The sequence below is a fragment of the Lichenifustis flavocetrariae genome, from assembly GCF_026130545.1.
GTDB lineage: Bacteria > Pseudomonadota > Alphaproteobacteria > Rhizobiales > Beijerinckiaceae > Lichenihabitans > Lichenihabitans flavocetrariae.
Window position 1 is genome coordinate 1 of sequence record NZ_JAMOIM010000024.1, and the last position, 57,105, is coordinate 57,105.

Consider the following 57,105-nt stretch of genomic DNA (forward strand, 5'->3'; position numbering starts at 1 on the left):
CCCGGCACCAACGCCTTTCAGGTCATTCTCCAGACCGTCAGCGCCTGACCAGCCTCCAAATGGCCTGGGTAATTACATTATAGTGATTGCGACCTTTGGCGTTCTGGGGTTCCTAAATGGTGCCAAAAGGAAAGATGTAAGATTGAACAACATTTCCAACCAGCCTTATAGCTTACAGAGCAAACCGGCCACTGCGGCACTCTTCGACAAAACGCTCGCCTAGAGACTTTGTCATCCGCAATCTTTGGCCGCTCACGCGATTCCAGAAATCACGCGGGAGCCTTTAAGTGCCACGCTCACTCGCCTGCACCAAGGCCCGGTCAACCCAGCTGAGGAGTTCCCTTTGAGTATACCTTCTTGAACTAGGGTGAATGTAGCGGCGCAAATGAAAACGCCCGCAGCTTACACCACGGGCGCGCTTTTCGACCTTGTCGGAAGGCTCAAACAGAAAGTGTGGATTTTCGCTTTAAACGATAGCCAACAGCGCCAAGACCAAGAAGGGCCGCTCCGAACATCGGCAACGCCGGAGGCAGCGGAACAGTGCTCGGGATCACGACCGAGTAGTTGACTGAAAGATCTTCGCCAGCGTAGTAATTCTGCCCCGAAAAATTAAGTGTCTTTATAAAATTACCGGCAGAGTCATACTCGTTAACCGACCCTGGAGTAAATACATTGTCGGTGTAGTAGTTTGTCCCGTCGAAAGCAATACCAGTAGAGCCACCAGGAGTTCCTGTAATAAAATCTTGCTTTACAATATTTCCACTAAGGTCATATTTGTCATAAATATTGTCAGCATCACCTTCATTCTCAATCAGATAGCCGTTTGCATACTCAAGACCATCGCAATAACCTGTGCAGTTTGCGAGATGAAGTGTTTGTTGAAGGGTTCCGCCAAGTGAATACTTATAGACGGCATTTGTACCTGAGTAATCGCCAACATATAGACTGTGACCGTCATACGCTATTGTTGATAGCCCCGACGCTCCAGGAATTGTAAAAACCGTTCCTAGATCTGTATTGGTAACGTAATTATATTCAAAAACGCTACCTGTGGTGGCGCTTGTATAGTACAAATCGTTGCCGATCTGAACGATACCGCGACCGTTACTTCCGTTGGGTGCGTTTATCTGATCTAATAGAGCGCCAGTTGTTAGATCATACTCTTGAATGATAGGCGGCCCATTCGTAGCGTTATCGACCCAAATTGTATTGACGCTGGCTGCTTGAGAAATCGTGGATCCGCATATGATGGAAAAGGCTGAGGCGGTGAACAGGTGAAGAAGTGACTTCATGGATAATCCTCCAGGCACACGAAAGAACCGACTTCAAAGACGGAAGCGGGGAAAAAAAGTTTGATGCACAAATAATTTTGGCCGGGTCTCGGCTAATACACTCCCCGCTAGTTAGGCGGCGCATCATTGCGAGTAGTTAATGAAGTGTCAACATCTCGTGATTGGCAGGTGAGACCCATGGTGTCGATTCATCGGCTGCCCGTCGGCCTAATATGGGTATGCCTCAACTGGAGTATCAAAGAGGCCACTCCATTATCGTCAATTGACCATCTAAAATGGATCAATTATAGTGGAGTATCCTAACTGTATTTTTGATCATGTTCGTTCGCGCCTACCTCCGAGCCTCAACTGATGACCAGGACGCCTCACGCGCCCGGGCGCAGCTGGTGGCCTTCGCCAAAGAGCGGGGCCTGTCGATCGCCGCCTTCTATGCCGAGAATGAGAGCGGTGCGAAGCTCGCGCGACCCGAGCTGTTCCGTCTCCTCTCTGACAGCCATGCCGGCGATCTCCTGCTGATTGAGCAGGTTGACCGGCTGTCCCGCTTGACTGCCGACGACTGGCAAAAGCTGCGCACCATGATCGACCAGCGGCAGGTGCGCATCGTGGCGCTCGACCTGCCGACATCCTGGATGCTTGCAAAGCCAAGCGACGAATTCACCGGCCGCGTGTTCCAGGCCATCAACGGCATGATGCTCGACGTGCTGGCGGCCGTGGCGCGCAAGGACTACGACGATCGTCGCCGCCGTCAGGCGCAAGGGACGGCACGAGCCAAGGCGGCGGGCCTTTACAAAGGCCGGAAAGAGGACGCCGCCCGCAACAACGGGATCGCGGCTATGCTGAAGGCCGGCGCGAGCTACACGCAAATCCGGGCGACGTTCGGATGCAGCCCCATGACGATTGCCAAGATCGCCAAGCGCATCGCTTCGGCGCAGCAGGCGGCAGGAGAGGTGGCCTGATGCCGATCCGCCCCGAATTTAAATGGCTCTACCCGCTCGACTGGCCCCAGCTTTCGGCCGTGATCCGGTTCGAGCGGGCCAAAGGCCGCTGCGAAATGTGCGGCCGGCCCCACGGTCAGCAAGTCCAGCATCTGGGCGACGGCAGATGGTTCGATGAGGAGCGCCAAATGTGGCGCTGCGGGCGGGGCCGTCTTTTACCGCGCCTGATCGCCCTCGATAGCCATGCCATGCGCCAGACCAAGGTCGTGCTGGCAACGGCTCATCTCGATCACGATCCCAGCAACAACCGGCCGCGCAATTTGAAAGCGCTCTGCCAGCGCTGCCACATGCTGCACGATCGCGACGAGCATCGCCGGCAGCGGCGACTGACCTTGCGCATGCGCAAGGCCATCGGAGACTTATTCCTAGGCCCCTACAGGCCGTGAAATAAGAGAACGCATGGCCTAGGCGGCCAGTGCGGCCTTGCGGCGTCGGAACAGGCCGAACCCGACCAAAGCGGCGGCGAAAAGTGGCAGAGTCTTTGGCAAGGGAACTGTCGCAACGCTATTCGCCAGCGAGATGGTCAGGGTGCTGGCGCCGGAAATGAAGCCCGTCAACTGAAAAGTGCTCGGAGCAAAAACAGGCATCGCCGCTGTTCCAGTGAATATATCGGGGCCAGAAAATTGGGTGAATCCAAGCGACGCGCTGTCGATGTTCAGTTGATTTATAAGAAAGGTCCCAAATGAAATGTCCGCCGTGCCAGCCGTACCACCAAAGATGCCAGATACATTAGAAAATTGAATTTGCGACCCTACGAAAGACGAGCTGAACATGTCTGGAGTCGGATTTGAGTCGAGCTGAAAGCTTGCATTCCGTGAACCAGTGAGATCGAAATTTAGCAGCGCTGCTTGCGCAGGCGACAGCCCCATGCAGACTAAAACTGTGAGACTGGTCAGATAGATAGAATTTCGCTTCATGGAATGCTCTTTCTGATCACGCGGCCCCGTGGATCGGCATGAAGTTACGTGGAAGAGACCCATGAGATGCAGTGAGCTCGAAACTTATTAACCAATCCCTCGACGACCAAGGCCAGGTTAGGTGATCAGCGCGCCGGCATCCCATTCAGCGCTTTGATTAAGGCATGGCCGCCGCCATGAGATCAGCCTCGATGAGGTCGAGCGCATCCTGATCGGCGCTTCGAGCAAATCAAGGCTTTGGCTGGGTCCAGTCTCGCGGCCGATTGATGAGCAGCACTTCATCGGCCGATTTCGTTTCTTCGATCCAAGTCTGTGCCGCATCGCTCAGCAGCTCCACCTTGTCAGCCTTGTAGCGTTTGCTCGACTTGCGCAGGTCCAATGTCGTGATGACTACCAGGATATTTCTGACAGTCCCGCTCAGCCCGGCCGAGGGCCATACGTGGGCTTCGCGCGCTAGCGGGTGCATGAATTCCGACATGTTTTCCCCCTCGGCATCGTGTTTACAAATTCTCTGGCGTTTGATCCAGCACCTACTCCCGATCGCCCGCTGTCACACGGACGTTGCCCTCAGTTCTCAAAAGACAGCGCTTGGTGTGGGTGAGGTTCCAGTGCCGCAGGCCATGATCGTGACGGCTAACGACGCGGATGCGCAGACGCTGGTCGAACTGCTGGTGCATGCTGATTTTACGGTTGAGGTGATCGCTAGGGGAGACGAAGCGGATGCGCGTTTGGCCAGGGCAGCACCTGACATCGTGCTGGTTGACCTGCCACTACCAGGGATATCGGGGATTGAACTGTGCCATCGCGCCCGAGCGCGGAAAAGGACACGGACGCTGCCGATTATCATCGTGACGGCATTGGCGGACGAGAGCGACCGTGTCCGAGGTCTCGATGCCGGGGCGGATGACTACGTGGTCATCCCCTTCTCCCCTCGGGAATTGACCGCACGTATTCGGTCGTGTCTTCGGCGCGTCGGGACGTTTGCGCTGAGCGCCGATATTCTGACAGTGGGTAATATCGTCATCGATCGAACTACCATGCGGGTTAGCCGCGCGGGGCGCCAGATCGAAATAACGACCAGCGACGTTGGGATGCTCGCGCACATGATGGAGAACGCCGGGCGGGTGGTCTCGCGCGCGCAACTGGCCCGGTGCCTTGAGGCTGAGGATTTGATCGCATCTGGCCGAGCGATCGATGTGCGTATCGGCCGCCTACGTCGTGCCTTGGCTCTGAACGGCGAGGATGGTCCCATTCGAACTGTGCGTAATGAGGGCTACACATTCGACGTGAGCTGACACCATGACCTTCTGCCTGGCGAGGTGTTCTCAGAATACCCGACGTAAATGACTTTCGCACCGGATATATGAAACGGAAAAGCCGAACCTTTTCAAAGGACGTTTGCCTGTCTCAAATGTCTTGAATTTCGCACCAGTCTTACCGCAGCCGTGAATGCACGGGCTTTGCCCCATAGGCCAACATGAAAATACGTACACCACGCTCGACCCGTGCGCTTAGGTCAGCGCGGGTCGCGTCAATATCGATGCCAAGGGAGAACTGGAAGTTCGTAAAGCCCTGCCAGAGGCCGAACAGTTCCTCCGCAGCGATATGTGGGTCGAGCTTCTTGAGTTGCTTGCTGCGCACGCCTGCGTTCAGCAGCGCGGCCAAGTTTGCACGCGTGCGGCCAGGGCCAAGATCGTAGAAGGCGCGGGCCAAGTCTTCATGGCGACGCAATTCGCCAGCGACGACGTTGTAGAAGTCGATCGCCGGTCTGCTTGTTAGAAAAAACATGATGCCCAGGCCGAACGCGCGAAGCTGATCGATGAACGGTGTTGCGGTATCGTGCCGGTGAAGCCCCTGAGCTTGCTCGATCCTTTCCATTTCGCGGCGCACAGAAGCCTCGAATAGTGCCGTGCGGTCGGGATAGTGACTGTAGAGGGTCACTTTCGAAACCTTCGCCGCCGCCGCAATGGCTTCGATCGACGTGGCCTCAACGCCACGTTCGAGAAACAGGAACCAGGCGGCGTCAAGGATGGCACGGCCCTTCTCATGGTCCCGTGGCCTGCCGGCTGAGCGTCCTGAACTCGGAGTTCTCACGATTTGCCTTGACGAACGAACAGAAGATACCTCATTAGTGAACGGCGTCGTTCATTATTATGAAGGGAGTTGCTATGTCATTCAAGGGCCATTGTCTCTGCGGCGCTGTGCATTACGAAGCATGTATCCCGGCTGTGTTCATGGGAAACTGCTATTGCGTCGATTGCCGACGTGAGAGTGGATCGGGTCATATCACCGCCGTGGCTGTACCTGACTCGACGCTCACGATAACCGGCGAGACGAAGGAATTCATCAAGCCAGCCGATAGCGGGCAGTCCATCCGCAACACTTTTTGCCCCATCTGCGCCACGACGCTCTTCACGCATCCATCGGGCCTGCCTGGCCTGGCGTTGATCCGCGCCGGAACCTTGGACAACGCGGACCAGGTCGCGCCGCAGGTCAATATGTATGTAGCGTGCGCCCCGGCATGGGATAAGCCCGTGGTCGGCTTGCAAGACTTTCCCGGGATGGCATCGTGAGGCCTTCGCGATGAAACCGGACTATGGCATCGACGCGCCAGGTGTGCGTCGTGGCATGCTCATCGCGGGAGTCGTGTGTCTTTTTATGGCCGGACTGGCCATAGCTGTCGCAACTTCTACCGTCGGGTTGGTTTCAGAAATCACTCTAATCACCGCCGCCGTCGCTGCCTTGGCAATGCTCTACGGCCTTGGCATGGCAGCCTACATGACCTATGCCAGCCGCCTCGGCAAACTACGCACGCGCGAACGACTGCTCGACCTTGTGGCAACGGTCATTCCTTGGACAGGGCGGGAGGCAGTGCTCGATGTCGGGTGCGGCCGTGGGCTGATGCTGATCGGGGCGGCACGCCGGCTCACGACTGGCAGGGCTACCGGCATCGATCTCTGGCGTGCGGTAGACCAAGCCGACAATACCGCCGACGCCGCCCTTGAAAACGCTCGCTGCGAAGGTGTCGCCGAACGCATCAACGTCCACACCGGGGATGCGCGGTCACTCCCATTCCCGGATGCGACGTTTGACGTGGTGCTGTCGCATTGGGTCATTCATAATCTGCCTGATGCTTCTGACCGCGCACGAGCCGTAGCTGAAATGGTGCGCGTGCTGCGTCCCGAAGGGGCGCTCGTTCTTGCCGACATCGCCCATTATGCCGACTATCGAAGACAGCTTGAGTTACTCAGCCTTCAAAACATCATCGTCGATACGGGCGGAGCGGAATCGCGCATTATCGGCGCTTTAAGCGGCGGCTCCTTTTGCCCCCACGCAATAATTGGACGCCGAGCAGCCCTGCACATGGAAAATTGATCGATATATGAATATTGCAGCAGTCGCCGTAATTGCCGCCACCCTCTGCAGCTATGTGCTGGGATCGCTGTGGTACCTTGCCCTCGGCCGTAAATGGCGCAGAGCCGTCGGGTGGATCGAAGGCCCTGTACCATATCGGCCCAAACTGGCTGAATTAGCAATCGCCCTCGTGGGTCAATCAATCATGGCGGTAGCTTTGTGGATTGCTATCGACCGCATGAACACGGCTGGCGTTGTGAAGTGTTTTCTGACGGGTGCTGCCATCTGGCTTGGCTTCGTGCTGCCCACCCTGGCCACAAACGTGGTCTTTCAACGCCGCAATCCATCACTCATCTGGCAGGATGGCGGGCATTGGCTCCTACTGCTTGCAGCCCAGGGTGCCGTACTCGGCTACTTCCATTGAAGCCGAACAAATCAATTCAATGCACGAGATGAGCTCGAAAAGCGACTACTCATCCCGCTGTGTAATTCTTGCAGACTGTGTGAAAACTCCGGAAGCTGCCGAAAAGGAGCCTCTCCAGAGCGGCTTGTCGCGATCAACCGGACCTGAACACGTCAGGCGAGGCCAAAAATGCCCTCGATTTCGGCCCACTCCAAAGTCAGCCGGAGTTTCCACACAGTCTGCTGGACTTATGGACGCGTAAATCATGAATAATCAGGTCGCATCGCGCCTCAAAGCCTTTCGAAACACGATCTTGTCCTCACCAGCCTGGTAAAAGTCCCGAATGCGGGCTTCCTCGCCATAGCCGGATTGACGGTAGAAGGCTCTGGTGCGCTCGAACGCGGGGAGGGCCGACGTCTCTACCAAAAGCACGCGCTGGCCCCGTGCTGCCAGTACCCGCTCGACATGGCGCAGCAAAGCGGTGCCGCGCCCCTGGCCCTGGCGATCGGGATGGACCGCGATCAGGTGTGAAACAGTATTGGCAAGGGACCCTATCGGTTTTCGGTAATTCAGGCAGTTACGGCGCCTATCGGCGTCAGGGCCCCGCGCCGATCCATATCGAGGCATTAGGCTACACCGCTACCGCACGATGAATTTCCCGAGTTGGCGCCATGGTTCAAGACTCGGCCTCCACTTCAAGGCCCGGAGAACTAATCATCACTTTACGCAAGGCGTCGACCGGGCAGACAGCGTCGGCCGATGACGTCGCTTCTCAGCTTGCCGAGGACCGCCGGGTCGCGCCGAAACGAAGTCCGACGAGCGTCAGCAGGGCGGCGCCGAACAACGGCAATGACGCGGGCAGCGGGACGGCCGAGACGGAGGGCGTGAAGGTCAGGAATTCGGTCTGATTGTCGACCGTGAAGCTGAGCCGGTCGGTGATGGAAGGGCCGAAGGCCGGCGACAGGGATTGCCCGATCTGGCCTGCGTTGCTCAGTGTCAGGTTGAGGATCGTGTAGTTGTAGACCCCGTTGTTGGGCGGCAGCGTGGGGTAGAGCGACACAGTGGGACCGTTCGCGAAGAAGTCGACCTCCGCCACGGGGCCGCTTGTATCGGTCCGTGTCGTGCCGCCGATGGTCGTGGCAACCGTCAAGGCCGCGGCGGTGCGCGAGATATTGCAGGCGTCTGAAGCGCCACAGATGCCGTAGGGGTTCGAGCTGAAGAGAGCGCTGTCGTAGCTGTAGCTCAGGGCAACGGCCTTGGACACGAGACTGCCGCCGCCGAACAGGTTCAAACTATCGGTGCCGTACGTGATGGTGCCGCCGATTGTGCCCTGCATGATCGCAGCCGAAGCTGGTTGCGCGAGACTAAACGCGGCCATGGCCGCTGCGATCGTCAATAGCCGTGTCATAGATGTTCTCTCCTCAGTGAGACTTGCACAGCGCGCCTAGAACGGAATCAAGACAGCCGATTAACGGATACGTAACGTTTTGCAGCGTCGCCCAACGGCGAGAGAGCACGATGGCTGAAGCAGAGCTCGGCTGCGCCATTTAGTCGCCTCTGCAGGGGGGCGGGGCCCGATGATGAGCTGGCCGCGACATCCCGATGGGCGCGAACGACGCCGACCTCTTCAAGCCTCCGTCATAAAAAGCCTCTATCGCACCCTGCGATTGTCCAGCCGATCACCGCGAGGAGCGGCTTCATGCATTCGAACTTCATTTCTATTGCGCTTTTGGGACTGACCGTCACGTTCGGGGCGAGCCCGAGCCGAGCCGACCAACCGGTTGCCGCGCATGCTGGCACCCTCCTGCCAACTGGCCAGTGGATCACACCCACGGCGGCCGCGGGAGCAGCCTATCAACCGCTCAACCCCAATTTGAAGGACATGCCCAAGCTTCCCGCCGGTTACGCGGACTCGGAAGCTCTCAGCCCCAACGGAAAGACCCTTCTGGTTCTGACGACAGGCTACAACTACGTCGTCGACGCCGCGGGTAAGGAATTGCCGAAGGACTCGACCCAATTTGTTTTCGTGTTCGATGTGAGCAGCGGCCGTGCCGTGCAGCGCCAGGTTCTGCAGGTATCCAACAGCTACGTCGGCATCGCCTTCGCGCCGGACGGAAAGTCTTTCTACGTGCCGGGCGCAGGCGAGGACAATCTCCACGTCTTCACCCTCCAAGGTGCCAACTGGGTCGAATCCGGTACGCCTATCGCCCTCGGACACAAGACCGCGAATGGGATCAGCCAGCAGCCGACCGCGACGGGCGTCGCTGTTACCGGTGATGGCAAACGCGCGCTTGTGGCCAATCGCTACAACGACTCGGTGTCCGTGATTGACCTGACGCTCCGCAGCGTGATCGGCGAGCGCGACCTTCGACCAGGCAAGAACGGCGGCGTGCCGGGTACGCCCGGTGGCGAATATCCGAACTCGATCGCAATCGTCGGCAGCACACGCGCCTATGTCAGCAGCGAACGCGACCGTGAGCTCGTGGTGCTGGATATCTCCTTGCAGGTGCCGGTCATTCTCGGTCGTATCCCGCTCCAGGGAAACCCGAATAAGATGGTGGTCAGCCGCGACGGGCGAATGTTGTTTGTGGCGAGCGACAACGCCGACGTGGTGTCGGTGATTGACACAGCCCGTAACGTCGTCACCGGAACCGTGTCGACCATCGCGCCGAACGGGGTGCTCGATCCAAATCGTGCAAAGTACAAGGGTGCGTCGCCGAACGGTCTTACCCTCTCGCCGGATGGCAACACCCTTTATGTGACCGATCGTGGCACCAATGCCGTGGCGGTGGTTTCGGTCGCGGGCGGTATTCCCCGGCTGGTGGGTCTGATCCCGACCGGCTGGTCACCTTCCGACATCCGCGTCGCCGCGGATGGCGGCACCCTCTATATCAGCAATGCAAAATCCGACCCTGGCCCAAACCCGGGCAACTGCCTCGGCTATGAGACTGTCCCTTGTCCCGTGCCGAATTCGCCCGTCACCTTCGCGCCGAACCAATATATCTTGAATCTGACCGGATCTGCGCTTCTGTCGGTGCCGACCCCCGGGGCGGATGAGCTTGCCCGACTGACCCGACAGGTTGCCGACAACAACGGCTTCGACCAAGAGCGCGACGATGACCGCACGATCGCGGCTCTGCGCAAGACCATCAAGCATGTGATCTACATCATCAAGGAGAACCGCACCTACGACCAGATCCTTGGCGACCTCGGCAAGGGCAATAGTGACTCACATCTGGCCGAATTTCCGCGCACAACGACGCCGAGCCAGCACGCTCTTGCGAATAACTTTGTCGCGCTTGATAATTTCTACGACACGGGCGACGTCAGCGGGAACGGCTGGCCCTGGAGCACGGCGGCGCGCGAGTCCGATGCGGGCGCCAAGATGCTTCCTCCGAACTATGCCGGGAACGGTGGCGGCGGCTCCTATGACTGGGAGGGTACCAACAGGAACGTAAACGTGGCTCTCACGGGGGCGGCCCGCGTTGCCGCGGATCCGCTCGCGGCCACTCTCGACCCCGACACACTGCCGGGACAAGGTAATGTCGCGGCACCGGACGGTCCCAAGGGCGAATATCAGCAAGGCTATATCTGGAATGCCGCGCAGCGCGCGGGCCTGACGGTACGAAACTACGGTTATTTCATTGATCTCACGCGCTACAACGTTGCGGGCACGCCGGCCGCCGCGCTGCAAATTCCTCGCGACCGTTCCCCGTATCCGAATTCGGTGCAGTCGACGTCGGCCAATCCGCAACTCGGGCCTGTCACGGACGTCTTCTATCGCGGCTTTGACGACGCCTACCCCGATTTCTACCGGGAGCGGGAGTGGGAGCGCGAATTCGCGGGCTATGCCGCGAATGGTAACTTGCCCAGCCTCAGCCTCGTCCGACTAATGAACGACCACACGGGAAACTATGCAGCTGCGATCGACGGCGTGAACCGTCCCGATATCCAGGTTGCCGACAATGATTATGCCGTAGGCCGGTTGGTCGAGGCAGTCGCAAAGAGCCCCTTTGCCCGCGATACGTTAATCTTCATTCTCGAGGATGACGCGCAGGATGGTCCAGACCATGTCGATGCTCACCGCAGCACTGCTTACGTGGTGGGCCCCTACGTGAAGCATAATACGGTCATCAGCACGCACTACACGACCGTCAACGTGCTCCGCACCATCTCGGATGTTCTTGGGATCGATCATCTCGGTATCTACGATGCCAACCAACGGCCGATGTCAGACGTGTTCGACACCTCAAATCCAAACTGGACGTTCACGGGCACTGCGTCGCCCTTGTTGAAGAGTACGTCGCTGCCCTTACCGAAGAACATCCAATTCGCCGCCAAAGCCAAGAGCCCGCGGAGTCTCGCCTACTGGGTGGACAAGACCCAAGGAATGAACTTCGCCGAGGAGGACAAGGTCGACGCCGTTCTTTACAACAAAATCCTCTGGGCGGGACTGATGAAGACGGATTATCCGACGAACGGAGGCCGCTCTCTGGCGAGCCAGGTTCCGCCAATGGCTCGTCATAAAGACGACGATGGTGATGATGATTGAGGTACCCAGATCCGATATGGGTCGCCGAGCCAAATCATCGATCGGCGCAGGGTCCGGACGCCGATCGATGTAAGAGGGGCAAACCGCGGGCAGAGGCCTCGTTTTCCGCTATGCAGCCTGCGGGTGATCTGATTCCCTTGTGGCATGTCGAACCCGCCCAACATCGCGGCGCTGTTCACGGCCGAGCTGAAAGCTCTGGTGGTGGATCTGCTTGGTCGGGTTTCGGCTTTGGGCCGCGTCGTTGCCGATCAGTGGGATGAGATCGCCCGCCTTAAGGGGCTGAAGGGTCGGCCGGATATCAAGCCGAACGTGCCACCGAGCGGCATGGAGAAGGCGAGCCGTCCCGTCATCGATGCCTCCAGCCCGGGCGTCGCGGCGGCGGCCCCAAGACGCTGCGCCGGGTGATCCACGAGGATCGCCTGGTGAAGGCCGACGCGCTGGCGGGATCGCGGTTCAAGGGCTACGCCAATTTCGTGGTGCAGGATCTCGTGCTGCGGGTCCACACCGTGCGCTACCGCCGAGAGCGGTGGGTGACCCCGCACGGCGAGACCGTGACGGCGGCCTTGCCGCACGCGGTGACGGGACACTTTGGCCGTGCGCTGCGTCGCTTCGTGCTGGCCCAACACCACCAGGGCCAGGTGACGGCGGCACGTCTTTTGGACCAAGTCCGGTCGATCGGTATCGACGTGTCCAAGCGCCACCTGGTCCGGCTGCTGATCGATGGACCGAAGCACCTCGGTACATTGACGGACCGAGCTCGCATGTCGATGCGATCGACTCATGTCGGAGTGTCGTTCACGCAAGGCAAGGACGGCATGGTGGTGCCTGGCGAAGCCAAAGAGACGCCGAACAGAGAGATTTCGCGCCACCTACCCAAGTGGTTTCTCCTGCGGCTGGCAACGTCGGCGTGATCGCCTTCTCGCGCACGGTCGATCCAAAAAACGGTGAATTCGCGGAAGGCGTAGTGCTCGCTAGCTTCGATGAGATCGATCTCAACGGCCTGGCAGGATGACGCGCGACCGGAAGGTCTATCGGCATCAGCAATGCCTGCATCCATCTTCTTGATGGCTTCGCGCTGGCTCGCCGCGTGAGGCCCAGGCCGGGGCGCGGGGCCCCTACTCGCCCACGTCTCGGCCTGCCTGAGTGGCGCACCGCCATCTGCCATCACTACGGCAGTACACAAGCGGCGCGCCGATAGGGATTATCGCCGGTCAGGGTTGACGAGCAATGAAGGCCAAGATCGCCATGTGTCGTTCTACCATGCCATGGTTGGGCTTTGGAGAGCGCACATAGCGCTCAGTCACAAACCCGCACTCGCCTGCGGCCGATAACGTCCCCGTCCTCGTTTAGGACGGGCCGGCGCTCGAAGTGACACCCAGAGCCGTAGGCGTTGTTGGCCGCAGCCGATCCTGCGAGCCCGCCGATCACACCTGCCGCGATATCTGCCGCGTCATCACCGCGTTGTCGCCGAGAGCCATTGTCCCGGCCCTGATCGCCCTGATCGCGGTCGTCGTGGCGACGCCGAAATCTCTGGTCGCCATCGTCCATCGGCCGGTGATAGGCAGGGTCTCCCTCGTAGTCCTGCGCGTGTGCGGCGCTTGCAAGCGGCGCGAGCGTGGCGGTGACAATAGCGACGCCCCTCAGCATCTTGACGATGGTTGTCATATTCGTCCTCGCACTTGTCGGATCGCTCGGGAGAAACCGGGCTGTTTCCTTCCTTGGCTCAAGCACGTTGGGCACCCGTTCGTTCCGCCGATGACCTGATAGCCAACACGACATCGCCCAGTGAAGCTAACTGCAAGGGTCGCAAAAGGGCTCATCGTCGCGATCAGGCGTTCGCCGCCGCCGCCAGATCCTTGGTTAGCCGATAGACGTGCATGCGGCTCAAGCCAGTTTCCTTGGCGATCGCCGATGGCGCCATGCCTGACGCATAAAGCTGACGCACCTTGTCGATCGGCGCCGTCGCCTTTCCGCCGGTATGGACGCCCCTGCCCTTCGCGGCCTCGATACCAGTCTGCTGGCGCTCGCGGATGAACTTGCGCTCCATCTCGGCCACCATGCCGAGCACAGTGACCAGGATCGAGCCTGTGGCATCCTTGGTCGAAAAGCTGGGTTCCAACACGGTCAGAGCAGCGCCCTTCCTTTCCAGCTCATGCACGAGGTTCAGAACGTCGCGCGTTGAGCGGCCAAGCCGATCGAGCTTCACCACCACCAGCTCATCACCCGGCCGAATGAAATCCATGACGGTGGCCAGCTCGTCGCGGCCGTCGCGGCTCTTGCCCGAAACCTTCTCGGCCCGGATGACATCGCAGCCGGCGGTTTTGAGCCGGGCTTCCTGCGACCCGTGATCCTGGTCCATGGTCGAGACGCGGGCGTAACCGATGCGAGCCATTGCGGGAGCTATTGTAACATATAGGTCGACCCTTTTCTCATGCAGTAACATTGAACAACGATCAACCCTTATGTGACGTATCTTCAATGTAACATTGTGCGTAGCCCAAGGGTGTACCCAACTGTGACAGTATGAGCTATGCGTCTTGGCCCAAAACATGTTCACTGACCCGGCTGCTCCGCTCATCCGCCTGGCGGCGGCGGCGCGCTTCGAGATCCTCCACGGCAAGGCCGGCCAGATGGGCGAGGAGCACACGCTTGGGCTCGTCGAGCGCCGGCCGGGCGTGCCGGTCCGCGACCCAGAGCGCTCCGACGTGCTGCAGATCCTCGCCAGCCAGAAGGGGGGCGGCGGCGATGAAGCCAAATCCGTGCTGCCGTCCTTCGTCTCGGAAGCGCGGATCAAGCGCGGCATCCGGAACCACCAACGGACTTCGCCCACCGATCACCTGGGAGCAGAAGAGGTGTGAGATACCGTCCGGCACCTCCTCCAGGCCGTGCTGGCCGACCACCTCCACATCGCTGCAGTCCAGCAAGGCCACAAAAGCGATCGGCATGCCGAGAAGGACTGTAGCCATGCGGGCGATACGGTTCAGACCTGACGAGGGAATGAAAAGTCCGGCCTGCCGGTAACCCGCAACCAGAGCGAGACGCCGTTCATCGCCGATCAGAGGTGACCACGCTGCGCGGGTCTTCGTGGTCATCACACCGTTCCGCCCCAGCCGCTTTGCGTCGTAAAGTGCGCGATCAGTTTCGGCGATCAGGAGGGCGCCGACCGTCTCGAGGTTGTCCCGCGTCGGGATCACCGTTGCGCAGCCGATACTTACGGTAACGACGCCGCCTTCGGCACTACCCTTGTGTGGGATGCCGAAATCCTGGACGGCCTTGCGGATCGTTTCCGCCATGAGCGCGGCGGCTTCGTTGTCGCGACCCGGGAGCATCACGGCGAATTCGTCACCGGCAAAGCGGGCCGCCATGTCGGACGGTTGCGTCAGAGCGGCGCGGGCCGCGGTCGCGACCCTTATCAAACACGCATCGCCAGCCTGATGGCCATGACGATCGTTGAAGGATTTGAAACGGTCGATGTCGATGAGGATCAGGGACACGCAGGTGTTGTGTCTGGATGCACGGCGGCATTCGTTGTTCAGAGCCTGGTCGAAGCGGCGCCGATTGGCGAGATCCGTCAGGGCGTCGCTCCCCGCCAGCTTGTTTAGCTCCGCATTGGCAACCCGCAATGCCAATTCTGCGGTCTTGCGAGTCGAGACATCGCGGAGGACGGCGACGAGACCGGCGTCGTCGGAGAGGAGGTTAAAACGCGCCTCGACCCACAGCAATTCCCCTGTTTGCCGAGTCGTTCTGAAGATCGCCTCGGATCTGTCCCGGCCCTCGCGTGTCCGTGCAGCCGCGGCGGCAAGGGACGTACGGTCTTCCGGTGTCAACTGGTCACCCATGACGCTGCCGAACAACTCGCCAGGGGCCCGGCCGAACATCCGTTCCGCGGCCGGTGACGCATAGGTACAAAGCAAGTCGTTGTCGAATTGCATGATCACGTCAGGGCAGGATTCGACGAGGTTCCTATAAAGTTGCTCATCATCCCGATCAGGGCCCAGTCGATGCTCGCGCATCCAATACAGGGCAAAGGCCGTAGCCGACGAGGCAACGGCCAACACGCATGCGAGGAACAATGGAACATTGAACGCTGAAATAGAAGCCGTCACATTCGTGTCCTTCAAACCAAGGAAAGACTAGAAACACGGCCTTGCAAAACCGTTCAGCGACAGACCGGTTCCCAGACGAACTCCATTTCTTCTACCGTAATGTAGATCTATATCGTTACATAACAGTCCTAAAAATCAGGATAAATGCGATAATCCAATGCACCAGCGTCAGCAGCCCTTCGAGGCTCTGCTCTGGACCATATCGGGCCGCCAGTCGGGCCAAGCGATAGCATCCACGCCGATCGCACAGCACGCACTCGATGCGCACCACGACCCAGGGATATTGTACGAGCGTCTTTGGCCGAACCATCTGCCTATGTAAACAGATAGAGAACGTCGGCAAGAGTTCTGCTACCATCGCGGCAAACGGTCGGGGACAGCGCGCGATGACGGCACGCCGGACGTGCTGCAGCCGGCGGTTGAAAACGCGCTGCGGGAGTGGATTGTATCGGACCGGGTAAACCGTACAGGCCGTGGTGACGATAAGCCAACGCTGGTTGAGGCAGCATAAAGACGCGTAAGCGCTACGATGCAAACGCGCTTTGATGCGTTAGCATACCTAGATCTTGTCGGTTGCGCGCAGCTCGCCAACGGTTGGATAGTTCCGACTCGTCAGCACGTGATCGAGACCTTCATTGATGAGATCTGTAATGGTTTTCCGCTCTTCGAATGCGATGAGGCGCAGCTTGTCGTGGACGGCGCGGGAGAAATACACGCTCGTGCGGAACGTCGCTGCCAGATCCTTGCCGGTCGCAGGCTTCGACTCCTGCGGATCTGGCACGACAACGGGCACGGCCTCAGGCTTGCGCACCATGAGACTGTCGAGATTCATGACGGGCGGCCGAGGCGGCTTGCTCATGATTTTTTGTCCTTCATTTGACGATCGATCCACGCCCATAGCTCCCGCATCTCATCTGCGGCCTTGCCGTCAGGAGCATATTCCGTGACGCCCTGCCCCGCGGCAAAGGCGTCCTGGTAGTCGGCGCGTTGGCGCACCATTGGCTTGGCCAGTAGCCCGAGCGAGGCAAGCCCGGCCGCCATTTCAGAGGCGCGCGAGTTCTTCGGCTGGGTGGGACATTGGTTGAGCACGAACGCAAAGGGGCGCTGGCCACGGATCAACGCTTCCACGGTAGGCTTGATAGCGAGGCCGTCCGGCCGGGTTGGCCGCAGTGGCACAAGACATAGCGTGGCGGCCGACATGGCGTTGTGTGTAGCCGGGCTGTCGGCACCAGCCGTGTCGAGGATGGCGAGCGTGAACTTCTTCCCGGCTTCTTTGAGCACGTCGGCAAGTCTGGCCGTCTCCCGTGGCGGAAGCTGAGCGATCGAGGGTTCGTCAGCCTCTCGCATGCCCGCCCATGCGGCGAGGGTGCCTTGAGGGTCGAGGTCGAGCGCTATCACGCTTTCCCCGGCTTGCATGGCCGCGACTGCGAGCCCCGTGCTCAAGGTGCTCTTTCCAGTGCCACCCTTCTGCGTCACCAGGGTTAGAACCCGCATCACCACCTACCTATGCCAAAACGCTACGATGCTGACGCGTTTACACGTTGTGACGCGCAAACGTTAAAGCGTTCCTGCGCTACAGCGCCGATATGCCGACGCATCAAAGCGCCAAGCCGAGTTTGTGGAGCTCGCCGCGTGCAATAGCTTTTGCCGCGTCTTTGAGGATCTCAAGCGTGAAACCACCGGCCCTGCTCGCGGCAGTTTTGGTCTTCGCCCAAGTCTCGGGGGTACGAACTGCATCAAGGAAGTCATGGCCCGCGGGGGTGAACTCACGAAAGGAAATGCCGCCTGCGGGCCGTCCATCCCGATCTCCAATAATGAAGCCTGCCATGTCGATCTGCCGGAGGTGGTACTCGATCTCTGCTGGCGTGTAGCCCTCGACGATCTCAGTTTCGTCGTCGGGCACGATGCTGACGACGCCACCGCGACGGATTGGCAGCTCCTCAAGCCGGAGCATCAGTTTGCGGATTAGATCAGGGTCTCTGCGCATCGAGCGCTCCTATGCCATAATGCGAATATGCTAATGCGCTTAAATGCCGAGATAGCGAGCCGAGCTGTCCGAAGGCCGAGCATGCGTATACCGGCCGGTGGTCGCCACGCTGGCGTGGCCCAAGGTGGCTTGCACCAAGTGGATAGGCGCGCCGCGGTCCAACGAATGCGACGCATGGGCGTGGCGTAGCCAATGCGCGCTGATGTCGGGTGACAGGCCGGCGCGGGCGGCTGCGGCCTTCACAATGCGATGGAGCTGGACCCGGCTGAGCGCCCCGCCTTTCACCGACCTGAACACGGGCGCGTCGGGCCCGGCGTCTCCGCTGATCGCCGCGACAGTGCGCCATGTGTTTGCTGAGAGAAGGATCACCCGCGTCTTACCACCTTTGCCGAAGGCGGTGACTTGGCCGGCACCATCGCGCGCCGAGAGATCCCGCCATCGCAGCGCGCAGACTTCGGAAGCGCGGAGGCCAGCGCCGTATGTCAACGTGAGTAGCGCGCGGTTCCGCGGGTCGGGCTCGATCGCGATCATGCGCGTCGCATCGGCCTCCTCCATGATCCGTTCCGCAAGCGTGTTCTTCACCGCCGGAGCCTTGACCATCTTGCCGACATTGAGCGGCAGATAGCCGATGTCATACCCAAAGCTGAGGAGCGACTTGAGGGCTGCCGTAGCATTGGCGCGCGTGGCCGGCGCCTTGGCGCTCAAGGTGGCCAGGAATGCTTGGACATCGCAGACGCGTACCTCGCGCAATGGCCGCTCCGTGAAGGTGAGGAATCGGCGCGCTTGGCGGCGATAGTTCCCCACGGTGTGGGGGCTCTCGTGCCGGGCGACCCACGTCGCGACGAGTTCTTGATCGGCGTCGGCCTGCCGGACGGCCAGCGGCTCGCTGGGGCTGATGATGGCGGGGACACTAACGGACATTGGGTGCCCTCCGAAGTCGAGGAAACATAACTGCACTTGCGTTACATTGAGCCATGACGCGCAAATGCGCAAGCGCCAATGCGCCATGGCATAGAAGCGCCACAGCATATCAACGCGTGGTGGACGGTTTGACATCTCGTTCTGTTCAAAGCCTGATGCCGGATGGCGCGGGCTGATTCAGGTCGAGCCAAGACGGAGTAGCAACACCTAGAAACGCAAAAACCCCGCTAGGAGCGGGGCTTCAACGGGCCAGAGGCCAGATATCGGTGACTAAGCACCTCCGAATATCAGGCCATCGATAAAAAGAGTCAAGCGGAACGGTCATTTCCGCGAGCGCTTTCTCTATGCCTTTTTGACGCTCACGCCTCCGGCGGCAACCGGAGACGACAATGCTGAAAAGACCAGGCCGAGGGCGCGAGAAGCTCTTCGGTGACGGGCGACCTATGCCCATGGACAGGAACGCAAAGGCACGCTTGATGGTGCTGGCGCGCGCGCTCATGCGTCGGAGCGAGAAGGGCAGGGCCTACGGCGCCATCACGGCCAAGGCCTATGCGGTGCTGGAGCGGCTGCTGTGGGGCTTCCACAACGCCCGGAGCGGCCTCTGCTTTCCAGGCTATGCCAGGATCGCCGAGGCGGCGGGCTGCGCCCCCTCGACCGTGGGTGAAGCCATCCACATGCTGGAGCGGGCAGGGCTGCTCACCTGGGTGAACCGCCTGGCCCGCATCAAGGTCTACGATCCCGTCATCGGCTGGCGAAAGCGCGTCATCCGGACGTCCAACGCCTACAGCTTCGCCGATCCGGGCGCCTCGACCGCGCCCGCGTCAGGGCAGAGCAGACCCGTACGTCTTCGGATTTGTCCTAAAACCGATTTGCCGGCGGGAACCCCAAAACAAGAAATTTCTCTAACGGACGCGCCTCGTCGGCGCGACTTGGTGCAGGGCAAAACACCCCTCGATGAAGCCCTGGAACGGTTTAAGGAGGCCATGCAACGACGCCAGCCCCTCTCACCCTGACAAGCTGACCGCATCAACGCTGCAAAAGTCGCCGGATGGCGACTGCATCAAAGGCGGAGCTATGCCGGTGAGATTCGAGAGGGCAGAAAGGTCGCTTGATCCGAGACACAATAGAGCCGGGAAGGTAGAAAGAAAAAGGGGATTAACTCCCTGTAGTAACGGTGCTGTGACGAGTCTTAATATCAAGGTACCCGGAAGCCCATCGGCTGACGCAGGCCATCGCGAACACCAGATAGGCATCGCGATGCAGAGTGCTTTCTGCATGATAGATAACGACTATCAACGACAAGCGGCTGTAAACCGGTAGCTCAGTCGACAAAGAATTTAACAACTCTCGTGCAGTGATACGCGCATCAACAAGGCTAGGATCGCACGGGATCGACGGGGGTTTGATCGTGCGCCTGCCTAATTGGGGTTGCGAATATGAGACGTGGCCGATTTCATTCTTTGTCCATGCGTCAGCAGTTGGCGGGATTCGCCATCGTCACCGGACTGATCGCCTTGCTAATGGGGGGCATCGGCTACGGCTCCGTCTTTGTTGTCGGAAACGCGATGGAAGACGCTCTCGTGAGCAGTGAAGCCCTGCAAAACCATACCCAGGCAGATTCGCGCATGGACGGCTTGCGAGCGGATGTTCTTCGCAGCTTGCACGCGGTCCAGACCGGCGACGAGGATGACAAAAAAGCGGTCACGGCAGACGTGAAGGAACACATTGGGCAACTTCAGTCCGCGATCAAGGACAACACCGCGTTACCACTCGAAGCAAAGGTTCAGGCGGCCTACGCAAAGGTCGCCCCGCTGATCGAGCCCTTCATCGCCGCCTCGCAGCAGGAAATCGATCTCGCATTTCGCGATCCTTCAGCTGCATCGGCCAACTATGGAGCCTACCTCGGTGGATTCAGCGCGTTAGAGGAGAATATGGATGCCACCCGTACGCTGCTCCAAGAAAGCATGCAGCGGGAGCGAGCCGCTGCTGCGGCAACGGCCAGCAGAGCGAATATCAGCCTTCTGTCCATGCTCGTCGGCGGCCTGCTGCTGATTGTTGCAACCGCCTTTTTCATCATTCGCGCGATCACACGGCTGCTGGTCGGCATCACGACGAGCATGGCTGATCTGGCGGCGGGAAATCTGAATGTGCCAGTCCCGGCCTCAGATCGCGTCGATGAAATCGGCGCAATGGCCAAAGCGGTTCAGATCTTTAAGGACAATGCCGTGCGGGCCCGTCAGGTAGAGAGTGAACAGGTTGCCACGCACGAACGTCGAGCCCTGGAAGACGAGCAACTCAGGAACGCCGCAGCTCAGAATGCCGCAAAGTTGGTCGTGGATTCGATAGGCAGGGGCCTTGATCGGCTTGCCGCAGGAGACTTGACCTTCCGATTAACGGAGACACTTCCCCCAGCCTACGAAAAGCTGCGTGTGGACCTGAATACGGCGACGGAGAGGCTTCAAGCTTCTCTGAGCGGAATCGAAGTGAGTACTTCGGCCATTCGTTCGGGTACGGCCGAGATCTCAACTGCGGCCGACGATTTGTCCCGCCGCACTGAGCAACAAGCGTCCAGCCTGGAGGAAACCGCAGCGGCGCTCGACGAGATCACCGCCACTGTAAAGAAGACAGCGGCAGGTGCGACACAAGCCCGTGCAGTTGTCTCGACCGCCAAGGGTGACGCGGAGCATTCGGGTGAGGTCGTGAGCCAAGCCGTCAAAGCCATGAGCGCGATCGAAGCCTCGTCGCAGCAGATCGGGCAGATCATCGGCGTCATCGACGAGATCGCCTTCCAGACCAATCTGCTGGCCCTCAATGCCGGGGTTGAGGCGGCACGGGCTGGCGAGGCAGGCCGCGGCTTTGCGGTCGTGGCGTCCGAAGTGAGAGCTCTGGCGCAACGCTCGGCTGAAGCCGCCAAGGAGATCAAGGTTCTGATTTCGGCCTCCGCCGAACAGGTCGGTCGGGGCGTCGACCTCGTGGGTGAAACCGGCAAAGCTCTGGGACGCATCGTATCGCAGGTCGCCGAGATCAACACGATCGTGACGGACATCGCCGCTTCGGCGATCGAACAAGCCACGGGACTCGATCAGGTAAATACAGCCATCAACCAGATGGATCAGGTAACACAGCAGAACGCCGCCATGGTCGAAGAATCGACGGCAGCGAGCAAGAGCCTGGCACAGGAGACGGAAGAGCTGGCCCGGCTGATTGGCCAATTCAAGGTGGAGGCCAGCACGGGACGTGGTGCTGTCCGGGCACCCGTGACGCCAGCGTCCCGACATGTTCGGGCCCTGAAAACCTCTGGTGCCGGCGGCGCGGCCCGTAAGCCAGCCACGCAGGTCGAGCAAAGCTGGGAAGAGTTCTGAATGCGGCTTTCAACGAAGACAGACGGACATTGAAGAACCGGAGCCGGGACGCATGGTCCGGTCGAGCAGGGTTCGAATGTCGATCGATGAGCTTAATCTGTTTCGGTTGAATGGGTCATATCAGCGGGCTCATTCAACAGGTAGATCAAGCTTCCGTGTCGTGGAGGTCTCAGCATTGCTGCCGCGCCTTTGCAATTTCTTGAAAGTTTTCAGGCTGTCTGGAGCGGAAGCTGTGCGCAGCACAGGCTGCCTGATCGTTTAGCCATCCGGGTGTCATGTACGAACTCCGATCAACAGCGCCGACGCTGGGAGCCGCAACTCCTTCCTCACGACCCTCGATTGAGGCTCGCCCCGCCGTTGGTTTGCTTGAGGCTTATCTCGGTGATCTGAAGATCGGACTGATCCTGACCGATCGGGCCGGACGCATCGGAGGATACACGGCGGAAGCCAAACGCCTGTTGGGATTGCCCACCGGTCGGAGCCTCACGGGAGAAGCGCTGGGCCACGTCATGCGGCGGTGGATCCAACTCGACCCGGGGGAGCGACGGGCCGCCATCCGAGCACACCTACGCCGCCCTCTCCGAGACCGACAACCCGTAAGCCTCGACGTTGCAGTCGAGGGCAGAGACCTTGTGTTGGATTGGCACCCTCTCACCGATGCCGGATGGACCATCACGATCAGGGAACGCGCTGCCCTGTTGAGCGAGCCAGCCCAACCTGAGGGATGGCGTGACCATCTCACGGGCTTGGCCAATCGACCTCACTTCGAGATACGGCTTAAGGAAGCCTATGCGCGTTTGGCGCGCACAGGTGAACGCTTTGCGCTCCTGGCCGTGGACCTTGACCGCTTCAAGCACGTCAACGACACGCTGGGGCATCCGATCGGAGATGCGCTTCTACGCAAAGTCGCAGAGCGCTTGCAAACGACGCTCAGGCCAAACGATTGCGTCGCGAGGTTTGGCGGTGATGAATTCGCTGTGCTGCAGAGCGGTGCCGATGATGGCATTGCCGTTCAGGCGCTGGCAGCCCGTCTCGTCGACCTCCTCGGCCGCAGCTACATCTTGGAGGGACACCTCATCAACATCGGAGCGAGCGTCGGCGTGGCGCTGGCGCCGACCGATGGCGCAGATAGCGCGACGCTGGTCAAAAACGCCGACTTGGCGCTCTACCGGGCCAAGCTTGATGGCCGAAACATGTTCCGCTTTTTCGAGGCCGAGATGGGTGCCCGGATGGAGGCACGTCGTCAGCTGGAACTCGACCTGCGTAGGGCGCTTGCGCTGCGTCAGTTCGAGCTCGTGTACCAGCCACAGCTCAATCTCCAGAGCGGTCAGCTTGTCGGATGCGAAGCCCTGATCCGATGGCGGCACCCCCAGCGTGGAGTCGTGTCACCTCTCGAGTTCATCCCTTTGGCCGAGGAGATCGGGCTCATTGCGCCCATCGGTGAATGGGTGCTTCGCACCGCCTGCATGGAGGCCGTCAGCTGGCCAGGCGACTTTTCCATCGCCGTGAATCTGTCGCCAGCACAGTTTAAGAGCAAGAAGCTCGTCGACACCGTCAAGTCGGCGCTCGCTGCTTCCGGCCTCGCTGCACACCGGCTCGAACTGGAGATCACCGAAGGCGTGCTTCTGCACGAGAACCGCGACAATCTGGCCATCCTACACGCCCTGCGCGATCTCGGGCTGCGGATCTCCATGGATGATTTCGGGACCGGCTACTCATCGCTGAGCTACCTGCGCTCCTTTCCCTTCGACAAGATCAAGATTGATCGGTCCTTCGTGTCGGGGGGAATGACCACCAAAGACTCCATGGCCATCGTCCGCGCAATCGCCAGCCTGGGGTCGAGCTTTGGCATGACGACGGTCGCCGAAGGGGTAGAGACGCCCGAGCAGATGCAGGACATACGCGCCGAGGGCTGCACCGACGTGCAAGGTTATCTCATCAGCCGCCCCGTTGCGGCAGCGGAGATCGTCAAGTTGTTTGCCGGCCAGCGCTTGCCGAGCTCGATCCACCAACAATCTTCCGGTGCACGCCCATGACCGAACTCTACCGTCTGGTTTACACGAGCCGAAATCTTCTAACCGGAACGGAGCACGCCCGCGCCGCGGCCGTTGCCGAAATCCTCGCGACCTCTCAGGCCAATAATGCCCGCGTCGGTGTTTCCGGCGCCCTGCTCTTCAATGGCGGCTCTTTCGCGCAAGTGTTGGAAGGTCCCCGGCCAGTGGTTGAGCGCACCTTCGAGCGCATCCAACGCGATCCCCGTCACAGCGACGTAAACGTGCTGCAATGCGAGCCGGTTGCCGAACGCGGCTTCCCCAACTGGTCGATGGCCTTTGTTGGACATTCCGTCAAAGGTCGCGCGCTGTGGGACGAGATGGCCAGTCGAACGGGCTTCGACCTCGCCAGGATCGAGGGAGAAGATCTCTTTGCCACGTTGCACGCCATCGTGTTGGCGGAAGAAGGACTCGCGGCGGAGGACAGTTTCGACATGCCCGCAGCGCCAAACGTGCCATCGGAGAGCACGAAAGCTGGGGGGGAACTTGACGTGGTGCGTTTGCGAGCGGAGCTTCAGGACGCGATGCCGGAGGAACGGCAATCCAGCGCAATGGGGCCTGCACAAGGCTCGACAGTGGCTCAGATGGACGAGAGCAGGACGAGATCCGCCGCAGGCAAACCAGTGTCCGAAGCCGCGATCCTTCGCACAGCTTTGGCAGAAGAACGTGATCGCACGACTGAGCTCCGGCGCAACCTCGACGAAGCGCGCATCGCAACGGCCCTTGCAGAACAGCGAGCGGAGAAGTTGCGCCATGAGCGCGATCTCTGGGCAGGCCGCGCCAAGGTCCTCGCGGCTGCTTTGGCTCAGGACCTCGAACATGTGCAGGATCTGCAGCAAGCCAAGGTCCGTAGTGTGGCTTGAGCATTTCGGTAGTCCAGCTAGCTGCGCTGAGCGGCGGCCGCAAAGATCGTAGCGCCCAGGTTCGCTGATCAGAAGGCGGCCAAGATGTGGCAGCCTCACCTCCGTGCCGGACCGCCTTTCCGTCGGAGGGCACTCTATTCAAGCCCGGCCTGGGACACCCAGGCACGGCCCTTCGGCGACAGTGTCAACCAGACCCCAAGAGGTTCATCACGTCGCTGGTCCGGGACGGGGCTGTCGCAGGTGCGGCAGGGCTGTTGGCTTGTTGGCGCTGACAGTTGCCCCATTGCGGAAGCGTTCGTGACGCGTGTAGACGAATGAAGCGCTCAGGCGTCAGCGCGGAGACTCTTCAGGAAGACCCGCGCGACATCCCGCACCGCCTCGTCGTCTCGCGGCACATCGTCGGCTTTGTCCCAAAGATGGGCCAGGCTGACTTCAAGCTTATCCAGCAACTCAGGGTGCCGTTGTGCGAGGAACCGGAGGGTTCCAAACAGAAGATGTTCGATGGCCATCTCGCGGCGGCGCGCATCCGCAATCCGGTCGATGGGGGACAGTTCGTGTTGTGTCATACGGCGTTCAACACGTCAGTGTCGGCGAAGTTCAGCTCTGCAATGAGCCCGTGCTAGAGCGTGAGGCGCAAGCCTCGGTCAGCCGAATGGATCAGGATCGTAGGAATTGGCCTTGCTTCGTCGACCCCTCGCCCGACTGCACGATCAGCCGCTTACGATGTCGTTCGGCGCCATGACTGTGGATCGGCGCGGGATCCTGACGCCGATAGGCGCCGTAACTACCTGAATCATCGAAATCCGCAGGGTCCCTTGCCAATGCTGTTTCACGCCTTGACCATGAACAGCACTTAAGAAGTAGAACAAGGTTGCGCCGTTTAGCGCCTCAGAAAGCCGCTGAAAACAGCAAGCCCAGAGTTATTTCCTTTCCCGGTGATCGGCCGTGAGGCTAGCGAGACCGGTGCAAGGCGCGGGCGAAGTCGCAAAAACCTGCAAGCACGACACCGGCAACAACGATGGCAAAAATCTGGTCCATTGCCAGATCATAGGGCGGCAGTGGCTAAGGTCTAGTGGAAGTCGGCCGGCACCGCGCGATCCCCTCACCGCGCGAACCTCCGGCCTTTCTCATCTATGTCCAATCACGGGATCGTGAGCAATCGACAGGGTGTCGCATGAGTTCGCCCAATGATCAGGCGACCTTGCGCTCAGAGCAGTCACTCAGGGAAGAACAGGCCCATGGCCGAGAAGGTGGCGGCCTTGATCCGGCCCACGACCCTTCGCTACCTGGGGCTCCGTGGGAATTCCTTCAACGATACACGCTAAGGCGAGGCGGTTTGGCGGTGACGGGAAACAAGTGATTGTCGTGCCCGGCGCGGGGCCGATCAACGCCCCCCGAAAACCCGTCAGATTTCGTGCGACAAACCCTATCGGCTCGCGACGGTGTGCGAGAACCTCTGATTTCAGGTTTGTCGCACATGCTGGTCGGTTACATGCGAATTTCCACCAGTGACGAGCGCCAGTCGGTCGATCTGCAACGCGATGCCCTCATCGCCGCGGGTGCGGACGAGCGACATCTGCACCAGGACAAAGCGTCGGGCGCGCATGACGACCGACCGGCCTGAAAGTATGTATGGCCGATCTGCGCGATGGCGATGTGCTGATCGTCTGGAAGCTCGATCGGCTCGGCCGATCACTGTTGCATCTGATCCGTATCGTCGAGGAGCCGAAACAGCGCGGCGTCGCTTTCCGGTCGCGGACCGAAGCCATCGACACCACGAGTGTCTAGGGAACCACAATCCCCGACGCGCTCCTCGCCCAGGTCGCGCCGCAACCTTGGAGCCACATCGCGCTGACCGGCGACTATATTTGGAACGAGATTGACCACCCCCTCGAACGATACCGCCCGATCCGCGCCAACCGCTTCAATTCCAAGAACTTCGTCTTCCCTTAGCGTGTCTCATTGCAGAGATTCCCACGGAGCCCCAGGAAGGGCACCGCGAAGGCGCGGATGCGGCCATGATGCCGGCGCAGGAAGGCGATCGTGTCGTCGTCGTGCCGGGTCTGCCTGTTGGCCTGGGCCGCGGCCGTGGCCTGGGCGAGCGCCTCCCAGCTCGCGACGGTTGTGATCGCCGCATCGAGCGACAGGTCGTCCTCCTTGCGGGCCGCGATGGCGTTGCCGAACCCTGCGAAGAAGTCGAGGGCGTCGGCAGCCGCGGCGATGCTCTCTATAAGATGCGCCTCGCGATCGGCCTCGGCCTGCCGGAACGCGCGGCCGACCAGGGTCTCGAACATGGCGATCGCCACATCGGTGAGCGCCGTCTCGGTGTCGCGCAGGAAGGCGGCCAGGGTGGCGTACCGGCGGCCCGGGCGCATCTGCGTGAAGTTCTGAGCCGTGAGGCGCCGGCCTTCCTGGGCCAGGCGGCGGATGCGGTGGGCCGGAATGGCCTTGAGCACGGATGCGGGAACACCGACGTGACGCACGGCCTCGAGCCGGTCGACGAGGCCGCGCATGGCCGTCCGGCCAGCGGCGCCTGGCGGCTCGCGCAGCCAGGAGACCCCGCTCTGCCGGGCATGTCGTGGTCCGATCGTGAGCAGCGCCTCCATGCGAACGACGAGGGCGGGCGTCAGCCGCCCCGCGACGTCGGCCAGCAGGGCCTCCTCGGCCTCGGTGCAGGCTTGGGCCGCGAGACGCTCCAGCACCGTGATGCCGGGAATGACGATGCGCCGCCGCCGCATCTCGTCGGCCAGGGCGCAAACCACGAGCCGGTCCTTGGTCGCCGCGAGGGCGACACCGCGCGCGAAGGCGACGAGGTCGCCGCGCACCGGGCGGGACAGGTCGGCGAAACCGAAGCGGCGGCGCAGGATCGCCAACTGCTCGTAGCGGGTGGGCACGCGGCGGGCGAAGGCGGCGAGCGCGTCTGGATCGACCCCGAGCTGTTCGGCTAGGAAACTCCCGGCACCGCTCGCGGCCATCAACATGCAGCATGGGCTCCTGTCGCATCGCGGCGAACTGGTGAAGACGCTGGAGGCCGAAGACGGGCGGGTCGAACTGCGGGCCGTCACCGGACCCGATTACGGCCGCATCTGGGATCATGAACTCGTCGGTGCTGTCATGAAGATTGCGGGCGACGGGGTCGGCGACACGCGCTGGAAAGTGCCGGGCGTCCTCGACTGGTCGACCATGGTGCACAACCCCCACCTGGCGGTGACAAAGGAGACGACCACGCTCTACACCTCCGATCGCGATGTCTTCCTGTTCCTGGTCGACGACACCCATCCGATCGAGGCCGGGCGGTTGCCGAACGGCGATCCGGATCTGTTCTTCCGCGGTTTTTATTGCTGGAATTCCGAGGTGGGCTCGAAGACCCTCGGCATGGCGTCCTTCTATCTTCGTGCCGTGTGCATGAACAGGACCATTTGGGGCGCGGAAGGCTTCGAGGAGATCACGATCCGGCACTCGAAGTTTGCCGCCGGGCGTTTCGCCCACGAGACCACGCCGGCGTTGGAACGCTTCGCCACCTCCTCGCCCGCCCCCTTCGTGGCTGGCATCCGGGCGGCGCGAGACCGCATCGTTGCCCGCAAGGACGAGGAGCGCGACAGCTTTCTGCGCGGGCGCGGGTTTTCCAAAGCCGAGACGCAGACGATCGTCGCGACCGTGCTGCGGGAAGAAGGGCGTCCACCGGAGTCGATCTTCGACTTCGTGCAAGGCATCACGGCCCTCGCCCGCAGCAAGCCGCATCAGGATACCCGCCTCGACCTGGAGGGCCGCGCCGCCAAGCTGCTCGCCGCTGCGCGATGAGGTGATGCGCAGCGGGTGGCGGCTGTTCTGGCTCGGTATGTGTGAGCGTTGAGCCGGGTGAGAGTGAAAGGGTGGAGCGGGGTTTCGTGACGGGTCAGGACGAGAGGCAAAGAGCATCTCGGGGCCCGTCATGGAGATCCGTTCCATGGCCCCTGCGCTTCCGAAGATCGTTCTCAGCGCGTCGCGAGACATACCCTTCAACAAGCTGATGCTCAGCCAGGCGAACGTGCGCCGGGTCAAGGCCGGCGTGTCGATCGAGGAGCTGGCTGAGGATATCGCCCGACGCACCCTGTTGCAGAGCCTCACCGTACGACCCGTTCTTGACGCGAACGGACTTGAGACCGGGATGTTCGAGATCCCTGCCGGCGGGCGTCGCTACCGCGCCCTCGACCTGCTGGTCAGGCAAAAGCGCCTGGCCAAGACCGCACCCGTCCCCTGCGTCATTCGCGAGGACGGCCTCGCCGAGGAAGACTCGCTGGCCGAAAACATCCAGCGCGCGCCTTTGCATCCGCTCGACCAGTTCCGCGCCTTTCTGGCCTTGCGCGAGAAGGGACAGTCGGAGGAGGAGATCGCCGCGGCTTTCTTCGTCTCCGTCGCCGTCGTCAAGCAGCGGCTGCGTCTGGCCGCGGTGTCCCCCAGGCTCCTCGACGTCTATGCCGAGGATGGGCTCACGCTTGATCAATTGATGGCTTTTACGGTGAGCGGCGACCACGCACGCCAGGAGCAGGTCCACGAGCGGCTGCAAGCCTCCTTTACGCGGGAGCCCTATGTGATCCGCCGCATGCTGACCGAGAAGGCCGTGCGAGCCTCCGACAAGCGGGTGCAATTCATCGGTTTGGACGCCTATATCGATGCCGGCGGCACGATCATGCGCGATCTGTTCCAGAGCGACGACGGTGGGTGGTTGCAGGATGTCGCGCTGCTCGACCGGTTGGTGGCGGCTAAGCTCGCAGAGGCCGCCGAGGCGGTCCGCTCCGAAGGTTGGCACTGGATCGAGGTGGCGCCCGATCTGCCCTATGGCCACGTCTATGGCCTACGTCAGCTGCGTGGCGAGCCCATCGCCGCCTCTGAGGAGGAACAGGCTGCGCGGGCTGCGCTGCAGGCCGACCATGACAGCTTGGAGGAGCGTTATGCCGACGCCGCAGACCAGCCCGAGGCGGTCGACCGGCGGCTTGGCGAGATCGAGGCGGCCCTGGCGGCTCTCGATGATCAACCCCTGGCCTTCGATCCGGCCGAGGTGGCGCGGGCGGGAAGCTTCGTCAGTATCGGGATCGAGGGTCGGCTTCGGATCGAGCGCGGTTATGTGCGTCCCGAGGATGAAGCCCCCCTCCTGTCTGACCCGCAGCCGGGTGCCAGCGGCGACGCCGATGGGGGTAAGCCCGCGGATTTCGGCAGCACAGGCACGGCGCCCAGTGCCATGCCGATGGGTGTCGCGACGGCCGACGCGAGGACGGTCGAGCCGGAGGAGGACGAAGGATTGAAGCCCCTCTCCGATCGGCTGATGACCGAACTGACGGCGCATCGGACGCTGGCGCTCCGCCAGGCCCTCGGCGAACAGCCGGAGGTGGCGTTCCTCGCGGCTCTTCATGCCCTCTGCCTCAAGGCCTTCTTCCGCTACGTGCCCGACAGCTGCCTGGAGCTCGATCTGAAACAGATCGGCTTCTCGGCCCAGGCGCCGGGATTGAACGACAGCCCAGTTGCGACCGCGATCGAGGCCCGTCACCAGGCCTGGGCCGCCACCCTGCCGAAAGATCCGGGCGACCTCTGGGACGTGCTGCACAGCTTCGACCGCGACAGCCGGCAGCTGCTCTTCGCGCATTGCGTGGCACTGTCGGTCAATGCCGTGGCCGAGACCTACAATCGCCGCCCGCGAGCGCTCGCCCATGCCGATCGTCTGGCTGCAGCCGTCGATCTCGACATGGCGGCGGCGGGATGGACGCCGTCTGTCGAGACCTATCTCGGTCGTCACCAAGGCCCGCATCCTGGAAGCGGTGCGGGAGGCCAAGAGCGAGCGCGTGGCTGAGAGCATCGCCCACCTCAGGAAGGGCGAGATGGGTGAGGCGGCGCAAGCGCTGCTGATCGGATCCGGTTGGCTGCCCGAGCCGTTGCGTACGCCAGGTCGCGATCGGAGCGTGCCAGACGATGCGCCTCTGATGAAAACGCCGGAGATCGTGATCGACGGCGATCAGGTTGCCGCGACAGGCGATCTGGAGCCCAGCGTCGAGCTGGACTGCCCCCTGCCGCACGCGATCGCGGCTGAATAGCCGCAACACTTCCTCCCTTTCACCCTTGGGCCTGCCGGCTCGGACCACCTGACGAAGCGCGCTTCGTCGGGACCGACGGCAGGTCTTTTCCGTTCAGGAGACCGGTATGACGGAGTGCAATGCCTCCGATCTCGCACGCCATCTCGCTCAGCACACGGAAGCGGTGTGCCGCCACTATCTGCCGGCGGGGCGGCGGCAGGGACGCTATTGGATTGTCGGCGACGTTCGCAACACGCCGGGCCGCTCCACCTTCGTGCGGCTCGTCGGGTCCGAACGCGGTAAAGGTGCCGCTGGTAAGTGGAGCGATCCCGCCACGGGGGAATACGGCGATCTTCTCGATCTCATCGGCGCGAGCTGCGGCCTCGTCACCTTCAGCGACGTCGTGCGAGAAGCGTGTCGTTTCCTCAGCCTGCCGCGACCGGCGTCGCGGGTGCGCTTGGAGCGTCGCCGTGTACCCGCAGCAGCCGGATCGCCACAGGCCGCACAACGTCTTTTTGCATTGTCGCGACCGATCGATGGCACGCTCGCCGAAACTTACCTGCGCTCGCGCGATCTTGACGGGCTGCACGAGACCGCCGCGCTCCGCTTTCACCCGGCCTGTCGCTACAAGCACGACACCGGCCCGGATGAGCTCTGGCCAGCGATGATCGCCGCCGTCACCGATGTGTCCGGTGACATTACGGGCGTCCAACGCACCTATCTGTCGTCCGACGGCCGCAAGGCGCCGGTCGACTCGCCACGGCGCGCCCTCGGCTACCTGCTCGGCCACGCCGTGCGGTTCGGCACGGCTGCCGAAGTGATGGCGGCCGGGGAAGGCATCGAGACCATGTTGTCGTTGCGCTGCGTGCTGCCCACCATGCCGATGCTGGCGGCGCTCTCGGCGGCTCACCTTGCCGCCGTCCTGTTTCCTCCGACGCTCCGCCGGCTCTACATCGCAAGCGACCTGGACACGGCTGGCCGTGTGGCCTGCGACCGATTATTCGAGCGGGCGCAACAGGCCGGCATCGAGGCGATCGCCTTGCGGCCCTGGCGCGGCGACTTCAACGACGACCTCTTTTCCGACGGCCCGGACGCGCTGCTGGCCCACCTGCGGGTGCAGCTTGCGGCGGAGGATGTCGAGCGCTTTACGAAACCTGCGGCTCCGGCATGTCCGGGGTTGGCGGTTAACCGACGCTGCGTCGATCGAAGCGGCGGGTGAAGCGTCACGGTGACCCGATACCCGACGGCAGGCGCACCCTGGCCTTCTTGAGAGGCGATCGAGGCCGAGCCGGCTTGGCCCGGCAACGGCTGCGGCCGGCTTTCTTCCCCGGCGCGGCCTCCTCGCGCAACAACAAAGCCGCCCTTCGCCGTCCTCCGCTCATGCTCCGGCCGCGGCGCGTTGCGCCTGCGGTGCCAGACCGATCCAGCCCGGCCAAGGGGATCGCACGAAGGCCGCGAGGAGCGCGGCCGACCGCCAGGATCTCCCCCATGACACCCGACCCGCTCACCCTCGATCTCGACCCCATGCACGGCGCCTCGCCCACCGACCAACTCGTCAGCCGGCTCGAACTCTTCGGCTATCAGCCCTCGCCTGACGAACCCGACCCGCGGCCCGCCCTCGAGGACGAACGTCTGCAGATGGCCGCGGAGGACATCGTCGACGTTCTCACCACCGTGCTGACCGGCACCCGCTCCGAGCCCGATCTCGACGACCTGCTCTGGGGCGCCGTCAACCTGTTCCACCGCAGCGTCGACCGCGTGCAGCGCCTCCTCGATGCTAACGCGGATGCGCAGCGCAAGAGCCAGCGCGAGCAGGACGGCTCCGAGGTCCGCTCGGTCGAACTCGAACGCCTGCTCGCTCAAGGCGAAGTCCTGATCGACCGTCGCGACACCCTGGAGGCGCTGCGCGATCGCGCGGCAGAAGCCTTCGAGGCACACACCGGTTCCGTGTGGCGGCCCCGCGCCGGCTCACTGGTCAACCATCGGGCGCTGACCGCGGCGGTGATCGACAGCCGTGATTTCCTGATGGCCAAACGGCGGACCGAGACCGCTGTGCTGATGCCGGCCGGCCCGCGCATCGCCTTCACGGGCGGCCTCGACTGCAACGATCATCGTGCGATCTGGGCCGCACTCGATCGGGTGCAAGCCAAGCATGCCGGCATGGTGCTGCTGCACGGCGGCTCACCGAAGGGGGCCGAACTGATCGCCGCCAAATGGGCGGATCATCGCAAGGTGCCGCAGATTGCCTTCCGGCCGGATTGGACCCGGCATGCCAAGGCGGCGCCATTCAAGCGCAACGACGCCCTGCTCGATACGCTGCCGATCGGGGTTGTGGTGTTCCCGGGCTCTGGCATTTCCGACAATCTGGCCGACAAGGCCCGCAAGCTCGGCATCCCGCTGTTTGATTTTCGGACGAGAGGAGGCACGTGAGGGCGCCGTGAACCCTCATCCGAGAGGTCATCTCGTCGGAGGTTCCACGCGAGGCATTACCGCCGATGCCACTACGAGACCGCCAACGCGGCTCTCTTGCGGCGCGGCCCATCCATCGACCTGCCTCAGGAGTGCGTGTGCGCCTTCACATACGCTTTCAAAATGTCCTGCATCCGGGTCAGGTGGCCCTTGCCCTGCCGTTTGAAGAACTCGAAGACGTCGGGATCGAGTTTAAGATGGACGGCTTTTGAGCTTCTCGCGGGTTCCAGCCGAGCCTTCGCCCAGAACTCCGGCCCGAGCTCCTCGACTCCGGTGGGCGCCGCCGGATCGTGGAACAGTTCATCTCGGTCCTTCATCTCCCTGATGGAAGCGAGCGAGGCTCTCCTTGTATCGGTCATGTTCGTCACGCCCTCCTTTCCATGCTGTGATCAGGCGGGTTTCGCCGCCCCTGTCGGTGTGCACGACGATGAAGCATTCGTCCTCCACCAAGCCGATCGAGATTTGACGGACCTCGCCATAGTCTTCCCTTGTGTCGATCGAGGTCAGAACGGGCCCCTCGAAAATCAGGGCCGCGTAAACCATGTCGACCTTCCGTTCGGCGATGACCTGCCGCCGTTTCTTCTCATCCCACTGAAACAGCAACCCCATTCATCCCTTGTCGCTCAACGCTCCCTCATCGAAGGACGAGGCGTCTGCGGAGGGCATAGGCTGATCCTCCACCTCAATGTACACTCTTTACGTAGATTCCCCAAGCCTTCTCGTCCGCGATCGGAGTGTCTGAGGCGCTCGCCGTTCACGTCGGGCCGACCTACCGCACGACGATATAGACGTTCGACGCCGATCAGATCGGAGTGTGTCGGACGGTTGCAGGAGATCGCTTCCGCAAACACTCGCACGATGAGGGCTGAACCCACGCCCCACCGGAGCCCTCACCTGTGTTGACCGACCAAGTCCTCGGCTGAGCCTTTGGCAGGGGAGCGGCGCCTGCGCCGACCTTGCGCAGGATCGTCAGACCATGAGCGCGAGGCTCCGAAACAGGATCAAAGTGCCGAGCGGACCAGCCGACCTCCTCGATGACCAAGACGCCAAAGACGTGTCCCATCTCATCTGAACGAACCCGCGTCCCGCACGGCCTCTGTCATGGCTTGATCTGACCGAAGGACGGCTGCGCCTTGACCGCCTTGACCGCAATGGGTCGGGCCAACTTTCTTCCCCTGACGTCGCCACCCCGCGCGAAGCATGCGCGGGGCCCCTTGGTGGCGCCGCCATTCCTCGCGGGATCAAGAAAGTCATCCCGATCCCATCCTCCGCTCCGCTGCGGGCCTGAAACCCACCCCACGCGACACGTCGCGCGAGGCCCCGGGGGCTGCGGCGGCGCTCGCCTCCGGTCTCGCGATCGCCATCGAGGCCGCGATGGGCGCGGGTTCGACCAGACCAAGGATCACGGATATGGCGACCATCGGTTCATTCAAGAAGATCGGCACGGGCTACACGGGCGAGATCACCACGCTTTCGGTGCAAGCCAAGAACGTCAAGATCGTCCACGAGGAGACCCGGACAAGCGAGGGCGCTCCACACTACCGCATCTTCGTCGGCCGAGCCGAGATCGGCGCCGCTTGGATCAAGCGCTCCAACGAGGGCCGCGGCTACCTGAGCCTGAAGCTCGATGATCCTTCCTTCAGCAACCCGATCTTCGCCAACCTCTTCGAGGACGACAGCGCTGAAAGCCACAGCCTGGTGTGGTCACGGCCGAGCAAACGCAACGGCGAGTGAGAGCCACGAGCCCTGCCGCACGCGCGGCAGGGCTCATCCAGAACGAGGCAGATGATCCACTTCGGGGGTCCGGCATCGTCTCACCATCCCGATCACGTTGCTTACCATCTTCGCGCATTGGAGCTGCGCCATGATCTTCCTCGGCCTGTTTGTCCTCGCCACGCTCGTTGCCCTGACCCGGTACCTGTTCTGTCTCGCCGTCTACACGGTGCCGACCGTCTGCGGCCTCGGTGTCGCGTTTGTAGCGCAGGCGACCGGAGCCGGCCTGCTCGGCGCCGGATTGGCCGGGCTGCTCACGAGCACCTTTTCCCTTGCTGCAGGCCGGATGCTGTTCGCGCGCGCTCGCTCTCCTCTCACCCGTGTCCTGATCGGTGTCCTCTACGTCTCACCAGCCTTTGCGTCGGGCTTTGGCCTCTCCTATGAGCTGCTTGCACCCGGCCCGTCCAATGTCGTCTGGCACGTGGGGCTGGCGCTGCTGGGCGGCGTGATGACCGGCGTGGTGGCGTTGCAGCGCCTGGCTGCATGGCTCTGACGAGATCGGAGGAAGGAACGGCTGGTCGCCGTGATCCACGACGGGCCTGGACATCAGGGCGGACGCCCTCGCAAGTCACTCACTGCAGAACTCTAGGGCTCAGCCTTGTACCGATCGAAAGCCGTCAGCCGCTGCGTGTGCGGCCACACCTCGCGAAGGTAGATTTCGCGCTGGAGGAAGCTGACCTCAGCCGTGAGCATATCCTCATCGACCTCCCGCCACCACGCGCGGGGCCGTCCATCCCGACCATCGTTCCACCGATAGCCACGTCGCTTGAGCTGCTCCTTCTGGTCATAGGGCGCCGCCTCGGCCCCGACTCGCACCCGGGTCGCTACAGATCGGTCGAGAAGGTGGCGCAGCACCGCGCCGTTTCCGTCCGGCAGGGGGGTGGCCAAGAGTTCCAGCACGGCATGGCAGTCGTCGGCCGCGCGGTGCCCATGATGACCATCCACATTGACCGACGAGGTAGCCGAGCTTCGCGCCCTCGTAGCCGAGACCTGCCCAATCGACCTCCTTGACCGAGCAGGCCCAGGCTTTGGGGCCGAACCCGCGTGCCAAGCGCTCGCAATACGGGCGATCAAAGGCGGCGTTGTGCGCGATCACAAGATCGGCCGCCTCGATGAACGCATCGACGGCGGCGACATCGATCGCGTGACCCATCACCATGTCGGGGGTAATGCCGGTCAGTCGTGTGATCTCCGGGCTGATCGGGAGTGTGGGTTCGTGCAAGGCGCTGAACGTGTCGATCACGTGGACGATGCTGCCCTCGGTGTCGTAGATGAAAGCCACCATGCCGATTTCGATGATCTCGTCGCGCGTAGGGTCAAGGCCGGTCGTTTCGGTATCGACGATGACGGCGATCGCCTCGCCGGGAGCGAGAGCGCGTGCCGGAGTCACGGCCCGCGGTCGCAGGCGCCGCAGGACGCGATAGTCATCGCTCGCCTCGAGCACCCTGGCGGCAAACTCTGGCGCGATCGCGCGGGATTGGCGTGTGCGGGACCGCGGGCGTGCACCCTTTGCCACGCCGCGTGTGGCCGTCCTGCTTTCCATGACTCTGATGGGATCGTCGTCGAAGAGATCGGCTTGCCAGAACACGATCACCTCCGTCCGGCTTCGGGCGCGTCGCGGCGTTCAACCGCGCCGAGCAAGATGAATCATCGCCTCGCTTTTGTCAGCCCGTCTTGCAGGTCATGTTCAAACCGAAAGGTACCGCGTGAATGACATGGTGCCAGACAGGATGCGGAACCCAATCCTGCTGACTCGCTTGCTGTTTCTACGGCGCTGGCGGAAGTTTCGACACCCAACTTGCCGGAACGCTCGGCTCGCGTTGGTCGGGCCAATCCTCATAGGGCCAGGAGAGGCGATAGACGTCCCCGCCATCAAGACCGAGAGCAAGCCCTTCAACGCCATCTGCGGTGGGTCTCAGGTTCCCAAAATAGCTCGGTAGCACCAGGTTACCTTCTCCCGAACGCCGGACCGTTGTTAGTTTGCCGAGGAAGGTGCCGTCATCAGCCCATGTGAACTCGGAGTATTCGTAACGCCACGGGCCGATGAACTTGTCCGCCACATAGCCGGCATCCTCACCCTGGACCCGGAATATGATCTTGGTGTCCGTCAGCTGTCCCAGAAGGCCCAAGGCCTCGGGTCCGTAGGCTTCCTTGGCCTGACCAAGCGACTGGTAGGCCATGATGAGCGTCATTCCTTTGGCTGCGTGGGAGGCGGGCACTTCGAACAGGCTTTTGATTTTTCCGAGTTGCGGAAATTCATCGAGTGCGAGCCAGATACGGCGATCGTCGTTGTTCTTGAGGTTGCCGCCTCCGGCATAAGCGATCATGTGTTCGATCACGGCCGAAATCCACAGCCGGGACGTTTCGGCAAATTGCGGCATACGCTGCAGAATGAGGGTTCTCGGACCCTTGTACTGATCGCTGATCCAATCTGAAATCGAAAGCTGATACTTCGGATCCAAGTCGCCCCAGGCCGCTGCGAGGGGCTGGATCAGGCGCGCGACGGGCGCGAGCAGGGTGGTGAAGTAACTCGATGAGGTCTTTGTGAACTCGCCGTTCTCCAGTGCTGCGAACTGGGCTGCCATTGGGTAGTTGGATACGATCATGTCGTAGATTTTGACCGGGCTCTGCTGGATTGCAGCACAGAGTTCCTTCCATCCCCAGGCTGTGCCATGCTGCCGTTGCAGGGCGATCAGAATGCCGGTCATGATCTGTTGGCCACCTTGCGCCCATTGAGCCTCTTTACCCTCTGGGCAGAGGGCTGCAGCGAATTCGAAGTTGAGCTGCCCCTGGATGTCGCGGCCGATATCCCACCCCCAGGAGCGGGCGTCATGCGGGGCGAGCAGGATGAAATCGTCGTTCGGCCAGCTTTCCGTCATGTCGCCTTTCGTGTCATGGACGATCAGCTTATGCTTGGCGTCGATCAGCTGGCGAAGCCAGGATCTGAGCACAACTGTTTTGCCCGATCGCTGACCACCGAGCAGCATGAAGCTGCGAACTTCGCGATCCTTTGTGAGGGGAACACCGGGCGCGAGATCGATGGTGTGGCCGCGGAGCAGGGCTTCGGATAAAGCCGTCTTGGCCTTACTCGCAGCCTGCGGTCCTTCGATGAGGGACGGCCCGTCGACCCACACCGCATTCCTTTTTCGACGTGTGGCGAACCATACCATAACCGTGAATGGGAATGCGAAGACGAGGCCTGCGTGAAATGCGGTGGTAACGCGCAGGTCAAATTCCGAGGTATCTTCGAGGAATAGGGCATCATCGCCCTCATCGGTGCTGCGAAGCACTCTCGCGAGCGACTCGGTAAATAGATCGATCACAGCATTGTAGGCGGTGTTTCGGCTTATACCAGCGGCCTTTTCGAGTCGCTGATCGATGGGCATCTTCTGCAAAGATGGAGAGGCGAGCGGGCCGAACAACACAAGGGCTGCGACAACGGTTGCGGTCGGGAGACCGAGCAGCGCTGCCACACAGGTGGGCCAGATCGGCCGATAGAATTTCAGGGGGGATCGTTGGAAGGGGAGGATCATCCGTGTTCGCCGGGTGACAGGATCCAGAGGTAGTCGACGATGATGATCGTCAGCCACCCGATGACCGCGATGATTGAAAGAGTTTTCAGCGCCAGGATGCGGCGACCGGGTCCGCGTTGACGGGGCCCACAGGGGAGCCCCTTGCCCTTAATCGAACGCGGCTTACGGGTACCTGACGATGCTGCAGCGAATTTTGGTGCCGCGACACCTTGACGGGCCAGATGCTGCAGAACCTTTGCCTTATCGTCCTCCGTGAGATCGGTAAGGCCGCCGGTCTGCACGGCGAGGATTAATTCGCCTGTAGGCAGCGCGATGAGGCGCATGCACTCTTTTTCTGACCAGATCCGCCAGATGATCTCATGGGGCTGCCGTTGAAAGCTCATGGCACGGAGTTTGGGGTGTTCGCGATATTGCTCGGGAGCAGCATCGAGAGGGGGGTGATCAGGTCATCGGCGATCCATTTTTCGACCATGACCAAGGATCGCGCCGAAGGCAGGGGTGGCAAGCCGAATGCGACCAACTCACTGGCCTTCTTGGCAGCGATTTCAGGCAGCGACCCCATGTTTTGGAGGTAGCCCCACGCGGGCGCTGCCATGCGAGGAAGCTTGACCGTTTCGATCGCCTTTGCTTTGCCTTTTGCCTCCTTGAGACGCTTGGGAAGGTGTTTGTCACCATCGATGAAATCGGCGACGCTCTCGTTGAGCACGGCGACGCGACGAGAGGCAGGAAATAGGCGCCCGAGTTCGTAGAGATTGCTCAGGCCCGATGACATGGCGCCCCGGGCCATGGTGAGCACGATGGCGAAGGTCAGGGTTTCCCCTTCCCCAAACAACGCGTGGCTGCTGGACTGAGCCCAGACCTGAAGGGCTTGGGTGAGATTGGCACCGAGCGACACGATGGCGAGATCCGCTTCCTGCGCGCGGGTCATCGCGTCGTCGAGAGGCGCGAAAGCCTTATCGGGGTTGCGATAGAGCTCTTCGGGGGAGGTTGAGCCTGCCATGACGTGGACAGCTTCGGGATAGAGATTTGCGAGGCGCTTCTCGATTTCGACCTCGATCAGGACCGGAATCTGGCCTCTCTGGCGCGCCGCTAGATAAATACCTTCGGCGACGAGGTCTTTACCAACCCCGCCTTTGTCGTTACCAATGATGACTGCCAACCTTAACTCCTTAGATCTTTGAAATAGGCTGGAGGACGCCAGTTCACGAGGACTTCTTCTGGTAAAACATCTCTAAGTTTAGAGGATGCGGTATCATTGTCCAAAAATTCAGGCTTCATATCAGTAGAATGACTATATTCAAGCACTCTTGACGGAACGCCAGGAAGATTTTGAACATTGAAAAATTTAGCCTGATTTTTATTTCCGTTAGGAAACAATTTTTCATGCACATACAAAGCAATACTTGGGAAATATCCGTCGCTTATACTGTATCTCAAAGGTATGATCACTATAATTGGAATTTGATTAGAAATGCCATGATACGCAACAAATAGTTCAGTCTGACTCCCGCGAATTTCGAAAGAGTACAATGATCCTGGGATAGGATCTATATTTATAATGTCAGAATTCAAAGTAACTATCCTTATACAAGAGACGCGTCAGCACCATTACATTATATAACTCAGGATAAGAACTGGAGATTAGGTTTTGTGTTTAGATTATGATAATAAAAGAATCTGTTGTTGATAAGTATTGCGCTTGTTGCATTTGCGATATCCGCCCTGCGAGGCTTTGTATTTAATGCGTCGGGAGGCCGGCAACCAGAATCAGTGTCACTCCGACACGATGAAGGCGCATGACCTACATCAACCGGAGTAACTGTTCAGGTATCGCTCACCGGCTGACGGGCACGAGATTGGGTCTGAGAGCGTCGCTGATGATCTTGAAGGCTGAGGTCTCGTTGAGGCGCCCGGTGGCGATGACGCAGATGGCAGCAGCGTAGAGCATGGTGCCCACTGCGAGCGAAAGCAGCCCGTGACTTTGCGGAAGACCCAGACGGCCTGAGGGCGCTCGCACCTGTTGTTGGTGGCCGGGTCGTTCGCTTGACGGCTCGGACGAGCTTACGCCCTACAGGGGTGGGAGGCGGTGTGGCGAGGAGCTGCCCGAGGCGCCGGTCGAGATTGGCTTAATACTGAAGGAGGGTGCTGTCCTTGAGGAGCTCACGGCGTCGGCCGATCGCGATGGCTCGCTTGAGCAGGTGTTTGAAGCCCGGCCCGAAAGCCGTGTCGCCGCCGTCGATGGCCCATTGAGTGTCGTGCAGGAGGTGGGCGAGGCAGACCTGGCGCTCGAGGCCGTGGTTGTTCTGCCCGGCATATCGGTCTGCCACCGACACATCCGGTTTCGCGCCGTCCAGAAAGTCGACGACGACCTTGGCGCCGCGTGTCTACGCGATGAAGTGGTAGACGGCGGTGGACGACGTCAGCACCCATAGCCACCACGTCTGGCCCATGACCCGCGCCGTGGTCTCGTCAGACGCGATGACCTGCTTGCTCGAACGCGCGACGCGATGGCGTCCGCGGCCCGCGTCAGTGGCACCTCGCGGCGCGCCAACATGTTGGAGATTTGGAGATTGCGCCCTCGCTGATTTGAGACCGAATACCTCCGCCATCAGCCGGGACAAGCGTTCAAAGCCGATCGCCTGCGTGACGTGACGTTGGAGGTGGATCACGAGCGCCACGATGCCCGGAACCAAAGGGCTGGCAGGCGCCAGGTCCGCGGGTGCCGGCGCGCTGAAGGCCCGCGACAGCAAGGACAACGGCCGCGGTGACGCAGAACAAGGGTCACCACGGGCTGGATCGGCGGCAGGTCGATGTGATCATAGGCGTGGATATCCCCGGCCGACAGGGCGTGATCGCAGTGCGGGCAGGCATCTGCCAGAACGGCGATCGCCCGGTCGTGTGCTGCGCTGAGCGCGCGGAAAGTGCCTGGACGTTCCTTAAATTTCGCTGCGCGGCGTTCGGCTCGGTCCGGTTTCTGGCCCCGGCTCAGCGGTACCGATGAGTTTTCCGGCGTCTTGGGCGGCTGTCCAAGCTCGGCTTCCGGCGTGGCAATGCGCTCCGTCAGCCCGTGATCTGGGCGACCTGCGCCAGCACCAGCGTGATCAACTCTTCCTTGGACAGTCGCTTAAGCGTTTCGCGATCCATCCTTCCATCGAGTCAGGCGAACCGAGCCGCGTCAAGCCGCGCTGGACGACGCCAGCCACTTCCATGAACCAGTCGGGCTGAGCAGTTACCAACCCGAGCGGGGCATCGTCACTCGCGAGGAGGCGATGAGCGTCGGCAGGGGTGTATACAGGCCAGTCATTGAGCCGCGAAAGCCCGGAAGGGCACACGGTGCGTCAGCGCGAGCACCCACCGGTTCGGCGTGGTCGAAGATGGTATTCAGCCATGTGCCTTTTCTCCCGAGTCTTCCTGGCGGGGTGCTGCGCTTCAGGCTGATGGCTGACGTGGTCTGTGGGTAACGGCGCCGATCAGGGCGCGATCTGCAGGTATGTCGGTGATTTTGATACACCCCCAGGTATCGCAACGTCGATGCTGCTGGGTTACTTCAAAAGTCCTTTAGAAAAGTCGGGCCTTTGCGCGTCCGCTTCGGCATCATTTCGGGCCTTCCGATCGATGCGCTGGAACAAAGCCATAGCGCTGTCCCCATGAGACTTTTGATGTGGATGGTCGCCACCGGGCGGCGGTTCGGAGGGTCGCTTTCGAGGGACATCCGAGCCCGGCACGTGGGCCCGTTCCGCCATGGCTCCCGGCGTTGGCGGTCGATGCCGAAGATCCTTTCGACCCGCTCGCTGGGCCGAAGCTGCGGCACGCGCGATGTCCTGTCGCCGAATAGAGGCAATCAGCGCCGTGAGGTGGCGTCCCGTCAGGGGCGCACCGTCGGCCCGCACGATACCCTGGGCGGTGAGCCCGGCCGCAATATCGACCCAGGTCGCGCCGTCGTTACGGAGTGCTTGAATCTCGCCAAGATGCTGGCGCACAGCCGCCATCGCCCCCGTGCGCGGCTTTCCATTGGGGCCGACACCAGGACCTCGCTTAGCCTTGCGGGCCCCAACGTCGCGACGGAGTTTGTCGGTGTCGAGCGACATGGGTATCCCCTGTGTGGAAGGCCGGAGGGTCTTGTCGGCACAACCGTATGCATCGGTTGGCGAGGCACGTGGTACAACAAAGTGCAACACAAGGCCACAAAGAGCAACTGAAAGGCAACAGAAAGGCAATAAGTTGGTACGGTCACACCTTACGCACTAAAGTGCCAAAGGGTCGCCAGAGCGCCTAAAACGGCTTGCTGACGAGCCCCAAGATCGTCACCCTTCTTCAAATCATCCTCCGGTCATGCTCATGCCGTCCACCCTCGTTCTGCAGCTCGATCCCAACCTCGCGGCCCGCCTCGCCGCCGCGGCTGAGAGTTCAGGTCTTGACCCCGATGACATCGTCCTCCGCGCCCTGCGCGATCACCTTGACAGTGTGACGGCCTACGGCCGCGTGACCGACGATCTGGCCCTGATCAAATCCGCCCTGGCCGACCTCGCCGGCGTTGTGGGTGAGGCCCTGGCCGAGCCCGAGGCCGGTGCGGTTGACGCGATCTGCCGCTACCGGCCCGAAACGGCGTGACCGCGTCCCTCCATTGCCTCGGCCTCGGCGCCTCGGCCGGCACCTACTACACCAACGATCCCTACCGCGAAGCGCAGAACCGCGACGAGTATTATGCCCGGGATGGCGGTGGGCTGTGGTGGTCACCGTCCGGCTCCGTGGTGAGCCACGACGCGCAGATCGATCTCGCCTCCTTCCGCGACCTGTGCGCCGGGTTCGACCCGCAAACCGGCAAGGCCCTGGTGCGCGGCGCCGGGGAAGGCCATCGGGCTGGATGGGACGTGACCTACTCGGCCCCCAAAAGCTTATCCGTCCTCTGGGCCGCCGCCGACCCTGATCTCAGACGGCAAATCGAAGCCATCCAGGCGGCCGCCGTGGACGAGGCGCTCCGCTTCCTCGCCGATGAGGCCCTTGTCGAGGTGCGGCTTGGTGCCGGTGGTCGCGTTCGCCAACCTGCTGCCGGGCTGACCGTGGGGCGCTTCGCGCACTACACCTCCCGAGCAGGCGACCCGAACGTGCACACCCATTGCGTGCTCATGAACGTCGCCGCGGGCCGCGACGGCAAACTGCGGACGCTGGAAACCTATAAGCTCCATGCTGCCTGCCATCTCGCCGGAGCGGCCTACCGGGCGGCCCTGTCGACGCGATTGGTGGAGGCGTTCGGCATTGTGGCTCGCCCGGCGGGCCGTGGGCAGTTCGAAATCCGCGGCGTGCCGCAAGACGCTCTCGACGTTTTTTCGAAGCGGTCAAAGGAGCTGGAGGCCGCGCTCGCCGGCGGGCGGGCGGGATCTTCCGCAGCGCAGAAGGAGGTCGCCAACCTCAGCACGCGCGGCGCCAAGGCCGACCTGCCGAGTGGCCCGGAGCTTGAGGCGCGCTGGCAGCGCGAATTCGAGACGCTCGGGGCTAATCCATGGGAGGGCGTGCGTCATGACGGGCGCGATCCTGCGGCTCAACAGGACATTGGGCTGGATCGGCCCTTTGATCCACCCGAGATCGTCGGCACGACACCCGCGGCCCTCGCGGCTTCGGCCCTGTTCCGACACGAAACGGTGATCGACCGCGCAGCCCTGCTGGAGCAGAGCTTGATCGAGGCCAGCCTGCAGGGTGTCTCGATCGCGCAGGTGCGCATCGAGATGGCGGAGCTGGAGCGAGACAGCACGCTTCTACCTCTGCCGGGGGGCGAGCCACGCTGGACCACGCCGGCCTTGGCGGTCGTTGAGGCCGCCCTGCTCCGCGCTGCCGATCGGCCCGCAGTGCCTTCTCGGGTGCGACACGAGGCCTTGTCGGTGGCCTTGTCTGCAGCGCCGGAGCTTTCCGCTGAGCAGCGAGCCGCGATAGAACATGCCACCGGCCCTGGCGGGGTGGCGGTGATCGAAGCCGGCGCCGGCACTGGCAAGACGACGATCGCCAGGGTGCTGGTCGATGCCGCGATGAAATCCGGGCTCAAGGTCCGGGGTCTCGCGCCGTCATGGGTGGCAGCCGATGAGCTCTCTACCTCAGCTGCCATTCCGGTGCAGGCCATCGCCCGCTGGCGTTACGACCTCGCGCAAGGGCGAGGCGAGCCGTTCGATGCCGACACGCTGGTGATCCTTGATGAGGCCGGCATGGTCGGTACGCGCGACATGGAGGCGGTGCTGACGGCCGCAGCGGCAGCCGGAACTCGCGTGATCTGCCTGGGGGATCGGCGCCAACTCGCCGCCGTCGCGGGGTCCAGCCCCCTTCGGGCGGTCGTGGATGTGCTGGGCCGCCATGCCACGCTTGGCGAGGTGCGACGCCAAACTCTGTCCTGGCAACGCGCCGCCTCTGTGCTGATGGCACGAGGTGAGGTGGAGGACGGCCTGCGGGCCTATGGCCGTCACAGCCGCATTGCCCTCGTGTCCGGCGCGACTGCTGCGCAGGAGCGGGTCATCGCGCTGTGGAGCGAGGCCCGCGCTCGCCATGGTGACGATGAGGTGATCATCGCCGTGCGTCAGAACCGGGATGCGGCGGCGCTCAATGCCGCCGCTCGTGCCACGCTGCGCCGAGAGGGTAAGCTCGGCCCCGAATTTGTCGTGAAAGTCCGCGACCGTGACGATACCACCAGGGATCTCGGCCTTGCGGTGGGCGACCGCTTGCGGTTCGGGGAGACATTGACCCGACACGGCATTCGCAACGGCACCCGCGGCGTCGTGCAGACCCTGGATATGAACGGAACCGGTGAGGTGCGGCTTGCAGTTCGCCTGGACGATGGCCGCCTGGTGACCGACACCCTCGCTGGTTTTGTGCCTGACGGTGCGCGCCGCGGTCGGGAGGTCGCCCGCTCGCTGCCACGGCTGACCCATGCCTATGCGGGGACGGTCTATGCCGCCCAGGGGCGCACGGTTGCCGAGGCAGTGCTTTACATCGGCAGCGCCACTGATGCGCGGGAGGTCTATGTCGGGCTCACTCGTCATCGGCAGGACGCCACGGTGGTGGTGGAGCGTGACCGGCTCGAAGCCGCGGTGCGTGTGAGCCGAGGCGACGTTCGTCTACGCCCGAGCGACGCCGAGCTGCAGGAGCGTCTCTACGTCGAAAGCCGCCGCTACAGCGAGAAGCGGAACGTCATCGACCATGTCGAGGACCGGGCGGCCTTCATCCAGACCGGCGTTCTATCCCCACCCCGCCCGGAGCTGGCGCTCGATGTCCGCCGCAGTTTCGAAGCCGGCCGCCGGTTACGCACCACCATGCGCGAGATCGCGGCGGCGCCTCGACTGACGCTGTGGCGGCTCGCCCTTTTCACCAGAGGTCTTGATCGCCGCCTGGCGCAGGGGACGAGGCTTCTTGTCAATCGGCTGAGGGGCCTTGACCCATCGCCCGTTCCTAAGCCAGTGCGGTCGCAGGTCGAGCAAGGACGCTCGGGTCCGGAGCTTTCACGATAAAGGACTAAAAAAACCAGGATTGAAGCCGATGGCGCATGTGAATGAGAACCGCTGCGATCGGTTTACGTTGGGTGCACCCAAAACAGAGTACCGGATCAGCTACTTTGGGGTGGGGAGATGAAGTTGCCCTCCAGCTAGACTGCGGACATTCGGCTGTGCGCCAAGTCCGGCCAGTTTGCTCCCGCCTTGCGCTCGCCAGAACCGGACATTGCTGGTCAGGAACCGCGCGGCCGCGGTGGGTGGGGAGCGGTCCTTCGGCGGTCCGGTGGACTCCGCGCGCGCAACGAGCGTCGAACGCAGGCGCGCGGAGGAAGGCCGGCTTCCTGTGCCGCCGGTCTTTGCGGTCGCGCTCAACCACGATTATCGTTCAGCCGAGGTGTCCGGATCGATCGGGCATGTGCGAAATGTCGGTTCGTGGGAGAGCCATAGTGTCCACGGAGAACGCGATCGCGAATTATTGGGCCACGGGTGACGTATACGCACTGATCGTGGAGGCCTTGCGAAAGGCGGGCAAACCGCTCGACCAGCTGACGCTGCCGGACCTGGCGCCGGTCGACCACTACCATGCGCGTGGTTTTCAAGCGACGGTCGAACTGGCGGACCGTCTGACCATCGGACCGGATGACCATATCCTCGACATCGGCTGCGGCCTGGGCGGTCCGGCACGTTACTTCGCGATCCGGTTTGGCTGCAAGGTTAGTGGGATCGATATCACCCCACCCTTCGTCGACGCCGCGCGCAAGCTGACGGCGCTGCTGCACCTGGAAAGTCAGGTCGAGATCGCACAGGGCGATGGACAGCATCTACCATATGCGGGCGGTGTCTTCGACGGGGCCTTGACCCAGCACGTGACGATGAACGTCGCCGACCGGCCTGGCTTTTTCCGCGAGGCGTACCGTATATTGAAACCAGGCGCGTTCTTCGCGCTGACGGAACATGGCATGGGTCCCAACGCGAACCCTCACTATCCGGCGCCCTGGTCATTGGACGGGGGCGGGTCCTTCCTGGCCACACCGTCTGAATCGCGCGTATTTCTGGACGCTGTAGGCTTCCGCGATATCGTGGTCGAGAATACCGGCGAGAAGTATCTCGCGGCCTATAAGCAGGGCATGGCGCTCGCGGCCAGCGGGGCGATGCCGGCTTTGGGTATCCACATGCTCGCCGGTGAGCGTGGCGCGGAGAAAATGCGCAATGCTGCACGCAACATTGAAGAAGGGCGGACGCAGCCTGTGCAAGTGATTTGCCGCAAGCCAGCGTGACAGGGATTGTCCTTCAATCGCGGGACGGTTCGAGGTGGGGAAGCGACGAAGGGCCTGTCACCTGTAGGTCAGCAAAGGTCGGGAGCGGTCAGACGGAGAGGTCCGACGAACGGCTGCTTCTTGGCTCTCCTTAATACAGACCTGCCAGTCTCTTTTCGGCCAAGCTAGGTCGCCGACCAGCGGAGCAAATCGCGTTGCAACCGTTCCGCTTCCCAGCTCTGCGGCACTTTTTGGATTCGGCTTTTTGTGCTTGGCTATGATCAGTCGAGATCGACGTGGCACATATCGTCAAGGAGAAAGGTAGACCTTTCTCCTTGATCCGTTAATTGGCAAGCCAGCTGCCCTGCAGTCCAATTCAGTCTACCATGGGTATGCGATGGAGAACCGAGGGTGTTTGGTTCGTAAAAAGCACCCTATGACAGACCGCAGTTTGGGCTCGATTTGACCCTCAGCGGCTGTTCGGAAGGTCGGCTTCCGACCATCATGACTGGCTGTGCGCAAAGGTGATGCTAGAGCTGGCGCTGCAGGCGCGACCGAAGCCTCAGGGTGAGATACCCTCGTTGGTCCAGGCGTTCGGCTGCGGGATCGTTCGGAGCGACAGCGGGCCGGCAGCCGCCGAGACCAGGGGGATACATGCGCAACTTCGAATCGCCCGGCCGCTCTCTGGCGGTCTCTCGGACCGGCATGGCCGCCACGTCACACCCGGCGTCGACCCTCACGGCCGTCGAGGTGCTGAAGGCGGGCGGAAACGCCCTCGACGCGGCGATTGCTGGGGTGGCCGTGCAGTGCGTGGTCGAGGCGGGCTCCACCGGCATAGGCGGGGATTGCTTCGCCATGCTGTCGGTGGAGGGGTCGACCGACGTCCGGGCCTACAACGGATCGGGCCGCACCCCCGCCGCCCTGACGCGAGACTCGTTGGTCGGGGACGGCGTCACGGCCATCGGCCGCTCGTCGCCTCACGCTGTCACCGTCCCGGGCGCCGTCGACGCCTGGTGCCGTCTGGCCCGTGACTTCGGCCGGATGCCGCTCGAGGAGCTACTGCAGCCCGCGATTGCGCTGGCGAGGGATGGTTACGTCCTGACGCCCCGCGTGACGGCCGATCTCGCCAACCAGCGGGACCTGCTGGCGCAGGATCCGATCGCCCGGGCGACGTTCCTCGTGGAGGGAAAGGCTCCCCAGATGGGATCGGTGCAGTGCCAGCCGCTGCTCGCCGATACGTTTGAGATCGTCGCACGCGAAGGTCGGGACGGGTTCTACCGAGGCGCTGTGGCGCAAGACATGGTCGAATACCTTCAGAGCCTCGGGGGTCGCCATACTCTCGACGACTTCGCCTCCGCGGAAGGCGAGTACGTCGCGCCGATCTCCACGGCCTATCGTGGTCGCACTATCTACGAGTGTCCGCCGAACGGGCAGGGGATCGTGGCGCTGCTGATCCTCAACATCCTGGCGCGCTTTCCACCGTCCCGCGATCCGTTTGATCCCGAGGCCATGCATCGGCTGGTGGAGGCGACCCGCCTGGCCTATGCCGCCCGCGACGCGATGGTCGCCGAGCCTGCCGCTGAAGGAGCCACGGTCGAACGCATGCTGTCGGATGACTTTGCCAAAGAACTCGCCAGCCGTATCATGCCGGATCGTGTCCTGGCTCCGTTGCCTACCTTCGATGTGAAACAGCATCGGCAAGGGACCCTGCTGGCTTTCGATAATTCAGGCAGTTACGGCGCTTATCGGCGTCAGGACCCCGCGCCGATCCACACCTCGACCTCAACCGCGAACGTACCATGGAGGGTCTGAAGGCTGCCCTCGCACGCGGACGCAAAGGTGGACGGCGCAAGAAGCTGACTGACGCCGACCTCGCCGCGGCGCGGGCCATGCTGAAAGAGCAGACAATCTCCGTGGCCGACATTGCCAAGCGGCTCGGCGTCACCCGCACGACCTTCTACCAGTACTTCCCGGCTGCACGTCGTCAGGCAGGAAGCCTCTGATGCCGATCCGGCCGGAGTTCAAATGGCTGTATCCGCTCGACTGGCCCCAGCTCTCGGCCGTGATCCGGTTCGAGCGGGCCAAAGGACGATGCGAAACATGCGGCCGGCCCCATGGCCAGCAAGTCCGGCATCTTGGCGACGGCAGATGGTTTGACGAAGAGCGCCAGGTATGGCGGTGCGGGCGAGGCCGTGCTCTGCCGCGCCTCGTCGCCCTCGAGTGCGAGACGATCCGGCTGACCAAGGTGGTGTTAGCGACCGCCCACCTCGATCACGATCCCGGCAACAACCGACCGCGCAACCTGAAAGCGCTTTGCCAACGCTGTCACATGCTGCACGATCGTGACGAGCATCGCCGACAACGGTGGCTGACCCTACGCATGCGCAAGGCGATCGGCGACCTGTTCCTCGGACCTTACCGGCATTGCTATGATCCGTCCTCCAGGCTCGAAAGCCATACATCGGGCTGGACCACTTCAAGGAGGGAGGATTACAGCCCCCTAGACGTGCCGAGAGATTAATCCCAAGCAGTGAAGGCGGGGGCGCATTCTGTCGGTACAGAGGGCGCGTAGCCTCGACATATTTATGCGTTGGGTCTGTCAAGAATTTCAGGCATTTGCCGCGGTTGCCCGAGTTCAAATCGCCGCAGACGACCGTTTAAAAATCTGGTGAGGGGGCGTTCAAACCATCGATAGGAGAGGATGCCGTATCCCAGCGACGATCCAACGCCCGCAACGAGGAGGGACAGGGCTGGAAGCAAATTGTGCAGCCCCAGCCCGTGCCAAGCCTTCCCAATCGCGTAGAGAATGAACTGATGCGACAGGTATAAGGAATATGACGCGTCTCCTATCCTGGTCAGGACACGTGGTGGGGTGAAGACCTGGCGGGCATCGAGGGAGATGCATCCCGCGACAAGACAAGCGGCGGGGAGGCCAAAGTAAAGAACGCGCCAAGGATCCAGCTCCGACGCCACGAGGTTTTCCCGTCCGGCCACAACAATCGCCAAGCAGGCGATGACGATCCCCGCGACTGCGGGTGTGCATCGAAACGCGAACCCGCTCGCATAGGCCCCGCCAAACAGATAACCGATGAGGAACTCCAACGGCAAAGCGCTGAAAACCACGCTCGCGAAGGCAGGAGCCGTGACGACGTTTTCAAGTAAGGCTCCAGAGACAATGATAGTACAAAGCGTCCCCGTCCGATAGCGAAGCGGGAGATGGATAAGGCCGCCGACCAGCACATAGAAATAGGCCTCGAAGCAAACAGTCCAGCCGACGCCCAGCAGCGTTCCAATGACGTGGTCGTTGTTGTTCGATAAGACCATCAGATAGGAGAGTTCCACGTGCGTCACGTCGAGCTTCAGATGCGCGAAAGCCGTCGGGACAGCCAGCAAGATGGCCAGCGTCACAGTCGTGTAAAACCAGTAGCAGGGTCCAATACGGATCAGCCGCCGCCCGAGGAACTGACTTGGCGACACACAACTGCCTCGGGTGATATAGGCAATGATGAATCCGCTGATGACAAAAAATATATCGACACCTGCCGCGCCGGCGTTCGTATAGGAAAAATTATAACCGCCTTGTTCGTTGAGCATGTAGCTCGCGTGGAAGACGAGCACCATGCAGGCCGCGACGCCGCGCAGAACTTGGACCGAAGCAAGGACCGGCTTCGTCTCCGCTCTCGGGAGGCCTGTCGAGTCAGGGTTGCCCAAGCGTCCCCCTACTCCAACCCACAAGATTGGGATCGGCGATCGGTTGCTCAGCGTCGTCCATCGAAGCCAGAAGAGCGAAGAAGAAAGATAGCACGATCGTTGGGGTATAGGCCGTGTAAATCGTGATCGTCAGGCCATTGATCACATAGGCGCAGGCTGCGATGCCTGCAGCCGCCGCGACGAGCCGTGACGTCGTGTCGTGACCTCGCAGGCCTTGCAACACGGCGGCGCCCGCAGTGACGAACATGGCGAGAAACGACACGAGCCCCGGCACGCCGACCTCCGCCGCGAGTTGTGGGAATGTGCCATCAGCTGTGCCGACGCTTTCGAGTTCACCGATATAATGCTCCGGAAAGGGGCCAATCTCGTTGGCGCGCAGAACATCGAGCTGATGGAACGTGAAACCGTCGAGTCCCACACCGGTCGCGGGATGGTCCAGGAACATGGACCAGGCGACCTGCCAGAGTTTTAGCCGCATCGCGACATTGTCCGGATCCGAAAAACGCTCCCAGATTTCCGGGCCGAGCCATGGTATCAGCGCCGCCCCGCCCGCGACGGCGCACAGGAGAGTGACGACCACGGCAGGCCGAACCGCGCGGAACACGACAGCGATGCCGACCGCGGCCATAAGCATGGCGATCAGGGGGCCGCGTGAGAAGGTCGTGGCCACGCCGGCAAGGCAGGCGAAGGCCGCAGTCGCGAAGCAACTCTTGGCCTTCGGGGTCTCCGCCAGACCGAAACGCCCGAGACAATAGGGAAAAAGCATGGACACGGTGGTGCCGAAGTACAGCGGATTCATCTCAACGCTGAAGCTCCGGTAGATGAACCCGGTGGACTCCCGCTGGCCCCAATAAAGCAAATCCCCCTGCTCCCCGGTCGGCTCGGCCAAATTCTCGATGAGGGGGTTCCACCCGATGGTGAATTCCACGACACCATAAAGACTGATGAGGACACAGCCCAGCAACAGCGTATTGAGCGGCAGGATTGCGTCAGCCGACGAACGGACGAGGCGCCGCGTAAACGCATAGACCGTTATCGGAACGGCAAAGCAACGGATCACCCCATTCAAGTTCGACAGGGGGGCGTGGCTGGTCAGGACCGAGAGCAGCAGAGCCAGTCCATAGGCCGTGAACGCGATTGTGATCGGGTGGATGCGACCACTGGGTCTTGGGGGTGAACGGACGAAGATGATTGCGGCCGTGATGCCGAGTATCAGCAAGGAGGCCGGAAATGGCGGTAAGAACGGGACGATCGGGATCGCCAAATATAACGGACAGATGATCTGCGCGAACAGGAAAGCCATGAAGGCCCAAAGGGGCCGATGCGCTAAGATGATGGTTACACCCATGCCAACCAGCAGGATGACTGCTGAGAGCGGACTGGTCACGAAGAACAAGCCACACAGCAGGAGCACGGCCGCCGCGGCAGGGATCATGGCTGCCGACATGCCAGTCGTCATCAGATCGGGTGCAGGTTTCCGCCGTCGGGCGTCATGGGGTGCGCGGAGCTGCCCAAGTGCGGACCCCCACTGTTTCCGCCCTGAGAAATCTGTTCAACCTCGAAGAGGCGAACACGTCGACATAGCGAACCAAGCATAATGGAAATCTCGACAAGTCACAAGGATAAAAAATCAAACATAATCAATATCTAATACTGATCAGCATTAGACAGCAAGTAGAGCAAAAAAAATTTAAGCGGCCTATAAAAACTGTTGGAAATTTGACGATTGTTAAGTTATGTTAACCAGATTGTTCCGCGGTCCTTTCCATGACGCTTGTGTATTTGCTTGCCTTACGAGGGCTGCTCTAGTGGATATCTTCAATATTAATTCTCATAGCGTGGGTAGAGCGCTCATTATATGGGATTGTTTCATTGCAATTTCCATTCTAATAATTTCTGAACGTCTTACAGGACAGCCCCTTCTAAAAGATGTGACAACAACACTACATCTCTGTACTTTTGTTACTTTATTTTCCGTATCGTTTTTTTCAATGGGTCTGTATCGAAACTGTTACAGATCCCCAGAGCACGTTTTCGAAAAACTGGCGGCCGCTTTCGCGATGGTCGTTATTGCCATGTTTGTTCTCTCATCCGTTCACCCGGCTTTCAAGACAAATTTGACGACAATCTTCGGCGCGACTTTCTTTGGTTGCGTTGCGGTTTTTCTCACGCGACTTGTTGCAGCGCGTTTTGCCGAAACTGAGCGTTTTCGGCGTCGGATCCTTGTCGTGGGCGATCTAAAAACGCTCTGCGCGCTCGATCGGCTGCAGCATGCGGGGCGCACCACGCGTTTTACGATGTTCTCTCCCGGCGAAGACAGCCGACCGGTGCGAAGCGATGCCGAGCGTCTAACCCGGTTGCTGCGCACGTCCAAGGCTCGTGACCTGGTGGTGTCGGACGATTATCAGGCCTCTCCCGGCATTGCCGCCGTGCTCCTGCGTTGCCGGCTTGACGGGGTTCGGGTGACGCTGATGAGCGCATTCCTGGAACGGGAAACTCGCAAGCTCGAGCTAACAGATCAGGAAGCGCATCGTCTGATCCTGACCTCCAGCCCGCACCGGAGCATCGCAAGCCGGCTTGTGAAACGGGCCATCGATATCTCGGGCAGTCTTGCCCTCCTGACATTTACGCTGCCGCTGCTGATCGTCGTAGCAATCGCCATCAAGCTGACCGATCGAGGCCCAATTTTCTACCGACAGGCACGGCTCGGGCTTGGTGGACGGCGCTTCATGATCACGAAGTTCCGCACGATGAGTGTCGAGTCCGATACTGGCAGCGCGCGCTGGGCGACCCTGAACGACAAACGTGTCACACGGGTGGGCCACTTGTTGCGTCGGCCCCGGATTGACGAGCTGCCGCAACTCTTCGACGTTCTTTGCGGGCGCATGAGCCTGGTGGGACCACGCCCCGAACAGGTGCAGATCTGTGACAAGCTCTCGGCGACAATTCCGCTCTACGATTACCGGCATCTCGTTTTACCGGGACTGACCGGATGGGCCCAGATCAATTTGCCCTATGCCGATTCCCTGGAGTCGACGATCGAAAAAACGCAGTACGATCTCTACTATCTCAAGAACGGCAGCATCGTCCTCGACCTTATGATCCTAGCGCACACGATCCGGACCGTGCTTTTTTCGGAAGGATCACGCTGACGTCACCGCTCGATGCTCAAGCGTAATGAAAAATCATCGCCATTAGGGCGGCCCACAAACCAAGACACACTAGGATGATAAATCTGGCGCTGCGGACGCGTGACCAGCGACGCGGTTCGGTGGAACCAACTTGGCCGGCAACCTGTCCAAAGCGAATATTCGCAGTCTGGTTCACTTGACCCCCGTCAAGTTCAAGAATGTGATCGATATTGCTTTCGAGTTCGTTAACCGTCGATCCGCCCTAGATCGGCACCTCTTCGACGAGACTTGATAGGCTAACAAGCGGGCGGCATAATGGTTCGATGAGGCAATCCCGATTTTGAGGTGGCCGCCTTAGGTTCTGTGTGGGCTCTGTGCCTATATCCCGGTCCCCCCTGACCCATGCGCGTCACGTCAGCGTGAAGGAACTGAGCCCGCGCGAAGAGCGGCCGCGGTGATCAAGCGCAACAATTGTGGGGCAGCGCTGGCCAAGGAGTACGAGGCGACGACCCGGCGCCGGCCATTTTCAGCAAGGGTGCGGCGCAAGTCCGGTCGTTCAATGAGTTCGCCGATGGCAGCGATCCACTCCGCCTCGCTGGTCGCAAACAAGCCAGAACGCCCATCTTCGACGATGTCGCAATTGGCCCCGACGGGACTGCTCACTGTCGGGATGCCGAGGCTCATATACTCGATCAGCTTGAAGCCGCACTTCCCGCGCGTTTCCTCATCGTCGGTCAGCGGCATCAAGCCGATGTCGAACGCCTGGATATCGGCCACCTCGGTCGCCATGCGCCAGGGTTGAAATGTGACCGGAAGGTCGCCCACTCCGAACGGCTCGGCACCAATGAAGACGAAGCGCAAGTGATTGAAGCGCCTGCAGAGATGCCTCATCGCGCCAAGTAAACCCCTGAGATAGCTCGATCCCCGCGGGGTTCCGATCCATCCGATGGTCAGCGTCCCGAGCTGTAGGTGATCGGCGGGACGAAACACATCCGTGTCGACCACCGTCGGCACGATTGTGATGTTGTCTTGTCGCGTAAAGCGCGATGCGAATTCCTGCAGGTGGCGGCTGCCGACCACAACATGATCCGCAAGCCGGATGATCGCTTCCGTCTTGCCAAAATCCCGGAACCGATCGAGCGGATTCCGGTAGACCAGCGAGCGAAGGTAGATCGCATCGTCGAAGTCGAAGATCAGCCGGCCCGCCCGGCGCTTGAGAGCATGTTCGATCCATGGCGGACCGAACGGGAACGCCTCGCGCAGCAGGTAGACCACGTCGAATTGGCCCGCGCGAAGAATGTCGCCCAGGCGCTCGGCAGCCGCGATGGTCGTAATCGCGGCTTTGGCCACCAGCCCGCCGGGTTCGTAGAGGCGCATCGCGGCGCGCGACGGAACCAGCGGCCGCACGGTCACCTCAATCCCGTGCGCTTCGAGATAAGGCTGGAACTGATAGACGCGAAACCGGCTTGACGGTCCCTCGATCGGATGGGGGACAATGAACAAAACGCGTAGAGCCGCTGCCGCGCTCACAAGCTAGGCTCCACGGCGATCGCGCTCACACCACATCGGTGTCCCCCCACGCGAAACGCCACTCCGCGCCAGCGAAAGCCGCGTCCGTCGATGCGGCAAGCGGGTGCGCCACCATGTAGAAGGGCTTGGGATTGAAGCGTTCGGGCACGGGGATGAAGCCGAGCCTTTTGAGAACGCGGTCGAGCAGGCCCCCGGCGCAGGCGAGCGCGCCGACGATTGAGGCCCCTTGGGTCTTCGCATCGGCGACCGCCGATGACACCAGCGCCAGACAGGCATCGGGCTGCTCTTCCCCGACCAGGTCGACGATCAGCGAGCTCTCGACGCCGAAGAGGGTGCGCGGGGATGTCACGAGCCCGCTCGCCGACCCTGTATCGCCGTCGTGGGCAAAGATCCGGTAGCGGTAGGCCGGGTGCTCACGGTAGCGCCAGTTCAGGGTGGCTGGCTCACGGAGAAATGCAATGCCGCGAGTCTTGTCGGATCCGCCGCCACGGAGCCAGTCGAAATCGGTGACGAGGCGGGCCGGCTTCTCGCCGCCGCGCGCTAGCGCTGCGTATAAACCAAGTGCGCGAGCCGCGATATCACCGCCGATTGCCGCCAAGCCCGGCGGAATGCGGGTTGGCAGGCCCTCCGTCAAACGCAACCCCGGCAGGGGCCGCACGAGGAGCCGAGGCGCGAGAACACGGCGCCACCCGAGCCGTGCCGAGGTCAGCAGGCGATAGGAATTGGCATTGGGGAAGTTGACCCCGAATGCGTATCTGTCCGCCGAAGCGAGCTTGGCCCAGGCATCCGCCACTTTGATCGCGTAGGCACCTGAAAGACCTTTGGTGGCCGCCGGATCGACCATGAAGTCGAGACCATGCGCCACCTTGAATGTCCGGCCGTCCTTGATGGCGCTGCGCGGGCTGAGGCCGGCGAAACCGATCAGCGCGCCGTGCCGGCGCAGCAGGATGCCACTTCCGGGCCCGGCAGGATTTTTCTGGAACAACCATGACAGAAAAGCCATCGTCGTATGTGGATGATCAGCGCCCCAGACGCGGGCGCGCAGGTCGAGCACCTCCGCATCATCAAGGCCTGGGCGGTAGGTCTCGATCTCGATGTTCATCCGCGTGCAAGGCTCCGCGCGCCGTTCAGGTGGTACAGGGCCAAGGTCCGCTCCACCATGGCGTCGGCCGAAAACATGCGGGACAGACGCGCGGCACCTTGGCAGCCCATGCGGTCGCGGAGTGCGGGGTTGTCGGCCAGCCGGATCAATGCCGCCGCAAGCCCGCCTGCGTCGCGCGACTCGACCAGGCAGCCTGTATCGCCATCCAAGACGAGATCAGGCACGCCGCCGACCCGCGTAGCCACGACCGCCTTGCCGGCCGCCATCGCTTCGAGGATGGAAAT

The 57,105-nt window shown here is 61.7% G+C and carries 53 protein-coding genes and 7 pseudogenes (1 of these 60 only partly in view); 29 read left to right on the plus strand and 31 right to left on the minus strand.

The window, feature by feature from the left end; translation table 11 throughout:
- Nucleotides 1-223: hypothetical protein (locus M8523_RS25255; protein ID WP_282587666.1), on the plus strand; the 223-nt coding region annotated here is incomplete at its 5' end.
- A 217-nt stretch (nt 224-440) separates the two neighbouring features.
- On the opposite strand, the gene M8523_RS25260 is transcribed toward M8523_RS25255, so the two are convergent.
- Nucleotides 441-1,292 (minus strand): YncE family protein, encoded by an 852-nt coding sequence (locus M8523_RS25260; RefSeq protein WP_282587667.1) that lies wholly within the window; start codon nt 1,290-1,292, stop codon nt 441-443.
- Nucleotides 1,293-1,609: 317 nt separating this feature from the next.
- Here M8523_RS25260 and M8523_RS25265 point away from each other — a divergent pair, with 317 nt between their 5' ends.
- Both M8523_RS25265 and M8523_RS25270 read left to right on the plus strand, forming a co-directional pair.
- On the plus strand, nt 1,610-2,248 hold the full coding sequence (locus tag M8523_RS25265; protein WP_282587668.1) for a recombinase family protein: 639 nt from the start codon (nt 1,610-1,612) through the stop codon (nt 2,246-2,248).
- Nucleotides 2,248-2,673, plus strand: coding sequence for a hypothetical protein (locus M8523_RS25270; protein WP_282587669.1), 426 nt, complete (start codon nt 2,248-2,250; stop codon nt 2,671-2,673). The genes M8523_RS25265 and M8523_RS25270 overlap by 1 nt, the downstream gene beginning before the upstream one ends.
- Before the next feature lie 18 nt (nt 2,674-2,691).
- Here the strand turns inward: M8523_RS25270 and M8523_RS25275 are convergent, their stop codons facing one another.
- Together M8523_RS25275 and M8523_RS25280 are read right to left on the minus strand one after the other, a co-directional pair.
- Complete coding sequence (locus M8523_RS25275) at nt 2,692-3,204, minus strand: hypothetical protein (protein WP_282587670.1); 513 nt, start codon at nt 3,202-3,204, stop codon at nt 2,692-2,694.
- Between the two features lie 229 nt (nt 3,205-3,433).
- Nucleotides 3,434-3,682, minus strand: a complete 249-nt coding sequence (locus M8523_RS25280) for a hypothetical protein (protein ID WP_282587671.1) — start codon at nt 3,680-3,682, stop codon at nt 3,434-3,436.
- Nucleotides 3,683-3,812: 130 nt separating this feature from the next.
- Here M8523_RS25280 and M8523_RS25285 point away from each other — a divergent pair, with 130 nt between their 5' ends.
- Nucleotides 3,813-4,499 carry a response regulator gene (locus M8523_RS25285; RefSeq protein WP_282587672.1) on the plus strand — a complete coding sequence of 229 codons (687 nt, stop codon included), beginning with the start codon at nt 3,813-3,815 and terminating at the stop codon, nt 4,497-4,499.
- A 139-nt stretch (nt 4,500-4,638) separates the two neighbouring features.
- Here the strand turns inward: M8523_RS25285 and M8523_RS25290 are convergent, their stop codons facing one another.
- Nucleotides 4,639-5,298, minus strand: coding sequence for a TetR/AcrR family transcriptional regulator (locus M8523_RS25290; RefSeq protein WP_282587673.1), 660 nt, complete (start codon nt 5,296-5,298; stop codon nt 4,639-4,641).
- Nucleotides 5,299-5,372: 74 nt separating this feature from the next.
- On the opposite strand from M8523_RS25290, the gene M8523_RS25295 reads away from it, so the two are divergent.
- Genes M8523_RS25295 through M8523_RS25305 form a run of 3 tightly spaced genes read left to right on the plus strand, consistent with a single transcriptional unit; the run spans nt 5,373 to nt 6,982 of the window.
- Nucleotides 5,373-5,777, plus strand: coding sequence for a GFA family protein (locus M8523_RS25295; protein ID WP_282587674.1), 405 nt, complete (start codon nt 5,373-5,375; stop codon nt 5,775-5,777).
- A 10-nt stretch (nt 5,778-5,787) separates the two neighbouring features.
- Entirely contained in the window at nt 5,788-6,579 is a 792-nt protein-coding gene (locus M8523_RS25300; RefSeq protein ID WP_282587675.1) for a class I SAM-dependent methyltransferase, read from the plus strand.
- Between the two features lie 7 nt (nt 6,580-6,586).
- Nucleotides 6,587-6,982: a DUF1761 domain-containing protein gene (locus tag M8523_RS25305; RefSeq protein ID WP_282587676.1), complete on the plus strand. Its 396-nt coding sequence runs from the start codon at nt 6,587-6,589 to the stop codon at nt 6,980-6,982.
- A 252-nt stretch (nt 6,983-7,234) separates the two neighbouring features.
- On the opposite strand, the gene M8523_RS25310 is transcribed toward M8523_RS25305, so the two are convergent.
- Nucleotides 7,235-7,588 (minus strand): GNAT family N-acetyltransferase, encoded by a 354-nt coding sequence (locus M8523_RS25310; protein ID WP_282587677.1) that lies wholly within the window; start codon nt 7,586-7,588, stop codon nt 7,235-7,237.
- Between the two features lie 145 nt (nt 7,589-7,733).
- A complete protein-coding gene (locus tag M8523_RS25315; protein ID WP_282587678.1) occupies nt 7,734-8,369 on the minus strand; it encodes a hypothetical protein in 636 nt (211 codons plus the stop codon).
- Between the two features lie 291 nt (nt 8,370-8,660).
- Here M8523_RS25315 and M8523_RS25320 point away from each other — a divergent pair, with 291 nt between their 5' ends.
- From M8523_RS25320 to M8523_RS25330, 3 genes are all read left to right on the plus strand, one after another.
- The gene (locus M8523_RS25320; protein ID WP_282587679.1) at nt 8,661-11,513 is read left to right on the plus strand and encodes a beta-propeller fold lactonase family protein; all 2,853 of its coding nucleotides are present in this window, start codon (nt 8,661-8,663) and stop codon (nt 11,511-11,513) included.
- A 144-nt stretch (nt 11,514-11,657) separates the two neighbouring features.
- The gene (locus tag M8523_RS25325; RefSeq protein ID WP_282587680.1) at nt 11,658-11,918 is read left to right on the plus strand and encodes a hypothetical protein; all 261 of its coding nucleotides are present in this window, start codon (nt 11,658-11,660) and stop codon (nt 11,916-11,918) included.
- A gap of 17 nt (nt 11,919-11,935) precedes the next feature.
- Entirely contained in the window at nt 11,936-12,424 is a 489-nt protein-coding gene (locus tag M8523_RS25330; RefSeq protein WP_282587681.1) for a hypothetical protein, read from the plus strand.
- 385 nt (nt 12,425-12,809) lie between these two features.
- Here the strand turns inward: M8523_RS25330 and M8523_RS25335 are convergent, their stop codons facing one another.
- From M8523_RS25335 to M8523_RS25365, 7 genes are all read right to left on the minus strand, one after another.
- Complete coding sequence (locus tag M8523_RS25335; protein WP_282587682.1) at nt 12,810-13,178, minus strand: hypothetical protein; 369 nt, start codon at nt 13,176-13,178, stop codon at nt 12,810-12,812.
- 163 nt (nt 13,179-13,341) lie between these two features.
- Entirely contained in the window at nt 13,342-13,905 is a 564-nt protein-coding gene (locus tag M8523_RS25340; protein WP_282587683.1) for a recombinase family protein, read from the minus strand.
- A 136-nt stretch (nt 13,906-14,041) separates the two neighbouring features.
- Nucleotides 14,042-15,526 carry a diguanylate cyclase domain-containing protein gene (locus M8523_RS25345; protein WP_282587727.1) on the minus strand — a complete coding sequence of 495 codons (1,485 nt, stop codon included), beginning with the start codon at nt 15,524-15,526 and terminating at the stop codon, nt 14,042-14,044.
- A 652-nt stretch (nt 15,527-16,178) separates the two neighbouring features.
- Nucleotides 16,179-16,478 carry a ribbon-helix-helix domain-containing protein gene (locus M8523_RS25350; RefSeq protein ID WP_282587684.1) on the minus strand — a complete coding sequence of 100 codons (300 nt, stop codon included), beginning with the start codon at nt 16,476-16,478 and terminating at the stop codon, nt 16,179-16,181.
- Nucleotides 16,475-17,113, minus strand: a complete 639-nt coding sequence (locus M8523_RS25355; protein WP_282587685.1) for a nucleotide-binding protein — start codon at nt 17,111-17,113, stop codon at nt 16,475-16,477. Before M8523_RS25355 ends, M8523_RS25350 begins: the two co-directional genes overlap by 4 nt.
- Nucleotides 17,114-17,216: 103 nt before the next feature.
- Nucleotides 17,217-17,606, minus strand: coding sequence for a DUF2513 domain-containing protein (locus M8523_RS25360; protein WP_282587686.1), 390 nt, complete (start codon nt 17,604-17,606; stop codon nt 17,217-17,219).
- Between the two features lie 39 nt (nt 17,607-17,645).
- Complete coding sequence (locus tag M8523_RS25365) at nt 17,646-18,527, minus strand: tyrosine-type recombinase/integrase (protein ID WP_282587687.1); 882 nt, start codon at nt 18,525-18,527, stop codon at nt 17,646-17,648.
- A gap of 389 nt (nt 18,528-18,916) precedes the next feature.
- Between M8523_RS25365 and M8523_RS25370 the strand changes: the two genes are divergently transcribed.
- The 4 genes from M8523_RS25370 to M8523_RS25385 all read left to right on the plus strand — a co-directional run bounded on the left by M8523_RS25370 (nt 18,917) and on the right by M8523_RS25385 (nt 24,803).
- On the plus strand, nt 18,917-19,540 hold the full coding sequence (locus M8523_RS25370) for a helix-turn-helix domain-containing protein (RefSeq protein WP_282587688.1): 624 nt from the start codon (nt 18,917-18,919) through the stop codon (nt 19,538-19,540).
- A 465-nt stretch (nt 19,541-20,005) separates the two neighbouring features.
- The gene (locus M8523_RS25375; protein WP_282587689.1) at nt 20,006-21,889 is read left to right on the plus strand and encodes a methyl-accepting chemotaxis protein; all 1,884 of its coding nucleotides are present in this window, start codon (nt 20,006-20,008) and stop codon (nt 21,887-21,889) included.
- A 362-nt stretch (nt 21,890-22,251) separates the two neighbouring features.
- The gene (locus M8523_RS25380; protein ID WP_282587690.1) at nt 22,252-23,925 is read left to right on the plus strand and encodes a putative bifunctional diguanylate cyclase/phosphodiesterase; all 1,674 of its coding nucleotides are present in this window, start codon (nt 22,252-22,254) and stop codon (nt 23,923-23,925) included.
- Complete coding sequence (locus tag M8523_RS25385; RefSeq protein WP_282587691.1) at nt 23,922-24,803, plus strand: BLUF domain-containing protein; 882 nt, start codon at nt 23,922-23,924, stop codon at nt 24,801-24,803. The genes M8523_RS25380 and M8523_RS25385 overlap by 4 nt, the downstream gene beginning before the upstream one ends.
- Nucleotides 24,804-25,126: 323 nt before the next feature.
- Here the strand turns inward: M8523_RS25385 and M8523_RS25390 are convergent, their stop codons facing one another.
- Entirely contained in the window at nt 25,127-25,369 is a 243-nt protein-coding gene (locus tag M8523_RS25390) for a hypothetical protein (protein ID WP_282587692.1), read from the minus strand.
- Between the two features lie 926 nt (nt 25,370-26,295).
- Between M8523_RS25390 and M8523_RS25395 the strand changes: the two are divergent.
- Nucleotides 26,296-26,591: pseudogene (locus M8523_RS25395) on the plus strand (recombinase family protein).
- Nucleotides 26,592-26,788: 197 nt separating this feature from the next.
- Here the strand turns inward: M8523_RS25395 and M8523_RS25400 are convergent.
- Nucleotides 26,789-27,763, minus strand: a pseudogene (locus M8523_RS25400) (DUF4158 domain-containing protein); the annotation flags it as partial.
- Between M8523_RS25400 and M8523_RS25405 the strand changes: the two are divergent.
- The 4 genes and pseudogenes from M8523_RS25405 to M8523_RS25420 form a co-directional block, all read left to right on the plus strand.
- Nucleotides 27,750-28,604 (plus strand): annotated as a pseudogene (locus tag M8523_RS25405) (DUF932 domain-containing protein); the annotation flags it as partial. The pseudogenes M8523_RS25400 and M8523_RS25405 sit on opposite strands and share 14 nt — an antisense overlap.
- 145 nt (nt 28,605-28,749) lie before the next feature.
- Nucleotides 28,750-30,868: pseudogene (locus M8523_RS25410) on the plus strand (ParB/RepB/Spo0J family partition protein).
- Nucleotides 30,869-30,974: 106 nt separating this feature from the next.
- Entirely contained in the window at nt 30,975-32,066 is a 1,092-nt protein-coding gene (locus M8523_RS25415) for a DUF7146 domain-containing protein (protein ID WP_282587693.1), read from the plus strand.
- 269 nt (nt 32,067-32,335) lie between these two features.
- Nucleotides 32,336-33,277 carry a DUF2493 domain-containing protein gene (locus tag M8523_RS25420; protein ID WP_282587694.1) on the plus strand — a complete coding sequence of 314 codons (942 nt, stop codon included), beginning with the start codon at nt 32,336-32,338 and terminating at the stop codon, nt 33,275-33,277.
- Nucleotides 33,278-33,402: 125 nt separating this feature from the next.
- Here the strand turns inward: M8523_RS25420 and M8523_RS25425 are convergent, their stop codons facing one another.
- Nucleotides 33,403-33,675 (minus strand): BrnA antitoxin family protein, encoded by a 273-nt coding sequence (locus tag M8523_RS25425; RefSeq protein WP_282587728.1) that lies wholly within the window; start codon nt 33,673-33,675, stop codon nt 33,403-33,405.
- The gene (locus M8523_RS25430; RefSeq protein ID WP_282587695.1) at nt 33,617-33,925 is read right to left on the minus strand and encodes a BrnT family toxin; all 309 of its coding nucleotides are present in this window, start codon (nt 33,923-33,925) and stop codon (nt 33,617-33,619) included. The genes M8523_RS25425 and M8523_RS25430 overlap by 59 nt, the downstream gene beginning before the upstream one ends.
- An 801-nt stretch (nt 33,926-34,726) precedes the next feature.
- Here M8523_RS25430 and M8523_RS25435 point away from each other — a divergent pair.
- Both M8523_RS25435 and M8523_RS25440 read left to right on the plus strand, forming a co-directional pair.
- Nucleotides 34,727-35,050, plus strand: a complete 324-nt coding sequence (locus M8523_RS25435; RefSeq protein WP_282587729.1) for a DUF736 domain-containing protein — start codon at nt 34,727-34,729, stop codon at nt 35,048-35,050.
- 130 nt (nt 35,051-35,180) lie between these two features.
- Nucleotides 35,181-35,582: a hypothetical protein gene (locus tag M8523_RS25440; RefSeq protein WP_282587696.1), complete on the plus strand. Its 402-nt coding sequence runs from the start codon at nt 35,181-35,183 to the stop codon at nt 35,580-35,582.
- A 92-nt stretch (nt 35,583-35,674) separates the two neighbouring features.
- Here M8523_RS25440 and M8523_RS25450 read toward each other — a convergent pair.
- From M8523_RS25450 to M8523_RS36840, 8 genes and pseudogenes are all read right to left on the minus strand, one after another.
- Nucleotides 35,675-36,632: pseudogene (locus tag M8523_RS25450) on the minus strand (3'-5' exonuclease).
- Between the two features lie 223 nt (nt 36,633-36,855).
- On the minus strand, nt 36,856-38,511 hold the full coding sequence (locus M8523_RS25455; RefSeq protein ID WP_282587699.1) for a type IV secretion system DNA-binding domain-containing protein: 1,656 nt from the start codon (nt 38,509-38,511) through the stop codon (nt 36,856-36,858).
- Nucleotides 38,512-38,618: 107 nt separating this feature from the next.
- Complete coding sequence (locus M8523_RS25460; protein WP_282587700.1) at nt 38,619-38,945, minus strand: hypothetical protein; 327 nt, start codon at nt 38,943-38,945, stop codon at nt 38,619-38,621.
- A 56-nt stretch (nt 38,946-39,001) separates the two neighbouring features.
- Nucleotides 39,002-39,781, minus strand: a complete 780-nt coding sequence (locus M8523_RS25465) for a hypothetical protein (protein WP_282587701.1) — start codon at nt 39,779-39,781, stop codon at nt 39,002-39,004.
- A gap of 2 nt (nt 39,782-39,783) precedes the next feature.
- Entirely contained in the window at nt 39,784-40,194 is a 411-nt protein-coding gene (locus M8523_RS25470) for a hypothetical protein (RefSeq protein WP_282587702.1), read from the minus strand.
- 554 nt (nt 40,195-40,748) lie between these two features.
- Nucleotides 40,749-40,949: a hypothetical protein gene (locus M8523_RS25475; protein WP_282587703.1), complete on the minus strand. Its 201-nt coding sequence runs from the start codon at nt 40,947-40,949 to the stop codon at nt 40,749-40,751.
- 57 nt (nt 40,950-41,006) lie between these two features.
- Entirely contained in the window at nt 41,007-41,372 is a 366-nt protein-coding gene (locus tag M8523_RS25480; protein WP_282587704.1) for a transposase, read from the minus strand.
- A complete protein-coding gene (locus M8523_RS36840; protein WP_428351288.1) occupies nt 41,288-41,467 on the minus strand; it encodes a hypothetical protein in 180 nt (59 codons plus the stop codon). Before M8523_RS36840 ends, M8523_RS25480 begins: the two co-directional genes overlap by 85 nt.
- Between M8523_RS36840 and M8523_RS25485 the strand changes: the two genes are divergently transcribed.
- Nucleotides 41,387-41,623, plus strand: a complete 237-nt coding sequence (locus M8523_RS25485; protein ID WP_282587705.1) for a hypothetical protein — start codon at nt 41,387-41,389, stop codon at nt 41,621-41,623. The two genes, M8523_RS36840 and M8523_RS25485, sit on opposite strands and share 81 nt — an antisense overlap.
- Nucleotides 41,624-42,164: 541 nt before the next feature.
- Here M8523_RS25485 and M8523_RS25490 read toward each other — a convergent pair.
- Nucleotides 42,165-42,710: a hypothetical protein gene (locus tag M8523_RS25490; protein ID WP_282587706.1), complete on the minus strand. Its 546-nt coding sequence runs from the start codon at nt 42,708-42,710 to the stop codon at nt 42,165-42,167.
- 250 nt (nt 42,711-42,960) lie between these two features.
- Here M8523_RS25490 and M8523_RS25495 point away from each other — a divergent pair, with 250 nt between their 5' ends.
- The 6 genes and pseudogenes from M8523_RS25495 (at nt 42,961) to M8523_RS25520 (ending at nt 49,868) form a co-directional block, all read left to right on the plus strand.
- Nucleotides 42,961-43,233, plus strand: a complete 273-nt coding sequence (locus M8523_RS25495) for a hypothetical protein (protein WP_282587707.1) — start codon at nt 42,961-42,963, stop codon at nt 43,231-43,233.
- Nucleotides 43,230-46,109: a MobF family relaxase gene (gene mobF / locus M8523_RS25500; protein WP_282587708.1), complete on the plus strand. Its 2,880-nt coding sequence runs from the start codon at nt 43,230-43,232 to the stop codon at nt 46,107-46,109. The genes M8523_RS25495 and mobF overlap by 4 nt, the downstream gene beginning before the upstream one ends.
- A 395-nt stretch (nt 46,110-46,504) precedes the next feature.
- A complete protein-coding gene (locus M8523_RS25505) occupies nt 46,505-47,368 on the plus strand; it encodes a class I SAM-dependent methyltransferase (protein WP_282587709.1) in 864 nt (287 codons plus the stop codon).
- A gap of 633 nt (nt 47,369-48,001) precedes the next feature.
- A pseudogene (locus M8523_RS25510) lies at nt 48,002-49,042 on the plus strand (gamma-glutamyltransferase family protein); the annotation flags it as partial.
- Nucleotides 49,043-49,116: 74 nt separating this feature from the next.
- Nucleotides 49,117-49,350 (plus strand): annotated as a pseudogene (locus tag M8523_RS25515) (helix-turn-helix domain-containing protein); the annotation flags it as partial.
- Nucleotides 49,350-49,868: a hypothetical protein gene (locus M8523_RS25520; protein WP_345894297.1), complete on the plus strand. Its 519-nt coding sequence runs from the start codon at nt 49,350-49,352 to the stop codon at nt 49,866-49,868. The pseudogene M8523_RS25515 and the gene M8523_RS25520, both read left to right, overlap by 1 nt.
- A 62-nt stretch (nt 49,869-49,930) precedes the next feature.
- Here M8523_RS25520 and M8523_RS25525 read toward each other — a convergent pair whose 3' ends face one another.
- Both M8523_RS25525 and M8523_RS25530 read right to left on the minus strand, forming a co-directional pair.
- A complete protein-coding gene (locus tag M8523_RS25525; RefSeq protein ID WP_345894298.1) occupies nt 49,931-51,082 on the minus strand; it encodes an acyltransferase family protein in 1,152 nt (383 codons plus the stop codon).
- Nucleotides 51,045-52,505, minus strand: a complete 1,461-nt coding sequence (locus M8523_RS25530) for an O-antigen ligase family protein (RefSeq protein WP_282587711.1) — start codon at nt 52,503-52,505, stop codon at nt 51,045-51,047. Before M8523_RS25530 ends, M8523_RS25525 begins: the two co-directional genes overlap by 38 nt.
- A 361-nt stretch (nt 52,506-52,866) precedes the next feature.
- On the opposite strand from M8523_RS25530, the gene M8523_RS25535 reads away from it, so the two are divergent.
- Nucleotides 52,867-54,210 carry a sugar transferase gene (locus tag M8523_RS25535; protein ID WP_282587712.1) on the plus strand — a complete coding sequence of 448 codons (1,344 nt, stop codon included), beginning with the start codon at nt 52,867-52,869 and terminating at the stop codon, nt 54,208-54,210.
- Nucleotides 54,211-54,603: 393 nt separating this feature from the next.
- On the opposite strand, the gene M8523_RS25540 is transcribed toward M8523_RS25535, so the two are convergent.
- The 3 genes in view from M8523_RS25540 to M8523_RS25550 are tightly spaced (at most 25 nt apart) and all read right to left on the minus strand, a layout consistent with a single transcriptional unit that may run on beyond the window.
- The gene (locus M8523_RS25540) at nt 54,604-55,719 is read right to left on the minus strand and encodes a glycosyltransferase family 4 protein (RefSeq protein ID WP_282587713.1); all 1,116 of its coding nucleotides are present in this window, start codon (nt 55,717-55,719) and stop codon (nt 54,604-54,606) included.
- Between the two features lie 25 nt (nt 55,720-55,744).
- Entirely contained in the window at nt 55,745-56,821 is a 1,077-nt protein-coding gene (locus M8523_RS25545) for a hypothetical protein (RefSeq protein WP_282587714.1), read from the minus strand.
- Nucleotides 56,818-57,105, minus strand: the 3' end of a protein-coding gene (locus tag M8523_RS25550; protein WP_282587715.1) for a glycosyltransferase family 4 protein. It continues 933 nt past the right edge of the window; 288 of the gene's 1,221 nt are visible here — the last part of the coding sequence; its start codon lies beyond the right edge, outside the window; it ends in the stop codon at nt 56,818-56,820. The genes M8523_RS25545 and M8523_RS25550 overlap by 4 nt, the downstream gene beginning before the upstream one ends.

Coding starts and splice junctions, on each gene's coding strand:
- M8523_RS25260 (WP_282587667.1), bottom strand. CDS start 1,292: ATGAAGTCACTTCTTCACCTGTTCACCGCCTCAGCCTTTTCCATCATA.
- M8523_RS25265 (WP_282587668.1), top strand. CDS start 1,610: ATGTTCGTTCGCGCCTACCTCCGAGCCTCAACTGATGACCAGGACGCC.
- M8523_RS25270 (WP_282587669.1), top strand. CDS start 2,248: ATGCCGATCCGCCCCGAATTTAAATGGCTCTACCCGCTCGACTGGCCC.
- M8523_RS25275 (WP_282587670.1), bottom strand. CDS start 3,204: ATGAAGCGAAATTCTATCTATCTGACCAGTCTCACAGTTTTAGTCTGC.
- M8523_RS25280 (WP_282587671.1), bottom strand. CDS start 3,682: ATGTCGGAATTCATGCACCCGCTAGCGCGCGAAGCCCACGTATGGCCC.
- M8523_RS25295 (WP_282587674.1), top strand. CDS start 5,373: ATGTCATTCAAGGGCCATTGTCTCTGCGGCGCTGTGCATTACGAAGCA.
- M8523_RS25300 (WP_282587675.1), top strand. CDS start 5,788: ATGAAACCGGACTATGGCATCGACGCGCCAGGTGTGCGTCGTGGCATG.
- M8523_RS25305 (WP_282587676.1), top strand. CDS start 6,587: ATGAATATTGCAGCAGTCGCCGTAATTGCCGCCACCCTCTGCAGCTAT.
- M8523_RS25310 (WP_282587677.1), bottom strand. CDS start 7,588: ATGCCTCGATATGGATCGGCGCGGGGCCCTGACGCCGATAGGCGCCGT.
- M8523_RS25315 (WP_282587678.1), bottom strand. CDS start 8,369: ATGACACGGCTATTGACGATCGCAGCGGCCATGGCCGCGTTTAGTCTC.
- M8523_RS25320 (WP_282587679.1), top strand. CDS start 8,661: ATGCATTCGAACTTCATTTCTATTGCGCTTTTGGGACTGACCGTCACG.
- M8523_RS25325 (WP_282587680.1), top strand. CDS start 11,658: ATGTCGAACCCGCCCAACATCGCGGCGCTGTTCACGGCCGAGCTGAAA.
- M8523_RS25335 (WP_282587682.1), bottom strand. CDS start 13,178: ATGACAACCATCGTCAAGATGCTGAGGGGCGTCGCTATTGTCACCGCC.
- M8523_RS25340 (WP_282587683.1), bottom strand. CDS start 13,905: ATGGCTCGCATCGGTTACGCCCGCGTCTCGACCATGGACCAGGATCAC.
- M8523_RS25345 (WP_282587727.1), bottom strand. CDS start 15,526: ATGCGCGAGCATCGACTGGGCCCTGATCGGGATGATGAGCAACTTTAT.
- M8523_RS25350 (WP_282587684.1), bottom strand. CDS start 16,478: ATGAGCAAGCCGCCTCGGCCGCCCGTCATGAATCTCGACAGTCTCATG.
- M8523_RS25355 (WP_282587685.1), bottom strand. CDS start 17,113: ATGCGGGTTCTAACCCTGGTGACGCAGAAGGGTGGCACTGGAAAGAGC.
- M8523_RS25360 (WP_282587686.1), bottom strand. CDS start 17,606: ATGCGCAGAGACCCTGATCTAATCCGCAAACTGATGCTCCGGCTTGAG.
- M8523_RS25365 (WP_282587687.1), bottom strand. CDS start 18,527: ATGTCCGTTAGTGTCCCCGCCATCATCAGCCCCAGCGAGCCGCTGGCC.
- M8523_RS25370 (WP_282587688.1), top strand. CDS start 18,917: ATGCTGAAAAGACCAGGCCGAGGGCGCGAGAAGCTCTTCGGTGACGGG.
- M8523_RS25385 (WP_282587691.1), top strand. CDS start 23,922: ATGACCGAACTCTACCGTCTGGTTTACACGAGCCGAAATCTTCTAACC.
- M8523_RS25390 (WP_282587692.1), bottom strand. CDS start 25,369: ATGACACAACACGAACTGTCCCCCATCGACCGGATTGCGGATGCGCGC.
- M8523_RS25415 (WP_282587693.1), top strand. CDS start 30,975: ATGACGGAGTGCAATGCCTCCGATCTCGCACGCCATCTCGCTCAGCAC.
- M8523_RS25420 (WP_282587694.1), top strand. CDS start 32,336: ATGACACCCGACCCGCTCACCCTCGATCTCGACCCCATGCACGGCGCC.
- M8523_RS25425 (WP_282587728.1), bottom strand. CDS start 33,675: ATGACCGATACAAGGAGAGCCTCGCTCGCTTCCATCAGGGAGATGAAG.
- M8523_RS25430 (WP_282587695.1), bottom strand. CDS start 33,925: ATGGGGTTGCTGTTTCAGTGGGATGAGAAGAAACGGCGGCAGGTCATC.
- M8523_RS25435 (WP_282587729.1), top strand. CDS start 34,727: ATGGCGACCATCGGTTCATTCAAGAAGATCGGCACGGGCTACACGGGC.
- M8523_RS25440 (WP_282587696.1), top strand. CDS start 35,181: ATGATCTTCCTCGGCCTGTTTGTCCTCGCCACGCTCGTTGCCCTGACC.
- M8523_RS25460 (WP_282587700.1), bottom strand. CDS start 38,945: ATGCGCCTCATCGCGCTGCCTACAGGCGAATTAATCCTCGCCGTGCAG.
- M8523_RS25490 (WP_282587706.1), bottom strand. CDS start 42,710: ATGTCGCTCGACACCGACAAACTCCGTCGCGACGTTGGGGCCCGCAAG.
- M8523_RS25495 (WP_282587707.1), top strand. CDS start 42,961: ATGCCGTCCACCCTCGTTCTGCAGCTCGATCCCAACCTCGCGGCCCGC.
- M8523_RS25505 (WP_282587709.1), top strand. CDS start 46,505: ATGTGCGAAATGTCGGTTCGTGGGAGAGCCATAGTGTCCACGGAGAAC.
- M8523_RS25520 (WP_345894297.1), top strand. CDS start 49,350: ATGCCGATCCGGCCGGAGTTCAAATGGCTGTATCCGCTCGACTGGCCC.
- M8523_RS25530 (WP_282587711.1), bottom strand. CDS start 52,505: ATGTCGGCAGCCATGATCCCTGCCGCGGCGGCCGTGCTCCTGCTGTGT.
- M8523_RS25545 (WP_282587714.1), bottom strand. CDS start 56,821: ATGAACATCGAGATCGAGACCTACCGCCCAGGCCTTGATGATGCGGAG.